Origin of the sequence: Pseudomonas sp. KB_15 (assembly GCF_052114525.1) — a bacterium.
Taxonomy (GTDB): domain Bacteria; phylum Pseudomonadota; class Gammaproteobacteria; order Pseudomonadales; family Pseudomonadaceae; genus Aquipseudomonas.
Genome location: NZ_JBFREX010000026.1, coordinates 1 through 55923 on the forward strand (window position 1 = coordinate 1; position 55923 = coordinate 55923).

General features: G+C 54.4%; 48 protein-coding genes and 7 pseudogenes. 31 read left to right on the plus strand and 24 right to left on the minus strand.

Annotated elements, in window-relative coordinates; translation table 11 throughout:
- Positions 1-277 precede the first annotated feature (277 nt).
- The 4 genes and pseudogenes from AB4Z35_RS19540 to AB4Z35_RS19555 form a co-directional block, all read left to right on the plus strand.
- Positions 278-1009, plus strand: a complete 732-nt coding sequence (locus tag AB4Z35_RS19540) for a GntR family transcriptional regulator (RefSeq protein WP_442098768.1) — start codon at positions 278-280, stop codon at positions 1007-1009.
- A 133-nt stretch (positions 1010-1142) separates the two neighbouring features.
- Positions 1143-2432: an MFS transporter gene (locus AB4Z35_RS19545; RefSeq protein WP_442098833.1), complete on the plus strand. Its 1290-nt coding sequence runs from the start codon at positions 1143-1145 to the stop codon at positions 2430-2432.
- A 28-nt stretch (positions 2433-2460) separates the two neighbouring features.
- Positions 2461-3309 (plus strand): amidohydrolase family protein, encoded by an 849-nt coding sequence (locus tag AB4Z35_RS19550; RefSeq protein WP_442098770.1) that lies wholly within the window; start codon positions 2461-2463, stop codon positions 3307-3309.
- A 40-nt stretch (positions 3310-3349) separates the two neighbouring features.
- Positions 3350-3448 (plus strand): annotated as a pseudogene (locus AB4Z35_RS19555) (transcriptional regulator); the annotation flags it as partial.
- Between the two features lie 317 nt (positions 3449-3765).
- Here AB4Z35_RS19555 and AB4Z35_RS19560 read toward each other — a convergent pair.
- The 3 genes from AB4Z35_RS19560 to AB4Z35_RS19570 all read right to left on the minus strand — a co-directional run bounded on the left by AB4Z35_RS19560 (position 3766) and on the right by AB4Z35_RS19570 (position 7495).
- Positions 3766-5181 (minus strand): amino acid permease, encoded by a 1416-nt coding sequence (locus AB4Z35_RS19560; RefSeq protein ID WP_442098772.1) that lies wholly within the window; start codon positions 5179-5181, stop codon positions 3766-3768.
- A gap of 176 nt (positions 5182-5357) precedes the next feature.
- Positions 5358-6410: an ornithine cyclodeaminase gene (locus AB4Z35_RS19565; protein WP_442098774.1), complete on the minus strand. Its 1053-nt coding sequence runs from the start codon at positions 6408-6410 to the stop codon at positions 5358-5360.
- Positions 6411-6460: 50 nt separating this feature from the next.
- Entirely contained in the window at positions 6461-7495 is a 1035-nt protein-coding gene (locus tag AB4Z35_RS19570) for a histone deacetylase family protein (protein ID WP_442098776.1), read from the minus strand.
- Between the two features lie 119 nt (positions 7496-7614).
- On the opposite strand from AB4Z35_RS19570, the gene AB4Z35_RS19575 reads away from it, so the two are divergent.
- The 7 genes from AB4Z35_RS19575 to AB4Z35_RS19605 all read left to right on the plus strand — a co-directional run bounded on the left by AB4Z35_RS19575 (position 7615) and on the right by AB4Z35_RS19605 (position 15083).
- Positions 7615-8115: an Lrp/AsnC family transcriptional regulator gene (locus tag AB4Z35_RS19575; RefSeq protein ID WP_442098778.1), complete on the plus strand. Its 501-nt coding sequence runs from the start codon at positions 7615-7617 to the stop codon at positions 8113-8115.
- A gap of 579 nt (positions 8116-8694) precedes the next feature.
- The gene (locus AB4Z35_RS19580; RefSeq protein WP_442098837.1) at positions 8695-9963 is read left to right on the plus strand and encodes a cystathionine gamma-synthase family protein; all 1269 of its coding nucleotides are present in this window, start codon (positions 8695-8697) and stop codon (positions 9961-9963) included.
- A gap of 136 nt (positions 9964-10099) precedes the next feature.
- Entirely contained in the window at positions 10100-11536 is a 1437-nt protein-coding gene (locus AB4Z35_RS19585) for an amino acid permease (RefSeq protein WP_442098780.1), read from the plus strand.
- A 51-nt stretch (positions 11537-11587) separates the two neighbouring features.
- Complete coding sequence (locus AB4Z35_RS19590; protein WP_442098782.1) at positions 11588-12478, plus strand: LysR substrate-binding domain-containing protein; 891 nt, start codon at positions 11588-11590, stop codon at positions 12476-12478.
- Between the two features lie 18 nt (positions 12479-12496).
- Entirely contained in the window at positions 12497-13885 is a 1389-nt protein-coding gene (thrC, locus tag AB4Z35_RS19595; RefSeq protein WP_442098784.1) for a threonine synthase, read from the plus strand.
- Positions 13882-14319, plus strand: coding sequence for an Lrp/AsnC family transcriptional regulator (locus AB4Z35_RS19600; protein ID WP_030130664.1), 438 nt, complete (start codon positions 13882-13884; stop codon positions 14317-14319). The genes thrC and AB4Z35_RS19600 overlap by 4 nt, the downstream gene beginning before the upstream one ends.
- 182 nt (positions 14320-14501) lie before the next feature.
- Complete coding sequence (locus AB4Z35_RS19605; RefSeq protein ID WP_442098786.1) at positions 14502-15083, plus strand: hypothetical protein; 582 nt, start codon at positions 14502-14504, stop codon at positions 15081-15083.
- Between the two features lie 53 nt (positions 15084-15136).
- On the opposite strand, the pseudogene AB4Z35_RS19610 reads toward AB4Z35_RS19605, so the two are convergent.
- Positions 15137-15376 (minus strand): annotated as a pseudogene (locus tag AB4Z35_RS19610) (NYN domain-containing protein); the annotation flags it as partial.
- A gap of 404 nt (positions 15377-15780) precedes the next feature.
- On the opposite strand from AB4Z35_RS19610, the gene AB4Z35_RS19615 reads away from it, so the two are divergent.
- Positions 15781-16290: a hypothetical protein gene (locus AB4Z35_RS19615; RefSeq protein WP_442098788.1), complete on the plus strand. Its 510-nt coding sequence runs from the start codon at positions 15781-15783 to the stop codon at positions 16288-16290.
- 298 nt (positions 16291-16588) lie between these two features.
- Here AB4Z35_RS19615 and AB4Z35_RS19620 read toward each other — a convergent pair whose 3' ends face one another.
- Both AB4Z35_RS19620 and msrA read right to left on the minus strand, forming a co-directional pair.
- Positions 16589-17947: a DUF4041 domain-containing protein gene (locus tag AB4Z35_RS19620; protein WP_442098789.1), complete on the minus strand. Its 1359-nt coding sequence runs from the start codon at positions 17945-17947 to the stop codon at positions 16589-16591.
- A 294-nt stretch (positions 17948-18241) separates the two neighbouring features.
- Positions 18242-18748: a peptide-methionine (S)-S-oxide reductase MsrA gene (msrA, locus tag AB4Z35_RS19625; RefSeq protein ID WP_108215682.1), complete on the minus strand. Its 507-nt coding sequence runs from the start codon at positions 18746-18748 to the stop codon at positions 18242-18244.
- Positions 18749-19109: 361 nt separating this feature from the next.
- On the opposite strand from msrA, the gene AB4Z35_RS19630 reads away from it, so the two are divergent.
- The 3 genes and pseudogenes from AB4Z35_RS19630 to AB4Z35_RS19640 all read left to right on the plus strand — a co-directional run.
- Positions 19110-20150, plus strand: a complete 1041-nt coding sequence (locus tag AB4Z35_RS19630) for a homoserine dehydrogenase (RefSeq protein ID WP_442098839.1) — start codon at positions 19110-19112, stop codon at positions 20148-20150.
- Positions 20151-20162: 12 nt separating this feature from the next.
- Entirely contained in the window at positions 20163-21581 is a 1419-nt protein-coding gene (locus AB4Z35_RS19635; RefSeq protein ID WP_442098791.1) for an aldehyde dehydrogenase family protein, read from the plus strand.
- Positions 21582-21804: 223 nt separating this feature from the next.
- Positions 21805-21923: pseudogene (locus AB4Z35_RS19640) on the plus strand (transcriptional regulator); the annotation flags it as partial.
- A 19-nt stretch (positions 21924-21942) separates the two neighbouring features.
- Here the strand turns inward: AB4Z35_RS19640 and AB4Z35_RS19645 are convergent.
- The 6 genes from AB4Z35_RS19645 to AB4Z35_RS19670 form a co-directional block, all read right to left on the minus strand.
- Complete coding sequence (locus tag AB4Z35_RS19645; RefSeq protein ID WP_442098793.1) at positions 21943-22935, minus strand: LacI family DNA-binding transcriptional regulator; 993 nt, start codon at positions 22933-22935, stop codon at positions 21943-21945.
- A gap of 75 nt (positions 22936-23010) precedes the next feature.
- Positions 23011-24513 carry a glycoside hydrolase family 32 protein gene (locus AB4Z35_RS19650; protein WP_442098794.1) on the minus strand — a complete coding sequence of 501 codons (1503 nt, stop codon included), beginning with the start codon at positions 24511-24513 and terminating at the stop codon, positions 23011-23013.
- On the minus strand, positions 24510-25655 hold the full coding sequence (locus AB4Z35_RS19655; RefSeq protein WP_442098795.1) for an ABC transporter ATP-binding protein: 1146 nt from the start codon (positions 25653-25655) through the stop codon (positions 24510-24512). Before AB4Z35_RS19655 ends, AB4Z35_RS19650 begins: the two co-directional genes overlap by 4 nt.
- A 27-nt stretch (positions 25656-25682) precedes the next feature.
- Positions 25683-26525, minus strand: a complete 843-nt coding sequence (locus AB4Z35_RS19660; RefSeq protein ID WP_442098797.1) for a carbohydrate ABC transporter permease — start codon at positions 26523-26525, stop codon at positions 25683-25685.
- A complete protein-coding gene (locus tag AB4Z35_RS19665) occupies positions 26522-27484 on the minus strand; it encodes a carbohydrate ABC transporter permease (protein WP_104448094.1) in 963 nt (320 codons plus the stop codon). The genes AB4Z35_RS19660 and AB4Z35_RS19665 overlap by 4 nt, the downstream gene beginning before the upstream one ends.
- A 21-nt stretch (positions 27485-27505) precedes the next feature.
- On the minus strand, positions 27506-28780 hold the full coding sequence (locus AB4Z35_RS19670; RefSeq protein WP_442098841.1) for an ABC transporter substrate-binding protein: 1275 nt from the start codon (positions 28778-28780) through the stop codon (positions 27506-27508).
- A 167-nt stretch (positions 28781-28947) separates the two neighbouring features.
- Here AB4Z35_RS19670 and AB4Z35_RS19675 point away from each other — a divergent pair, with 167 nt between their 5' ends.
- The 4 genes and pseudogenes from AB4Z35_RS19675 to AB4Z35_RS19690 all read left to right on the plus strand — a co-directional run bounded on the left by AB4Z35_RS19675 (position 28948) and on the right by AB4Z35_RS19690 (position 32399).
- Positions 28948-30513 carry a carbohydrate porin gene (locus tag AB4Z35_RS19675; RefSeq protein ID WP_442098800.1) on the plus strand — a complete coding sequence of 522 codons (1566 nt, stop codon included), beginning with the start codon at positions 28948-28950 and terminating at the stop codon, positions 30511-30513.
- 160 nt (positions 30514-30673) lie between these two features.
- Complete coding sequence (locus AB4Z35_RS19680; protein WP_442098802.1) at positions 30674-31579, plus strand: carbohydrate kinase family protein; 906 nt, start codon at positions 30674-30676, stop codon at positions 31577-31579.
- 102 nt (positions 31580-31681) lie between these two features.
- A pseudogene (locus tag AB4Z35_RS19685) lies at positions 31682-32033 on the plus strand (ParA family protein); the annotation flags it as partial.
- 150 nt (positions 32034-32183) lie between these two features.
- Complete coding sequence (locus tag AB4Z35_RS19690; RefSeq protein WP_442098804.1) at positions 32184-32399, plus strand: hypothetical protein; 216 nt, start codon at positions 32184-32186, stop codon at positions 32397-32399.
- Positions 32400-32622: 223 nt separating this feature from the next.
- Here the strand turns inward: AB4Z35_RS19690 and AB4Z35_RS19695 are convergent, their stop codons facing one another.
- The 3 genes from AB4Z35_RS19695 to AB4Z35_RS19705 form a co-directional block, all read right to left on the minus strand.
- Positions 32623-32934, minus strand: a complete 312-nt coding sequence (locus AB4Z35_RS19695) for a putative quinol monooxygenase (protein WP_442098805.1) — start codon at positions 32932-32934, stop codon at positions 32623-32625.
- A gap of 95 nt (positions 32935-33029) precedes the next feature.
- Positions 33030-33761: a carboxymuconolactone decarboxylase family protein gene (locus AB4Z35_RS19700; protein ID WP_442098807.1), complete on the minus strand. Its 732-nt coding sequence runs from the start codon at positions 33759-33761 to the stop codon at positions 33030-33032.
- A 46-nt stretch (positions 33762-33807) separates the two neighbouring features.
- Positions 33808-34788: an aldo/keto reductase gene (locus tag AB4Z35_RS19705; RefSeq protein ID WP_442098809.1), complete on the minus strand. Its 981-nt coding sequence runs from the start codon at positions 34786-34788 to the stop codon at positions 33808-33810.
- 132 nt (positions 34789-34920) lie between these two features.
- Here AB4Z35_RS19705 and AB4Z35_RS19710 point away from each other — a divergent pair, with 132 nt between their 5' ends.
- A complete protein-coding gene (locus AB4Z35_RS19710) occupies positions 34921-35814 on the plus strand; it encodes a LysR family transcriptional regulator (RefSeq protein ID WP_442098811.1) in 894 nt (297 codons plus the stop codon).
- Between the two features lie 45 nt (positions 35815-35859).
- A pseudogene (locus AB4Z35_RS19715) lies at positions 35860-36032 on the plus strand (DNA polymerase V subunit UmuC); the annotation flags it as partial.
- A 138-nt stretch (positions 36033-36170) separates the two neighbouring features.
- On the opposite strand, the gene AB4Z35_RS19720 reads toward AB4Z35_RS19715, so the two are convergent.
- The gene (locus AB4Z35_RS19720) at positions 36171-36899 is read right to left on the minus strand and encodes an MFS transporter (protein WP_442098813.1); all 729 of its coding nucleotides are present in this window, start codon (positions 36897-36899) and stop codon (positions 36171-36173) included.
- 72 nt (positions 36900-36971) lie between these two features.
- A complete protein-coding gene (locus AB4Z35_RS19725) occupies positions 36972-37886 on the minus strand; it encodes a LysR family transcriptional regulator (protein ID WP_008001714.1) in 915 nt (304 codons plus the stop codon).
- A gap of 109 nt (positions 37887-37995) precedes the next feature.
- Here AB4Z35_RS19725 and AB4Z35_RS19730 point away from each other — a divergent pair, with 109 nt between their 5' ends.
- From AB4Z35_RS19730 to AB4Z35_RS19755, 6 genes are all read left to right on the plus strand, one after another.
- Positions 37996-38835: a HalD/BesD family halogenase gene (locus AB4Z35_RS19730; RefSeq protein ID WP_442098814.1), complete on the plus strand. Its 840-nt coding sequence runs from the start codon at positions 37996-37998 to the stop codon at positions 38833-38835.
- A gap of 152 nt (positions 38836-38987) precedes the next feature.
- Positions 38988-39956 (plus strand): ABC transporter substrate-binding protein, encoded by a 969-nt coding sequence (locus AB4Z35_RS19735; RefSeq protein ID WP_442098843.1) that lies wholly within the window; start codon positions 38988-38990, stop codon positions 39954-39956.
- 131 nt (positions 39957-40087) lie between these two features.
- Positions 40088-41206 (plus strand): S-(hydroxymethyl)glutathione dehydrogenase/class III alcohol dehydrogenase, encoded by a 1119-nt coding sequence (locus tag AB4Z35_RS19740; protein ID WP_442098845.1) that lies wholly within the window; start codon positions 40088-40090, stop codon positions 41204-41206.
- A 93-nt stretch (positions 41207-41299) separates the two neighbouring features.
- Positions 41300-41683, plus strand: coding sequence for a VOC family protein (locus AB4Z35_RS19745; protein ID WP_442098816.1), 384 nt, complete (start codon positions 41300-41302; stop codon positions 41681-41683).
- 355 nt (positions 41684-42038) lie between these two features.
- Positions 42039-42812, plus strand: a complete 774-nt coding sequence (locus tag AB4Z35_RS19750; protein ID WP_008001703.1) for a ParA family protein — start codon at positions 42039-42041, stop codon at positions 42810-42812.
- A 158-nt stretch (positions 42813-42970) separates the two neighbouring features.
- On the plus strand, positions 42971-43186 hold the full coding sequence (locus AB4Z35_RS19755; RefSeq protein WP_442098804.1) for a hypothetical protein: 216 nt from the start codon (positions 42971-42973) through the stop codon (positions 43184-43186).
- 175 nt (positions 43187-43361) lie between these two features.
- Here the strand turns inward: AB4Z35_RS19755 and pabB are convergent, their stop codons facing one another.
- From pabB to glyA, 7 genes are all read right to left on the minus strand, one after another.
- The gene (gene pabB / locus AB4Z35_RS19760) at positions 43362-44720 is read right to left on the minus strand and encodes an aminodeoxychorismate synthase component I (protein ID WP_442098817.1); all 1359 of its coding nucleotides are present in this window, start codon (positions 44718-44720) and stop codon (positions 43362-43364) included.
- Positions 44721-44753: 33 nt separating this feature from the next.
- Positions 44754-45326, minus strand: coding sequence for a 2-amino-4-hydroxy-6-hydroxymethyldihydropteridine diphosphokinase (gene folK / locus AB4Z35_RS19765; protein WP_442098819.1), 573 nt, complete (start codon positions 45324-45326; stop codon positions 44754-44756).
- Positions 45327-45431: 105 nt separating this feature from the next.
- The gene (locus tag AB4Z35_RS19770; RefSeq protein WP_442098821.1) at positions 45432-46778 is read right to left on the minus strand and encodes a GntT/GntP/DsdX family permease; all 1347 of its coding nucleotides are present in this window, start codon (positions 46776-46778) and stop codon (positions 45432-45434) included.
- A gap of 222 nt (positions 46779-47000) precedes the next feature.
- Positions 47001-47894, minus strand: a complete 894-nt coding sequence (gene purU / locus AB4Z35_RS19775; RefSeq protein WP_095054757.1) for a formyltetrahydrofolate deformylase — start codon at positions 47892-47894, stop codon at positions 47001-47003.
- Between the two features lie 11 nt (positions 47895-47905).
- The gene (gene folD / locus AB4Z35_RS19780) at positions 47906-48808 is read right to left on the minus strand and encodes a bifunctional methylenetetrahydrofolate dehydrogenase/methenyltetrahydrofolate cyclohydrolase FolD (RefSeq protein WP_442098823.1); all 903 of its coding nucleotides are present in this window, start codon (positions 48806-48808) and stop codon (positions 47906-47908) included.
- Positions 48809-48904: 96 nt separating this feature from the next.
- Positions 48905-50236, minus strand: coding sequence for a D-serine ammonia-lyase (locus AB4Z35_RS19785; protein ID WP_442098825.1), 1332 nt, complete (start codon positions 50234-50236; stop codon positions 48905-48907).
- Between the two features lie 62 nt (positions 50237-50298).
- Positions 50299-51570: a serine hydroxymethyltransferase gene (gene glyA / locus AB4Z35_RS19790; protein ID WP_442098827.1), complete on the minus strand. Its 1272-nt coding sequence runs from the start codon at positions 51568-51570 to the stop codon at positions 50299-50301.
- Positions 51571-51700: 130 nt separating this feature from the next.
- On the opposite strand from glyA, the gene AB4Z35_RS19795 reads away from it, so the two are divergent.
- From AB4Z35_RS19795 to AB4Z35_RS19810, 4 genes and pseudogenes are all read left to right on the plus strand, one after another.
- Positions 51701-52639 carry a LysR family transcriptional regulator gene (locus AB4Z35_RS19795; RefSeq protein WP_442098829.1) on the plus strand — a complete coding sequence of 313 codons (939 nt, stop codon included), beginning with the start codon at positions 51701-51703 and terminating at the stop codon, positions 52637-52639.
- 442 nt (positions 52640-53081) lie between these two features.
- Positions 53082-54044 (plus strand): annotated as a pseudogene (locus AB4Z35_RS19800) (amino acid ABC transporter substrate-binding protein); the annotation flags it as partial.
- 57 nt (positions 54045-54101) lie between these two features.
- The gene (locus tag AB4Z35_RS19805; RefSeq protein WP_442098831.1) at positions 54102-55280 is read left to right on the plus strand and encodes an amino acid ABC transporter permease; all 1179 of its coding nucleotides are present in this window, start codon (positions 54102-54104) and stop codon (positions 55278-55280) included.
- Between the two features lie 10 nt (positions 55281-55290).
- Positions 55291-55923: pseudogene (locus AB4Z35_RS19810) on the plus strand (amino acid ABC transporter permease); the annotation flags it as partial.

Sequence of the window (55923 nt, forward strand, 5' to 3'; positions counted from 1 at the left end):
GCATTACCGCTTAACTGACTGGCATTAACCCTAAAGGGCCCTTTTTTACTGTCTACAGTAATGGCAGCTCTGGACCGGAAGAACGGTTTTGCATTTTCTGGGGGAGTTTGGAAAGTCGGCGTGAGACTCACAGAGTTGACTCGACGTGAGTTTCTTTGTGCCGTGGCTCACCTTTCGTCAGCAAGGCGCCTCGCCGCGTCTTGACAGCCGAGTCGTCTGGGGAAATACTCATCGCAATATTCATATAGATGACTATATAACAAGGTGAATAAAGTCGATGAGTTCTCTTCCCAGTGACACTCGCCTGCCGCTCTACCAACGTCTGCGTGACCAATTGGCTGAGCAGATCGCCAAAAATCGCTGGCGTCCTGGCGAGGCGATTCCCACCGAGGCTGCGCTTTCAGCGGAGTATCAATTGTCCACCGGCACTGTACGCAAAGCGATCGATGCGCTTGTCAGTGAGGGCATTCTGGAGCGTCAGCAGGGGCGAGGCACTTTCATCCGCCGACCGCAATTTCAATCCTCTCTATTCCGCTTCTTTCGATTCCAGACCGCTGCCGGTGAGCGTCAGGTACCGGAGAGCCGTATCCTGTCGATTGAGCCAGTGGCCGCACCTTCGGCGGTAGCCCAGGCGCTGGGGCTGCCCGTCGATTCGCCGGTTATCCGTATTGTCCGTTTGCGTTTGCTGGAGGTTCAGCCAGTGCTCGCCGAAGAAATCTGGCTGCCACGCAGCCGGTTTCAACCGTTGCTCGAGACCGACCTCAGTCTGAAAGGGCCATTGCTGTATCCGATCTACGAAGACCTCTGCGGTCAGGTCGTTGCCTACGCAGAAGAGACMCTCACCGCCGAGTCGGTGAACGACGTACACGCGCGCCTGTTGCAGGTGCCGATTAACAGTCCGGTGGTGGTGATCGAGCGTCTGGCCCGTGATTACGCCGGTACACCGCTGGAGTGGCGTCGCTCTCGCGGGCACGCGGAGCACTTCCGCTACAGCGTGGATATTCGCTAGCGCCTGCCTTTGTAGCGAATTGTTCAGCGACGCGCAGTTCGTCGCTGGTTTCCTGTTTGTTTGCCAAAACTGGCCCTGTAGCGGTGCGGTTCGCTCTCGGCTGCCTTACGTTCCACTTATAAGGATAAGAACCATGTTCAGCTGGTATCGCCAAGTCACTCCTCGGGAGCGCAAAACGTTTTGGGCCTGCTTCGGCGGATGGTCGCTCGATGCGCTGGAAGTACAAATGTTTGGCCTGGCGATTCCGGCGTTGATCGCCGCATTCGCCTTGACCAAGGGTGATGCGGGGCTGATCAGCGGAGTCACGCTGGTCACTTCAGCCATCGGCGGCTGGGTAGGGGGGACGTTGTCCGATCGCTACGGCCGGGTACGCACGCTGCAATGGATGATTTTGTGGTTCTCGTTCTTCACCTTTCTCTCCGCGTTCGTGACTGGTTTCCACCAGTTGCTGATTGTCAAAGCATTGCAAGGCTTCGGTATTGGCGGGGAATGGGCTGCCGGCGCAGTACTGATGGCCGAGACCATCAACCCTAGATTTCGTGGCAAGGTGATGGGCACGGTGCAAAGCGCCTGGGCTGTGGGTTGGGGGCTGGCGGTCGGCGTGTTTGCGTTGATTTACTCGTTCGTGCCGCAGGATATGGCTTGGCGTGTGATGTTTATCGTTGGCTTGCTGCCGTCGTTCCTGATTATCTGGGTACGGCGCAATGTTGAGGAACCGGACAGTTTCCAGCGTCTGCAAAAAGAAAAAGCCATCCCGCAAAGTTTCTTCAAGTCGCTGGCTGGTATTTTCCGCCCCGAGCTGATTCGCGTGACGCTATTCGGTGGTCTATTGGGTTTGGGCGCGCACGGTGGATACCACGCGGTGATGACCTGGCTGCCGACGTTCCTCAAGACTGAGCGCAACCTCTCGGTGCTGAACTCTGGTGGTTACCTGGCGGTGATTATCTTCGCCTTCTGGTGTGGATGTGTTGTCAGTGGCTTTTTGATCGACCGCATTGGCCGTCGAAAAAACATCGTGTTGTTCGCGTTGTGCTGTGTCGTCACTGTGCAGTGTTATGTATTCCTGCCACTGACCAATACCCAGATGCTGTTCCTGGGATTCCCGCTCGGCTTCTTCGCAGCGGGTATTCCGGCAAGCCTCGGGGCGCTGTTCAACGAGCTGTACCCGGCGGACGTGCGCGGCGCTGGTGTGGGGTTCTGCTACAACTTTGGCCGGGTGCTCTCTGCAGTGTTTCCGTTTCTGGTCGGTCATATGAGCGACTCCATGTCCTTGGGGTCTGCCATCGGTATCGACGCAGGGATTGCTTATGGCGTGGCTGTGATCGCGGCACTATGCCTGCCGGAGACCCGTGGTCGTGCCCTTGAAGCTTCGAATACTTCGATGCAATCCACGGTCAACGGTAACGAGAGTGCGCGGGCCTGATGACCTTTACCTTCGAAAGATGAAAGCCATGCTTGATACCTGTTCCAGGCCGATCACCGGCATCGATTCCCACGCTCACGTGTTTAGTCGTGAGCTGAACCTGGCCGCTGCACGGCGTTATACCCCTGGCTACGACGCCACGCTCGAGCAGTACTTGGAGCATTTGCGAACCCATGGTCTGAGTCATGGCGTGTTGGTGCAGCCGAGCTTTCTCGGTACCGACAACAGCTACTTGCTTTCGGCGTTGCGGCAGGCACCGGAGCAGTTGCGAGGCGTCGTGGTGCTGGAGCGCGACGTCAGCCGCTGCATGTTGAACGACATGGCTAGATTGGGGGTAGTTGGCGTTCGCTTGAACTTGATGGGCAAAGCCTTGCCTGACTTTCGCGATGCGGCCTGGAAAGAGTTCTTCAGGCAAATCGCCGAACTTGACTGGCATGTCGAGCTGCACCGCCAAGTGGAGGACTTGCCGGGACTGCTTCGCCAACTGATGCCGTTTGGCATTAAACTCGTGATCGATCACTTCGGTCGTCCGGATGCGCGTTTGAGCGTCGATCAACCAGGCTTTCCTCAAATGCTGGAACTGGGGCTCACCGGACGGATCTGGATGAAGGTTTCCGGTATCTATCGTCTGGCAGGTACGCCGCAACAGAATCTGGAATTCGCCCGGAGGGCATTGCCTCTGTTGGAGCAAAGTTTTGGCCTTCACCACTTGGTATGGGGCAGCGATTGGCCGCATACCCAACATGAGGACAGCATTAGTTTTGGTACGGTGGTGGAGCATCTTCAAGCGTTGGAGTGTTCGACTCAGCTTATGCGGTCGTTGCTAGTGGAAGGGCCTCGAGAGTTATTTAGATTTGACTTGCCCGTGAGCTGTTGATTTCTGTTGGTTAAGTAAAGGTCTATATAAATTCCACACCAACGAAGGCGTCGAAACCAAAGGCGGCAACCACAAGACTCTGAAGGAATGGAAAGGACAATACGGCGCCGCGACCGTTGAGTCCTGGCTGATCAAGTGAGTTTGGTTTGAGTACAAAAGTGCCCTCCAATGGCCTTTTTTGTTTGGTATGTAATGGCTGCCCGGGACGGAAAAACGGCCCGACACTTTCTGGAGGATTTTGGGAAGTTGGCAATGAGAGTCACAGGGACGAGTTAGTGCAGTTTTGCTTACGGCGTCTTACCTTTTGTCAGCAAACCGAATCGTTCATCCGCAGAGTTGGCCGTCAATGAAATATGACGGCCTTCAGTTGGGACTCTTAAGCCTGTAGTCATCCTGGAAGTGCCGCTTCGGTGACGCGATCTTCACTCATCGGCACCGAAAGGCATCAGGTGAACATCAGCTGTATTGATTTGCCGAACCGTCAGCGGTTTTGGGTTTTCTGGAACAGGTCAACTGGTAAGCAATTGCCAACCATATGAACCACCCCGGCATGACCATCAAGGCAATTCGGGTGTCTGGTCTCAATGCCAGCAGACAAAGAACAAAGCCCAGAAAGGCCAAGGAGAACCAGGCCATCGGCACGCCGCCCGGCATCTTGTAGGTCGATTTCGCATGCAGTTCAGGACGAGTTTTACGATAGGCAATGTACGACGCGAGGATGGTCGACCAAGTGAAAATCACCAGGATTGCCGACACGGTAGAGACGATGGTGAACGCGGTCATTACTTCTGGAACGATGAACAGCAGCAGCACGCCCACCAGCATCAACAGTGTGGTGAACGCCAGGCTCAGCAAAGGCACGCTATTGCTCGACAGACGCCGGAAAATCCCCGGTGCGTTGTCCTGATTGGCCAGTCCAAACAGCATGCGACTGGATGAAAATACGCCACTGTTGGCCGATGAGGCGGCGGATGTCAGTACCACAAAGTTGACGATACCGGCTGCTGCGGGAAACCCTGCAACCAGAAACAGCTCGACGAAGGGGCTCTTGTTGGGCGAAACCTGTTGCCAGGACGTCACTGCAATAATGCAGGCCAGTGCCAGCACATAAAACAGGATGATTCTCAGCGGAATCGAGTTGATGGCTTTAGGCAGGGTCTTCTCTGGGGAGCGAGTTTCTGCGGCTGCAGTACCGATTAGCTCGGTGCCGGCAAAGGAGAAGATTGCCATCTGGAATCCTGCAAAGAAACCAAACAGGCCGTTGGGGAAGGCGGCTTGTTTATCCAGTAGGTGATTCAGGGATGCAGTAACGCCACTGGGTGATACAAAGGAGCTGGCAATCATCACTATGCTTACGCCAATCAGGGTGACGACGGCAATGATTTTGATAATCGCGAACCAGAACTCCACTTCACCGAAGAGCCTGACAGTCAGCACGTTCAAGGCGAACAGTGTCATCAGCATGCCGATCGCCGGTATCCAGGCGGGTACATCGGGGAACCAATACTGAAAAAATCCACCCACCACGACTGCATCACCTATCACTGCAACGCTCCAGCTTAGCCAGTATGACCAGCCGAGAAAGAATGCTGCGCGTGGGCCAAGATAGGCACCGGCAAAATCCGCGAAGGTTTTGAAGTTCAAGTTGGAGAGCAACAGTTCACCCATCGCGCGCATGACGAAGTAGACGAACAGACCGATGATCATATAGATGAGGATGATCGACGTGCCGGAGAGGGCGATGATCTTCCCGGAACCCATAAACAGACCGGTACCGATGGCACCTCCCATGGCCATTAACTGAATGTGACGATTGCTGAGGGTGCGCTGCAGCGCGGGCTGTTCAACCCGCTCGGACGGAGTCGATTTCATTACAAAACCTCTTGATTTTATGTTTTTGAGTTTTGGCAGAAAAGTGGGTGTCTAGCGTTCTTGTTGGAGATGCAACGGCTACTGACGGTGGTGGTTTGCGGGTGGCAGGGTTTCTCGTCCGCTCACATGGTGAGTAGCCCCTTGGCACTTTGCTCAGGAGGCCTCACCTATGGCGATCAACTGACTGTGCGCAGGCGCGAAGGAACTGCTGGCTGCTGATCAAGCAGTTGGTAGAGGTTTTTTATGTTGGCAGGCGTCGGCACCAGATGGATGCGCTCACCGATGGCATGCTCCCGCGCCAGGTCGTGCACGTAGCGCAGTGACGAAAAGTCTTCCAGGGCAAAACCCACCGAATCGAAAACGGTGACCTGTGCGTCGTTCTCGCGTCCCGGGACTTCGCCCTGAACAATCCGGAAGAACTCGACGACGGGAAAGTCGGCCTCCAGTTGTTGAATATCGCCTTCAATCCGTGTCTGAGGTTCAAACTCAACGATGACTCGGGCATTGCGCAGGATGTCGGCGTGCAGTTCGGTTTTCCCCGGGCAGTCACCGCCGACGGCATTGATATGCATGCCGGGCTCAATCATCTCGGGCGTCAAAATCGTTGCGTAGGCTTTGTCTGCGGTAACCGTGGTGACGATGTGCGCTCCCATCACCGCTTCTTGTATCGAGTTGGCCATAAACACCTCTATTCCGGGGAATGCAGCGAGGTTCTGCTTCAACTTGATTGAARCGTCGCGATCAAGATCGAAAATGCGGATTTCATTGATGCCCAGCATTTCGTGGAAGGCGAGGGCCTGAAATTCGCTCTGGGCACCGTTGCCGATTATTGCCATGGAGCTTGCACCTGGACGCGCTAGAGATTGTGCGACCAATGCGGAAGTCGCTGCCGTGCGCACGGCAGTGGTCAGCGTCAACTCACTGAGCAAGGTTGGATAGCCACTGTGGACATCGGCCAGCACACCGAAAGCCATGACGGTCAGCAAGTCCTTTTGACCATTGTCCGGGTGGCCATTCACGTATTTGAACGAATACTGTTGGCCATCGTCGGTGGGCATCAACTCGATCACCCCGTCGGTGGAATGATTGGCGGTGCGAGGCGACTTATCAAACTGCGCCCAGCGTGAATAGTCAGCTTCGATGTAAACGGCCATCTCGCGGATTGCCCGGCGGATTCCCACGTAGGCGAACAGGCGTGCGGCATGATCGACATCTATAAAAAGAGTCATGTTTTTATTCTCCGGTTCAATAGTTGAAGTGCTGCGACTCAGGGGATGACTCAGGCGCGTTTGCTCTCGTAACCATGCAGCACGTTGACCGCATTGATCCCGATTTCATCGACCATGTAGCCGCCTTCCATCACGAACAGGGTGGGGCAGCCCACACCCGCTATCAGCTCGCCGATGCCGATGAAGTCTTCGCTTTCCAGCAGGAAGTGGCTGATGGGGTCGTCCTTGAACGTGTCGACGCCCAGTGAAATGACCAGCACTTCAGGGGCGAATTGCTGGAGTTTCTTGCAGGCGTGGAGCAGGGCGTTGCGGTAGCTTTCCCAGGTGGTGTTTTTCGGCAGCGGATAGTTCAGGTTGTAACCTTCGCCGTGGCCTGCGCCGACTTCGTGGCTGTAGCCCGAGTAGTACGGATAGGACACCGCAGGTTCGCCGTGCAGCGAGACAAACAAGACGTCGCTGCGCCCGTAGAAAATGTTCTGCGTGCCGTTGCCATGGTGAAAGTCGACGTCCAGTACCGCAACACGCTGGGCGCCTTGGGTAATGGCCTGCTGTGCGGCAATGGCGGCGTTGTTCAGATAGCAGTAGCCGCCCATGTATTCACGCGCTGCGTGATGGCCGGGCGGACGGCACAGGGCGAATGCACTGTCGTGGCCTTCATCGATCAGCGCGAGGCCGGTGAGGGCGATATCGGCACTGGTTTTTACCGCTTGCCATGTAGTGGCGGTAATGGGCGAGCCGGCGTCCATGGCATAGAAACCGAGCTTGCCGTCGATGAAAGTCGGCACTTGCTCGTTGGCCAGATCGCGCACTGGCCATACCAGTGGCAGGGCATCATGAGTACGTCCGGTTGCACACCATTCTGTCCAGGCGCTTTCCAGAAAGCTGACGTAGCGCTCGCTGTGTGCGTTGACGTAACACGAGCGGTCAAACACACGTGGTTCGACGATCTGGCCAAGGCCTACCTGCTTGACTCGACTATGGACAGTGTCGGCTCGGCTGGGCTGTTCGAACGACGGCTTGAGCACGCCATCTTTCAATTCGGTGCCGTGGTGCAAGCGGTGAGAATCACTGAAAACTGTAAACATTCTGCGCATCCGTTATTGTGAGCCAGTGCAAATATTCTGTTCTGGCCGGGATGCGATTTCTTTGCTTTGTTTTCGTGGTTTTCTAGGTTATTCGGGCGTTTTTACTCAGGAATGGTGTAATGCAGAAAAAATCATCCAAACGCATCAGTCTCGACGAGACCGACCTGGCGATACTCAGGTTGCTGCAGGAAGATGCGAGTATTTCCAACGCCGAGCTCAGCGAGCGCTTGTCGTTAAGCCTGACGCCTTGCTGGCGGCGGCGTAAGAGAATGGAGGAGGCGGGCGTGATAAAGGGCTACCAGGCGAACCTTGATCGACGAATGCTGGGGCTGGACATCATGGCGTTCGTGCACATCCGTTTTTCCACCCATGCCGATCACGCTCCGGACGCTTTCGAGGCGGTGATTGCGCAATTGCCCGAAGTGCTGTCCTGTCACAAGATCACCGGTGACGCCGATTACGTGCTGCAAGTGTTGGCAGAGGATCTTGATAGCTACAGTGACTTTATCGAGCAGGTGCTCAGGCGTCAGGTGGGTATTGCCTCCATCCAGTCCAGCCTGGCATTGCGTGAGGTCAAGACCAGTAGTCGTATAGCTATACCCAAATCGAGCAAGGACTGAATGGGAAGGGGGTGGATCACCTTTTTGAAGCTGCGTTACAGGCTGTCCTGTTCCGGCGGCACTTGGCTACCGGTTGATTCAGTGACGCCCCTTCGAGGAGGAAATCATGCTCAGCTATCTGTAGCGTGGCCTGTTGCGCTCCGCGGTAAGGGAAGTCGAGCGACAATCAGAAGCGACTGCATTACCTGCCGGTGGATTAAGCAGCCGATTCGTTAGACGTCGCGCTGCCATGAGATCGTTGACCAACCGCTGCCGCGTCCTCACTGAGCGATGGGTTGGTGCAACGCCACAGCTGCCCTTTGACTACAAAGTAGCGACCGTCAGGAGTCATTGCGTTCATCTCTGCACCTCCGGGGTGCCTTAGTACGGCACACCCAAGCTCGTGATATCTCGCCGCTGCATGTTGGTGAGGCCTTCTCAGTTGGTAATGGTTTGACACTCGGTAACCCGTATCCAGCCATTAAAAAAAGCACCCCTTACTCCCGGATATCATGATTTTTCACAAGCATGAGCCTTCCTTATAGTCCTCCCAAACCCACTTGGAACACGGTTGTGTTTCCCTTGATGCGAGACAGTTTTATGGAGAATAAGAAGCGCGCCGTCCAAGCTTCAGAGGTTGGGATGGGAACTCGAGTCGTATGGGGAGGAGAGCAGGTTCAACATCCCTACAATGCGACCCAGACCCCCATCGTGGTCAGTGCCGCCTATGGCTATGACGATATCGATAAGTGGTATGACGTGGCATTGGGAAAGGAGCCCGGCTTCATTTACAGCCGGATGAGCAATCCCACTGTCTCTGTCTTGGAAGATAAACTCTGTGAGCTTGAAAACGCAGAGTCGGCTGTAGCTTTCAGTACCGGAATGGCCGCAATCAGCGGTGTACTACACACCTTCATATCCTATGGGCAGCGTGTGATTTCTACACGTGACAGCTACGGTGGTACGAACAAAATTTTTGAGGAGTTTCTTCCACGCATGGGCGTGGAGGTAATCCTTTGCGATACGCTCGACACTGTGGATCTTGAGCAGGAGATCGCTAAAGGCTGCAACGTCCTGTATCTGGAAACACCCACGAACCCAACGCTGAAAATCGTTGATATTCGGCGCCTTGTGGCAGCGGCGAAGCGAGTGGGCGCTTTGGTTGTCGCGGACAATACATTCGCGACGCCTCTGAATCAGAATCCGCTCGCTTTAGGCGTTGATGTGGTTGTGCACAGCGCGACCAAATTCCTGTCCGGTCATGGTGATGTACTCGGTGGTGTGGTTTGCGGCGCCGAGCATTTGATGTCTCAAGTTCGCCATTACCGCGAAATCAATGGTGCCTCGCTGGATCCTTTTTCGGCGTATCTAATCATCCGAGGCATCAAGACTCTGGCTCTGCGTCTTCGACAGCAACAGGCGAGCGCGAAGCTTTTGGCCGAGTACCTTTGTACCGAGCCGCTGGTCGAGTCTGTGAACTATCCGGGGTTGCCTCAGCATCCAGGTCATGACATCGCTCGTTCGCAAATGAACGGATTCGGAGCCATCGTCAGCTTCGTGCTTAAAGGAGGCATGGACACAGTGACCCGTTTGCTACCACTGCTCAGATATGCGCATCGGGCGGGTAACTTAGGAGCTGTCGAGACCATCTATGGGCCGGCCCGGACGACCAGTCATGTGGAAAATACCTTGGCAGAACGTCAGGCACTCGGAATTTCCGAAGGTTTGGTTCGAGTGTCAGTAGGTATTGAAGATTCAGCAGATTTATTGGCTGATTTAAAACAAGCCTTCGCTTTAGTGCGAAGTAAACAAGGTGATGCAAGCCTTCACGCTGACAGTGCCCAACGTTTCATTGAGGTAGAAGCCTGAATACGGGCAGGACTTTCGATATTCATCTTAAGCCCTTCATGAAGAATGAAAATAATAAAATCCAGCGACGACAAAATTGTACTGCCCAAAAGCCGGTTACAAGGTGTTTGTCCGAACATTTCATGAGAATAAAACTATGTCCACGCATATCGAAGATAATCAGCCCGATCCAAACTCGCGTTTCAAAAAGGAAATGCAAACACGCCACATCGTGATGTTGGCACTGGGCGGTGTGATCGGTACGGGATTATTCCTTACCTCCGGTTACACGGTTAATCAGGCAGGGCCACTTGGCGCAGTGATCGCTTACATCATCGGTGCAGTGATGGTGTATTTAGTCATGGTCTGTCTCGGTGAGTTGGCTGTACAGATGCCAGAAACCGGATCGTTCAGTAGCTACGCAACGCGATACCTGGGCCCAGGCACAGGCTACACAGTGGCCTGGCTTTACTGGCTCACTTGGGCAGTAGCTATCGGTTCAGAATTTACAGCAGCGGGCATACTGATGGTTCGGTGGTTTCCTGACACACCGGTCTGGATTTGGAGTGCGCTGTTTGCCATTGCAGTTTTCTTGAGCAATGTTGTCTCTGTCCGGTTGTTTGCGGAAACTGAGTTTTGGCTTTCGCTGATTAAGGTTCTGACTGTTATCACGTTCATTGTGATCGGCGGAGCGGCAATTTTCGGTCTTTTTCAAGTACAGAATTTGCAGGGTGCGGGACTATCCAACTTCACACGTGAGGGGCTTTTCCCCACCGGGTTCTTACCCATTGCAATGACCCTCCTGGCTGTTTCCTTCGCATTTTCCGGAACCGAGCTGATCGGGATTGCGGCAGGTGAAGCGCAAGATCCACAAACTAGCGTGCCCAAGGCAATCCGCACGACAGTGGTACGTTTGGCGCTGTTCYTCGTGGGGACAATTTTCGTCCTCGCGACGTTACTGCCACGAGAGCAAGCGGGGCTCGTAGAAAGTCCGTTCGTCATGGTGTTTGAGCTGATTGGCATCCCATACTCTGCCGACATTATGAACTTTGTCATTCTCACAGCACTGATTTCCGCCGCTAACTCGGGGCTGTATGCAGCATCGCGCATGCTGTGGACATTGAGCGATCAAGGACATATGCCTAAGCGCTACGCCAGGCTTTCCAGTCGGGGCACACCGGTGAACGCCATCGTTCTTAGTATGGCGGGTGCAGTGGCTTCTCTGCTCAGCAGTGTGTTTGCCCCTGATACGGTTTACTTGGCCTTGGTGTCCATTTCCGGTCTGGCGGTCGTAGTCGTGTGGATGAGCATTGCTGCAAGCCAGATCGCGTTCCGTCGTCAATACGTCGCTAATGGCGGACGAGTTGAAGACCTGCATTTCCGTGTGCATGGCTATCCATGGGTGCCTATCGGTGCACTGCTGTGTTGTCTGCTGGCCTGTGTGGGTATCGCTTTTGATCCTGAGCAGCGAGTGGCGCTTTACTTCGGCCTCCCCTTTATCGCGTGGTGTTATTTCGTTTACTGGATCACTCGAAACAAGAGAGCAGAGCGGTTGGCTTTAGCCGCAGTTGCTCATTCCTCTAGCACCGCGTGAATTTCTCAGGCAATGATTGAGCATAGATAAAGCCCTGATGAGGTTGCGCCGATGAGTCAAAAGTCACTACCACCCTTGAATTGGTTGAGGGCATTCGAAGTATCGGCGCGTTATTTGAACTTTACCCACGCGGCGCAAGAGCTCCATTTGACTCAAGGGGCTGTGAGTCAGCAAATCCGTCAATTAGAAAGTCACCTTGGGGTGGCGCTGTTCAAGCGCTTACCTCGAGGGCTTGGCTTGACCGAGGAAGGGCAGTCGTACCTGCCTGTCGTACAAGACGCGATCAGTCGCCTTGCAGTCGGCACAAACGAGATTTTCGGCCAGCACAATCGAAGACATTTGAAGGTGCGCGGCAGCCTTTCCTTTCTTCACTATTGGTTGGCCCCCCGGCTCGCAGATTTTTGTCGGGAGTATCCCCAGATTGATATTCGATATATCAGCAATATTTGGGTGAAAGAACCAGACGGTGAGGATGACCTGGAGATTCGCTGGGGATGCGGTGAGTGGTCGGGCTTGCACGCTCAGCGATTGACTTGGGACATCCTTCAGCCTGTTTGCTCCCCAAAGCTCATGGCCAGCTCACCCATACATGAGCCTCGCGACTTGATGAACCATTCCCTGCTGCATGTGTTGGGGTACGAAGAAGGTTGGGGTTACTGGCTGAAACGCGTTGGAGCAGACGACGTCGACTATTCCCGTGGCCTTCAGTTTGACACGCTGATTTCCACGATCCGCATGGCCGAATTGGGGCAGGGCGTTGCGCTGGCACGGTCTTCCGTGGTCGAGGATTTGCTTAAGAATGGGCAATTGGTTGCGCCATTCAGTCACCGAATCGAGGCAAGCGAATCCTTTTATCTGGTGCACGAACAGAGCGAAGTGCTATCGCCTGATGCCGCAAATTTTTCTACCTGGCTGGTGGCTCAAGCCCATCGCCTTTTGTAAAACTGATTTGGAGTTGTCATGCATTATGTAAGCACTCGCGGTGGTGACATGCGTGCTGATTTTCGCAGTGTGGTTCTGTCGGGGCTCGCCGAAAATGGTGGTCTCTATGTCCCGGCCAGTTTGCCTGTCTTCACCGAGAAACAGATTGCCAGCTGGTCGTGGTTGCCGTTTGATGAGTTGGTCTGGCGAGTCATTTCGCCTTTCGTTGGCTCGTCCATAGACGAAAACACCCTGCGTGCCTTGCTCAGCGACAGCTATCAACAATTCAAGCACCGTGCTATTACGCCGCTTGAGCAGATCGGGCATAACGAGTGGATACTCCAGCTGTTTCATGGCCCGACCCATTCTTCCAAGGATTTCGCCGCGCAGTTGCAGTCGCGCCTGGTCGAGCATTTTCTGGAGGAGGTCGGTAAAGAAGCGTTGGTGGTCGGTGCAACTAACGGTGATACCGGCGTCGCGGCGCTTGAAGCCTTTGCTAACTGCCCGGCCGCCCGCATGGCGATACTGTATCCGCGCGAAGGGCTTGCGCCTGAGCAACTCAGTGCCTTGCAGGCAGCCGGCCCGCAGCGGGTTCAGCTGTTTGCGGTTGACGGTAATTTCGATGATTGCCAGACGCTGGTCTCCCGACTCTTGCGTGAGTGGCCGTTGGACGGAGTGTTGCCGATCTGTTTCAACTCGACCAATTGGATCGGCGTCCTGGCCCAGATCGTTTTTTACTTCCACGCGGCCTTGCAACTGGGCGGTGGCTCGCGTCCCGTTGGCTTTAGCGTTCCAGCTGCCAGCTCGGCCGAGATCTACGCCGGCTACATTGCGCAGAAAATGGGATTACCCATCAATCAGGTGATCATTTCCACCAACAGCAATGATGCCCTGCACCAGTTTTTTCATTGCAATCGCTACTCCACCCGGATGACTAATCGAACAGTGTCGCCGGCGATGGACTTCTCGTTGTTTTCCAACCTGGAGCGGTTTATCTGGGCGATTTACGAGCACGATGGCTGCTCAACAAAAGCACTGATGGAGCATTTTGAAAGTTGCGGAGAAATGAGCATCGGCAACCAGCAATGGCTGCGTGCTCGAGTACTCTTCGATTCCTATGCCGTACACGAATCCCAGGTGCGCGATGAGGTAGTCGAGCTGTTCCGCGAGACAGGCTCAGCCATCGATCCTCACACCGCTGTCGGTGTACTGGCTGGCAGGCTTCATCGCCGCAGCCTGGGTGCGCCGATGGTCACCTTCGGGCAAATTGCGCCAGCCAAGTCGGCGGCGCTGTTGGCCGAGCTGGGCGTCTGGCAAGCAAGCGTTCCGAGCAATGTCGAGGTGCGCGCGCAACCACCGTACCTGGCCAAGGGCGATCTGGACGGTCTGTGCCAGGCTCTTTGTCTGGCGCAGCAGAGGCTTGCATGAAGCGCATTCTGGATCCGTTGGATGAACGCATACTGGCCGAACTTACCGCCAATGCGCGAATAGCCCATATCGAACTGGGTGCCAAGATCAACTTGTCGCGCAATGCGGTGCGCCAGCGCATCGAGCGTCTTGAGCGCGACGGTGCGATCCAGGGCTATACGGTACTTCTCGGTGAGTCGCGGCGGCCTACGTCGCTTATCAGCGCGGTGATCTTCGTCTACCGCTACGACCGCATGCGTGGCGAAGAAGTACTGGCTGCGCTGCGCTCCATTCCCGAAGTCGTGCAATGTGAAGTACTCAGTGGTGAGTTCGATTTAATGCTGCGCGTGAATGCAGCCACACCTGAACGTGTCCATCTCGTGTGGAAGGAAATCGCGGCCATGCCAGGGGTGGAAAATACCGTGACATCGTTCGTCCTTTCTGCGGTGTTTTGACAACTGAGTAACTGCATTGACCTGACCAGCCATTTGCATCGGACTTGACCAGCACGCTTCGTGGACATGACCGGCAGAGAACGACCCATAGCGGCCCTCCGTGAGGGGCAGAAACCGGCCAGAAGCGGACCTTCAAATCATCTACTAAACTGTGGTCGATTCAGTATGATGGGACGATAGCTATGAGGTTTTATGTTCTGGCTGCGGTAGTGTTAGCTGCTGTGTGGATATGGAGTAGTGTTGTCACTGAAAGCCAGCAGGTGAATTATTTTTTGGTTGATGGTGTGAAGTACTGTTTGAACTCAGATGTGATTTCAAGAGGAGTTAGTTCAGAAGAGGAGCGTCAGTCGATTTTGATCAGCGGTGTAGATATCGTTGGCAGCAATGTTGAGAAGATTAGGGTATTTCTTGAACGTAACGATGCTGGAATGAATGACCCAGGTAGGTCTACCTACGAGTTCATCAAAAGTAGCAGCGGTACCTTGGAGTTGGTGGAGGCGACGAATGATTTCGTGGTCTTTCGCTCTGATCAAGCTGACCTAAAGAAATTTCTGATTTTTAAAGATTTACGCGATTATGAGTATTTTCGCTTTGACTGTATGTTTCAGTCTATCTGCTCTATTCGTGGCGCGTACGAAGGAAAAATTAGTTTGAGCGTGGATTTTCATCCTGGTGAAAAAGTACTTTCTAATGTTGAGGTGTTGAAGCTTTATCGGGCGGTTAAACATATTGTCTTCGGGGCTTTTGTGATGCATCAATGTTGAGTTCATCGCTAAAGTAGGTTTTTTCTGAATATGCTACTGCCCAAACTCTGGAGCAGCAGGTCTATTGCGTCGAAGGTCAAGGCGCTGTCTATTGTGTTCTTACCTTTGGTGTACGCGAACTGTTGGATGAGCTGAATCGAATGTTCGAGCAGCACCTTCTTCCATCCACCCAACTGAAGATCAATCCCATCGTCATAGATCCGTTTGACATTGGCAACGCCGTACTTGGCGATTTCTTCGAGTAAATCTTCGGCAAATGCTGCAGCGGTAAGTCTTCTGTTCCTTGCGTGAATTTGGAAGTGACTGCTTCTGGCCGAACGCGAACTTGGCCGAGCGTCTGCTACTGGCCGATTTGTGCCTGTCGCGAAGGGCAGAAATCGGCCGATTCTGTTGAAAAAGTCGGTTCGCCAAAACAGCCTAGGTAATTTCACAGACTTGCCCACCCATTTGCATTCGACTTGACCAGTCATTTGCATCGGATTTGACCAGCATGCTTCGTGGCCATGACCGGCAGAGAACGACCCAAGTCGGGCAGTCGGGGGCGTAGTGACAGCGGCTTAACCGTTGATGGTGATCGTGCTCAAGGATCACCGGTTGAAAATGAGGCTATGCTGGAAAAAACATCGAATTTGTACATGCCGGACAGCCAGTTACGGTGAAAGTCGAAACATTCTTATTTTTGGTGGTGGAGAAAAGAATGGGTACTAATGCATCAAGTCTTTCTAGGGCTTCCTATAGAAGTTTTGCGATAATTAGTCTTTTTGGTTATTTCGCGTTTGCGGTTGTTATGTTGTGGTATCAGTCGTCGGCACAGGTTCCAAATAAGTTGAATGAATCGTCGGGTGTGCTTTCGGAGGAAAGGGTTAGAGGTAAGCTTATGACCAAAATCACCGATGGTGATAATGTGTATTGGTTCACCTGTGCTTCGAGTTTGAGAGGGTATTCGACATGCATCACGAAGCGAAAAAGTTCTGAGTTATTGGGCCGGCATGCAAGTGTTTTCTGGTATGACCAAAAAATCTTTCCTGCAATAGAGCAGCGGAAATTGGTCGTATTGGTGGTGGAAGGGAAAGAAATTATCAGTAGGGCGATGTCCGAGGAGCGGCTGGCTGGGGGTAAGAAAAGTAGTTTCTGGGTGCTCGGTGTCGTTGGTCTTTTAGTGATCTGCGTTTCTGCTTTCTTTTTAAAGAAGGCAAGGAGGCGTTAAAGTGGATGCGAAAACTGTAGATGCTATTTCCAGTGTGCTGGCTTACCTAACTACTCCAGTGGGTTCGGCGCCAGTTATTAACGAGGATTGATTTTGGCATAGGATATCTACGATTAAGCTAAGGGGCGGCAGCACGCTGATCAGTTCCGACAACCATCCAAGCATAGCTGCTCATTTGCTGATCGCTCCGCTCACCGTCTGCTTTTGGCCGAAAGCGGACTTTTTCGCCTATATGCTAGTTGGATGAGCCCCTACAAAACCAAGCTAATCAACAAGCATATGCATCCAAACGGCAAGTTTAGCTTTGTGCCGCCATTCGTTCCGATTGCTGGATAGCAGGCTTGGGCAATGCCATGCGGAGGCTTTCGCGATACTGTTCTGCCGGCGCTTCGTGGGTGACCTCGACGACAGCATCGTAATTTTCTCGAATGACAGCTTCGATCTCAGCAATGTCCGCACGGAAGAACTCCTTGCGTCCGTTGACCTTGTTGAGGCGACCTACGGCAAAGCGTTCGTGCAGTTTTGCTTCCAATGCGGGAGCGTTATTCGAGAAGACCATCGCATGCACGTCAAACCAAAACGGCACCGACGCGTCACCAAGCTCATCAACCCGATCCATGGGCTCCAGGCGGCGGGTCATACCAATCTTGTAAATCCCTTCCCCGAATGCCCCTAGGTTGGAGATCACATACACATAGCCGGCTTTGGCATTCTGTTCGCGATAGTCAATGAGCTTTTCTTCGCTCTCCAGTTCTGCTCGGCCGGCTTCAATCTCGGCTAGCTTGGCTAGCAGGGCGGCGCGCTCTTCTTCAGATTCTACTTTGTCGAGGCGAGCTTGGAGGTCACGCATGGCGGTCGTAAAGTGTTTACGTTCCTTGGCGATTTTCTCCCGGGCTGCGCGAATCTCTTGTTCAAGCTTCTGTTGTTCCCGCAGCTCTTCACGGGCGCGCTTAGCTTCTTCCTTTTCCTCCTGCTTCTTGATCTGAAACTCCTGGGCAAGGTGTAGTTCATCGAGCTTGAGACTCAGGTAAGTGCGGGATATCTCTACGCTCATAATCTTGCCTAGCCGGTTGCAGGTTTCGAACGACTTGAGAATTCGTTTTTCGCCCAGTTCGACGTTGTCGAATTTCACGTTGTCCACACAGAAATCGGCTTCGTTGTTGAACGAGCGAATCACTAGCTTGATCATGTCGTTCACGAGCTTGCGACCTTGGGCCTTGCTGTCGTTGACCGTCCAGTCCATGTTCCCGGTCGCTGCCTCCCCGCCCTTAATCATCGCTTTCTGACGGTCGCGGACACTGTCCAGTCTGGACTTGTATTCTTGGCTGGTGATTAACTTGAACTTGGGTTCATAGAGCGCAAAGCTTTCTAGTAGTAACGTCTCCTCCCATACGAGTATCTGCCCTTGCAAATCAGAGGAGCGTTGCGCTAGCGCTGCCACCTCCTGCTCAGCGCGCTCAGTTTCTTGGTGCATGGCAGCAAGCTTCTCTTTCTCTTGCTCGATCAGCCTCTGAACCTCCAAGAAGTCCATGGCGCCGATCTTCATAGTGAGCGCTTGTAGCTGCGCATACTGCGTTTGGAGATCCGTAAGCTGGACTTCCAAATCATCCGCACGTTGCCGGTGAGCGGGGCCTTTCCAATAGTCGCTAAGGGACATAGGTTCCTTCCTCGTTTCTGAGATATTCCTAATGCATGGCGGCAGAGCGGGCTGCACGCCGCGTTACTCTTACGTTTTTGACTCTGTACCCACGAGCAAACTCCTGGCGTGCCCGTTTTTCGTTATGACGAAACCCTTCCCCGTGGCGATGAGCGCAATAAGACGCGGGAGTCGCTTGCGAGCTTGGCTAACTGAGAGTTTGGTTGACTGACTTCCTCAGGGCGTGAAGCTGCCTTTCACAGAAGGCAGCTAGCGGCCAGAGGCGGGCACCTCTGCATCTCACAAACGCGACTCTCAGGCGCGCTTGGGAAGCTTCCAGTTCGGGCGGATGAAGTGGCATGTGTAGCCATTCGGTATGCGTTCGAGGTAGTCCTGGTGCTCCGGTTCAGCTTCCCAAAAGGGCCCCGCCGGTTCGATTTCGGTGACTACCCGGCCTGGCCACAGGTGTGAGGCATCGACATCGGCAGCGGTGTCCTCGGCGATGTCGCGTTGCTGTTCGCTGAGGTAGTAGATCGCTGAACGATAGCTGGGGCCAAGATCATTACCCTGACGGTTGGGCGTGCTGGGGTCGTGTATCTGGAAGAAGAACTCAAGAATCTGCCGGTAGCTGATCACGGCAGGGTCGAAGACGATCTCGATGGCTTCAGCGTGATTGCCATGGTTGCGATAGGTGGCATTCGGCACATCGCCGCCGGTATAACCGACCCGCGTGTGCAGCACACCGGGATAGCGCCGTAGCAGATCCTGCATACCCCAGAAGCAGCCGCCGGCGAGAATGGCAGTTTCGGTTTGTCTGGTCATGGTCTGTCCTTCCTTTCGGAGACGTTGGGTATAGCCATTGTTATGAGGGCGTGTTGGCCAATTCCAAGGTTTCGTGCAAACAGTACTGGAATGATCGCTTTTGGCCGCTTTCTGCCTGTCGCCGATACCGGTGGCAATGGGTAATTCTTTACCGATCCTGGTTACGAAGCGTGCTGGTCAAATCTGATGCAATCGATGGTCAGGTCGAATGCAAACGGGTGATCATGTGAAGTGCAATTTCGCAGACAACATCGTGCTTGGGCAAAACGCCCAGCTAATACAGCACTCTGCCATATTCAACTGCCAAATCCCGGCTCTTAGGATGTTCCTATCGAACGACATCAATATAGGAACAGCGTTTATGACTGAGTACAAAATTGCCTTGGTAGGGTTTGGTGGCGTGAACCGTGGCTTCGCTCAATTGGTCGCCGAACGTAATGCCGAGTGGAAAGAGGCCCTGGGCTTCACTATCAAAATTGTCGGTGTCACCGATCTGTTCCTCGGCTCAATCGTCGCTAAAGACGGTCTGGATGCGAAGCAGCTGGTTGCGCTGCCGGTTGAGAAAGGCGCATTCGCTCAACTGCCCGGCGGCAATGCTGAGGCCTTCAACGAAACCGTGATCAAGCATTCCGGTGCAGACATCATCGCTGAGGCCACTTTTACCAATCCAGTGGATGGCGAGCCTGCAACTACCTTTTGCCGCTGGGCCTTGGAAAGCGGCATTCATGTAGTGACAACCAACAAGGGCCCTATTGCGCTGCACGGTGCCGAGCTCAAGGCGTTGGCCCGTCGCAACCAGGTCGCTTTCGAATACGAGGGGGCGGTGATGAGTGGCACCCCCGTGATTCGTCTGGCCAAGCAGGCCTTGGCGGGTGCCAGCGTACAAGGCTTCGAAGGCATCCTGAACGGCACTTCCAACTACGTGCTCACCCAGATGAAAGACGGCCTGGCGTTCAACGATGCCGTCGTACAAGCGCAACAGCTCGGCTATGCCGAGGCAGATCCAACCGCCGATGTGGAAGGGTTTGACGTACGCCTCAAGGTGGTGATCCTGGCCAACGAACTGCTCAATGCACGACTGAATGTCAGCGATGTAGCGTGTTCGGGTATCAGCAATATCAACGCGGAAGATATTGCCCAGGCAAGTGCCAATGGCGCGAGCTGGAAACTGATTGGCTCAGCCTATCGTGAAACCGATGGTTCGGTTCGTGCGAGTGTCGAGGCCCGGCTGCTGCCGAACTCACATCCTCTGGCAGGTATTGTCGGCGCCACGAATGCCGTGTCGTTCAATACTGGACTGCTGGGCGCTGTCACCGTATCGGGCCCGGGAGCGGGGCGTATCGAGACGGCCTTCGCATTGCTGTCGGACATCGTCGCCATTCACACCACCTACGGCAAATAACAGGAGATAGTCATGAGCGTATCCAGCATGGCCAGTATCCAGCTTGTTGAATCCAAACAGATTGATGTGTTCAGTCCATTCGATGGTCGCTTGGTAGGGAGCGTCCCTTGCCTCGATGCGACCGCAGTTCCGGGCTTGCTGGAGCGCGCGCGAATCGGCGTGCGCGAGAGTGCGGCAATGCCTCGTCACCTGCGTGCGCGCATTCTTGAGGACGCCGCCCGGTGTGTGGAGCTTGAGTCTGATGCGTTTGCCAGGCTGATCGTTGCAGAGGCGGGAAAAACGCTGCGACAAGCAGAGAAGGAAGTGAAGCGTTGCGTGAACACGTTGAAGCTCTCGGCGGAAGAGGCACGTCGTAACGCCGGGGAAGTGATTCCATTTGGGGCTTATGAAGGATCGGAGTCGCGTCAAGGTTGGTTCACGCGGGAACCGTTGGGGCTTATCGTTGCGATCACTCCCTACAACGATCCGCTGAACTTGGTCGCCCATAAACTCGGCCCGGCAATCGCCGGTGGCAATGCCGTGATTTTGAAACCCTCGGAACTCGCTCCATTGTCTGCTCTCAAGCTCGTTGAGTGCTTGGTGAAAGCGGGGCTTCCACCCTCTGTGATTACCCCGGCTACTGGTGGCGTCGACCTGGGTAAAGCATTGGTGGAGGTTCGCGAAGTCCGGATGATTTCCTTTACGGGTGGTTTTGCCACGGGTGAGGCCATTGCTCGTAGTGCCGGATTGAAGAAGCTAGCAATGGATCTGGGAGGAAATGCCCCGGTTCTTGTGCTTGAAGATTGTGATATCGAACCGACCGTGGAGTCCTGTGTGTCTGGTGCCTTTTGGGCAGCAGGGCAGAATTGCATCGGCACTCAACGCATCCTTATACATAGTTCAATTTATGAGGACTTCCGTGAGCGTTTTGTCAGCCAAACGCGCGCTTTAGTAGTGGGTGATCCTGACCAGCGAGCAACGGATGTAGGCCCGATGATTACGGAACAGGCGGCCCGTCGTACCGAACAATTGGTCAACGAAGCACTGGCCGAGGGGGCCGTTGTTCTGTGTGGGCACCATCGCCAAGTGGGAAGCTATGCGCCGACCGTGCTTGAGCATGTGAGGCATAGCAGTACGATTTGGAAGCAGGAAGTCTTCGCGCCGGTGGTTATCCTGGAGCCTTTTGACCATCTTGAAGACGCTATCGCTCTGGCTAACGCAACAGAGTACAGCTTGCATGCAGGTCTTTTCACACGTGACATTTCCAAAGCTTTGAAACTAGCGCGTCAGATTGAAGCGGGTGGTGTGATGATCAATGACTCTTCCGATTATCGTTTCGATGCCATGCCTTTCGGTGGTTTTAAGTACGGAAGTCTGGGGCGCGAAGGTGTTCGATTTGCGTATGAGGACATGACGCAGCCTAAAGTGGTCTGCATCAGCGAGCTGGATTAAACCTACGAAGTAAATTGCCATCGGCTCACATCGGGTGGAGGCTTTTTTCTGACGCCCGATGTCCCTTGTGCTAAAAAAATGGAAGTGGGTCGCACGAACTTACACAGAAGTGCACGCCCGATGCTTTGTGAGATATCCTGACCTCAACTGTAAAGCGGTGAACGGACAACTTCTTTGGTTCACCCTATCTCACATCTGCATGCAATCATTTACGAGGTTAACCGTGTCCAAGCTCGCAGAGTTTCGTCAACTCGAAAAAACCTAGCCGAACAACTCCAAGCTCTCGAAGCCCTGAAAGACGATGCTGGGCTCAAGAAAGAAATCGAATTCGAGACTGTGCTATCACCAAATTAACTAATCCTTATAGTGATGCCCTGACCACCAATGGACAATCAACTGGCTGGGTTCCCGATACCTCAATGGTCTCGATCAGGTGCTGGGCAGCCTTACGACCGATCTCGTAGTACGGCAGTTGCACCGTCGTCAACGGCGGGATGAACAGCTCAGCGATACCGATCATATTGTCGTAGCCGAGCACGGCGACATCGTCGGGAATTTTCAGACCTCGGCCCAACAACAGCTGATAGGCACAAAACGCAATGCGGTCGTTGCCACAGATCAGAATGTCGAACTGGGGACGACCATCAATGATATGCCGGTCGAGGATACCTGCGGTTTCACCATAGGCATCATGATCGGAAAGGTTGTATTGCAGGAGCGCGTCAGGCGCCAGTCCGAATGCCAGACAGGCACGCTGCAGGCCTTTTTGCCGCAGGCCCCAGGCCAGACTCTGTTTTGGCAGATTGATGCACAGAGGGCGCCGATAGCCCTGGCTCAACGCATGATGTACCGCTCGATACTGCCCTGTTTCGTCGTCTGGCACATAACTCACCAAGCGACTGTCATCTGCCAGGCAATTAGCTAGTACCAGGGGTTTGCTCTTCAAGCGCTCGGGAATGTTCACGTGGCGAAACCCCATGGCGCTGAAGATCAACCCGTCGGGACGGTGCGATAGCATCAGGTCGATATTCTGGTCGGTGGGCGGGTTGCTTAGCAGGTTGAGGATAAATACATTCCAGCCTGCTTGCTGCGCGGTCTGTTCGATGGACAGCAGCAACTCGACCGCGAACGGTGTGGTCGCGGTGTCCAGCGCGAACACACCGATGGTTCGGCTCTGGAGGTTGTCGCCGCGCATCTTGCGCGCCGACAGGCTCGGTACGAATTGCAGTTCATCAATGGCGCGACGCACCCGCAGAAGGGTTTCGGGACTCAGTTTTTCCGGATTATTGAGCGCTCGAGAAACCGTCATCAGGGACACGCCGGCCAGCTGTGCAACGTCTTTCACTGAAGTCATGCGAGGCGAGGCCGGTCAGGTTGACGCAGAATCATGACACATGGCCCGGGCTTCTCGCGACTCGAATGACGCCGCTCATAGCCATCCCGAGTCGAGAGGCCATGCCTTGGGAATCGAGACACGCCCGCCACTCCCGCTCGCAATGAGCTTCACACCCAGACTGCCAGGCTGGGGGTAGAGGCGACTGCTGAGGCTGAAGCGCCCGTTTTCGTCGAACACCTCGATGGACGAGCGATCGAGGAACACCCGCAGTTCCAGTCGCTCTTGTGTCGGGTCTATCGACACGCTGCGTTGACCTGTGACTTGCGCACCCGAGCGGCTGCGGTCAAGCACCAGACGCTGCAGTGATGCATCGTAATAGAGCAGGGTTTCTTCATGACCATCATCGCTGCAGCGCAACGCGATTCCCAGGCGGCCGTCGGTGCAGCCGAGCAAATCCAGATGCACATGGATTTCGAGCCTGTCGCCATTCACTTCCCGCACCCATCGGGCTCCCGAACCATCCCACCAGGACGTGCCCGGCAATGGCGCCTTGCGCAGTGCGGTGAGCTCCCGCGCCGGATACACGCAAAGACGATCTGCATGCAGTTCAAGTTCGCGCGGCAACCCGAGCATGCCGCACCAGTGATGGGCCTGGCTCGGCATCGGGCTTTCCCACATGTCGAGCCACGCCCACACAAGGCGCCGACCGTCGGAGGCCAGTAGCGTTTGCGCGGCATAGAAATCGTGGCCGTTATCCAGCTCGATAAAAGGCCCGCCGGTGAAGTGCCATTCGCTGTCGAGTCGGCCCACTCGATAACCGGTCTGGTACTTGTTGAGCCGTTCGTAACCCTCGGGTTGCATGCCCTGGGGGGAGTACAGCAGCACATCGCGTCCGTTGAGTCGGAACAGATCCGGGCACTCCCACATATAGCCATCGCCCTCGCTGCCGCTGGACACATAATCGAGGAACTCCCAGGCGTACAGATCCGTGGAACGGTATAGCGGCAGTAGCGGTTTATCACCCAGACGCGCGCCGGCAATCAGGTACCAATAGTCATCCTCCTGCCATACCTTGGGGTCACGAAAGTGCATTATCGTATCTTGCGGCGCGTTCTCGATGACGGCGCCATGCTTGACGAAGCGAATGCCGTCAGTGCTGGTGGCCAGGCACTGGACTTGGCGGATCGAGCGTTCGTCACCCACTTCCCCCAGCCAGGTGTGTCCGGTGTAGATCAGTGCCAAGGTATCTCCGCACACCACGGCGCTACCGGAAAAACAACCGTCACGATCGAAGTCATCGCCGGGTGCTAGCGCAATGGGTAGGTGCTGCCAATGAACCAGATCGGCACTCTTGGCGTGCCCCCAATACATCGGGCCCCATTTCGCTTCGAAGGGGTAATGTTGATAGAACACGTGATATTCGCCACGAAAGTACACTACCCCGTTAGGATCGTTCATCCAGCCTGCCGGGGGGGCAATATGATAACCGGGTCGATAATCGTGGATGACGCGAGTCAGACCATCACTCAGCGCATGCTGCGCAAGGTCAAGGGCGGAAGACATTGGGTCGTTCATAGGATTCAAATACACAGTCATAGGGCGCTTGCTCGTGCCGAACGCAGAGAGACGCCATCCGGAAGGGTTTCAATGGCTTTTGGGTGGCGCCTCAAGGCCGTGCCCTCGGCGTCGAACAGGTGCAGGTTGTCAATGTCCAGCTGCAGTTCGACCCGATCGCCCACCCGCCATCCGGCGTTGACCTCACAGCGACAGATCAGTGGGTCGTCCTGACCTGTCTCGAGGTGCACATACGTTTCGCTCCCCAGGTATTCGACCCCGGTCACGATGATACCGACAGCTCCCTGCGCCGCCTTGAGTGACATGTGTTCCGGGCGAATTCCCAGGCTCAGCGGGGCCTCCGCCGCCAGGTTCGAGCTGTCGAAGGGCAGGGAGGTCATACCCAAAACGGGAGTATCAACCAGGCTGGTTTCACCCGGGGCATGCAGGCGTGCCGCCAGAAAGTTCATTCTGGGCGAACCGAGAAAACCGGCGACAAAGCGGCTCGCCGGGCGCTCATAGAGTTCACGCGGTGAGCCGACCTGCTCTACGCGACCGCCATTGAGCACAACAATTTTGTCGGCCAGGGTCATCGCTTCCACTTGATCGTGAGTGACGTAGATCATGGTCGAGCCCAGTCGATCATGCAGCCGGGCGATTTCGTTGCGCATCTGCACCCGCAAGGATGCATCCAGATTGGAGAGCGGCTCATCGAACAACAAAATGTCCGGCTCACGCGCCATGGCTCTGCCCATTGCCACACGCTGGCGCTGCCCTCCAGACAGTTCTTTTGGCTTGCGTTGCAGCAGTTTGTCCAACTGAAGGATTTGCGCCGTTTTCAGCACCCGCTCGCGCAGGCTGCTCTTTTCAGTCTTGGCCAGTTTGAGACCAAAGCTGATGTTGTCGTAGACGCTCATGTGCGGGTACAGCGCATAAGACTGAAACACCATGCCGACGCCACGCTCGCGCGGCTCCAGGTCGTTGACCCGACGCCCGTCGATCAACAGGTCGCCGCCGCAGATCGAGTCCAGTCCGGCGATCAGTCGCAGCAGAGTCGACTTGCCGCAGCCCGAAGGGCCAACGAACACCACGAACTCACCCGCAGCGATCTGCAGGCTGACGTCGCGAAGAATCCGCGCGCCGCCCAATTGTTTGTTCACGTTGTCCAGTTTCAATTTGATCACGATGCTGTTCCTTGTCTTTGTTGGGCATCAACCCTTTAACGCGCCGGCAGTGAGGCCGGAAACGATTCGGCGCTGGAAGATCAGCACCAGAATCACCAGTGGGACGGTGACCAGCACCGATGCAGCCATCAACAACCCCCAAGGCAACTCATGGGGGCTGCCGCCGGAAATCAAGGCGATGGCGACCGGCACCGTGCGTTGGGTGTCAGTGAGGGTGAAGGTCAGGGCAAACAGGAACTCGTTCCATGCGGCGATGAAGGCCAACAAACCGGTGGTGACCAGTGCGGGCCAGAGCAGCGGCAACAGCACGCGGGTCAGCGTGACCCATGGGGACGCGCCATCCATGATTGCCGCTTCTTCCAGTTCATGTGGCAGTTGCCCCATGAACGTGGTCAGCACCCAGACGGTGAAGGGCAGGGTGAAAATCGTGTAGCTCAAGATCAACGCCAAGGACGTGTTGTACAGACCCAGGGCGCGGATCACTTCGAACAGCCCCGACAGCACCGCGACCTGGGGAAACATCGACACCCCAAGGACCATCATCAAGACCGTGCCACGCCCACGGAACTTCACCCTGCCCAAGGCATAGGCGGCGGTCACACTGAGGAGCAGCGCCAGCGTTACCACACACAGCGCAACCATCAGCGAATTACCGATAGCCCGCAGGAATGAGGCTTGATGGAGTACCGCCGCGTAATTGGAGAAGTCGGGGTTATCGATCCAGTAGCTCACCTCGAACAAGGCGGTGGATGGCTTCAGCGACGTCACGATGGCGTAGTAGAAAGGGAAGACCGCATACAGCAGCAACACCCCGATCAGACACCAGAACCCGAGGCGCAACAGCGTTTTTTTCAGCAGGCGCGGGCTCATGAGCGGACCTCCAGTTGACGGCGTCCGAGGTAGAGATAAAGCATGGCGATGACCGCAACGACCAGAAACAGCAGAGTCGAGGCTGCGCTGCCATAGCCAACGTCCTGGAACTCCACCAGGTGCTGACGGGCATAGACCGACATGCTCATGGTGCTCGAAGAATTCGAGGTCAGCACATAGATGACGTCGAAAACCCGCAGGGAGTCGAGGATGCGGAAGATCGCCGCCACCAATAGTGCGGGCATCAGCAGGGGAAGCGTGACACGCCAGAACACTTTCAGCGGATGAATGCCATCGACCCTGGCCGCTTCGTAGCAATCGCTCGGCAACATTTGCAAGGCCGCCAGCATCAGCAGCGTGACAAAAGGGACGGTCTTCCAGACGTCGACGATGATCACCGCCCACATCGACAGATCCGCATCTGCCGTCCAGGCCAGAGGGGCGTCAATCAGGCCGAGACTCAGCATCATGTGATTGATGATGCCGAACTGGTCGTTGAGCATCCATGACCAGATCTTCGCCGAGACAATGGTTGGAATCGCCCACGGAATCAGAATCAACGCACGCACCAAGGAACGGCCGGTGAACTTGATGTTCAGCAGCAACGCCACCAGCAGCCCCAATACGACTTCCAGGCCCACTGACACCACGGTGAAATGCAAGGTGTTGCGCACCGCGTTCCACCATTGCGGATCGACCAGGATGCCCGACCAGCTGGAGCCGTTGTGGAACAGATAATTGCTCAAGCCGACGAAGGATCCGCCACTGGTATCCGACAGGCTGGCGTCGGTCAGGCTGAACCAGAATGTGCGCAGCAGCGGCCAGGCCGCCACCAGGGCCAGACACAGCAACATCGGCGTCAGAAACAGCCAGGCGGCGCGTACCCGGCGACGTTGTACGGGCGTTTCCCTGGTGAGCAGGAACTCGTCACAGGGATCATGGGTAGTAGAGACAGACATGGTGATTTCCTTCCTTGTGGCTTACCAGTTCCGGCGTTTGATGCGCGTGAGTTCGCTTTCCAGTTCGGCCAGCGCCTGATCGACAGGCAGCTCGCCCGCCAGCACGCCATGCACTCGATCGAAGAACGCATTGGAGACTCGTGGATAGCGATCGGCGGTTATTGAGGCGGGGCGCATCACCCCATCGTTGAGAATGCTGTGCAACTGAGCGTAATAAGGCATTGCCGCGAGCAGTTCGGGATCCTGATACAGCGACTCGATCACCGGGTTATAGGCGGCAGCCAGAGCACGATGTTTTTGCTGTTGGGCACTGGTCAGGTAGCTCACCAGTTCTGCGGCAAGTTTTGGATGGGCGCTGTATCGCGACACCGCCAGGCCCCACCCACCGAGGGTGGAGGCATGGGTACCGGTCTTGCCGCCACGGGGCAGGGGAGCGACCCCGACCTTGTCTTTTACGGCACTGTCCTGGCTTTGTACCAAGGCCCAGACATAAGGCCAGTTACGCATGAACAGCGCATTTCCCGACTGGAATACGCCACGTCCTTCTTCCTCGGTGTAATTGAGTACGCCACGCGGGGAGATGTCTCCTACCCAGCTTTTCGCCAGGGTCAAAGCCGCGATTGAGGCCTGACTGTTGACCACGATGTCGCCTCGTGGATTGACCAGCCCGCCTTCCGGTTGGCTGCTGATCCACTCCAGCGCATTACACGTCAGGCCCTCGTAGGCGCGCCCCTGAAAGATGTAACCCCACACATTGGCGTTCCCGGCGTTGCGCTCAGCCTGTTGAACATCCTTTGCGGTAGAGGTCATTTCCTCCCAGGTATGGGGAACCTGCTTGTCGTACTTCTCGAGCAAGTCCTTGCGGTAATACAGCAGGCCCGAGTCGGTGAACCACGGCATCGTCACCAGCCGTCCGTTCACCGTGGCGTTATCCACCTGTGCCTGGAAGTAGCCTTGGGTCGCGTTGGCAGGAAGCACCTCGCGCAGATCCATCAAGTGTTTGGCCAGCATCCCTGGCCACACCATATCGATTTGAATGATGTCGATGTCGCTGGATTGCGCACTGAGGATCTGTTGATAGAACGACAACCTCTCGGTCGCCGAGTTAGGGGTGGAAACCACCTCGACGTTGTTGCCGGTCTGTTTCGACCACGCCTCGACAGCCTCCTTGCAGAGCTGCAACTCCGCACCCACCGCACCACACGAGATCGTTAAATCGGCTGCGCTCGAGAGGCATGGAAATCCGGCACAGAGGGTGAGTAGTGCGGCTGGAAGGAGAGATTTTAGCTGTTTCATAAAGCCCTCTTTATTTTTGTTTTTAGAAAAGTTAACGTTAACATCGCCAAATGTAGCAGCGTATTTGCGATGAGGCATCCTTTTTTTCGTCAATTTTGACAATTCACAATTGACGAAAAAAGGCCGCTCGCGGGAACGGAAAAATAAAAATAAAACAGGAAATTCACATGCAGAAAGCATCAAGCTGGCTACTCGCAGGCGTGCTCGGCACCTCGGCGGTAACCTCTCAGGCCGCGACTCTGGAAGAACGCATGGCCGCGTTTGAAGCCCGTGCCAGTGCAGCGGAAAAGCGTGCGGCCGCAGCCGAACAGCAAACCCAGGCACTCGCCAGGGAATTGCAGCAGATCAAACTTGCCACTCCTTCCTTGCAGCCCGCCGCATCTACTGCGGCAGTAATTTCAGCGCCCGCTTTGGATACCCGACTGGCAAAACTCGAGGCCCGTCAGCAAAGCCTGGAGAAAGAGGCCAGTACCGGACAGCTCACTGATGGGTTCAGCTTCAACGGCTACGCCCGCTCCGGATTGCTGATCAACGATGAGCTGGGCGGTGGTCGTGGCGGCCCTTATGCAACTCCTGCCGGTTCAGTCGGTGGTGCAGTCGGGCGACTCGGTAACGAAGACGACACCTACATGCGTATAGACCTGTCGAAAGAAATCTATGCGCAAAACGGCACCCGTTCCAAATTCACGGTCTCCATCGCCGACGGTGTGGAAAGCTCCAATGACTGGACGGCCGACGAAAGCAAACTGAACGTGCGCCAGGTATTCACAGCGCTTGACCATCTCGCTGCGTTCAAGGGCAATTCAGTGTTCGAGAACGCCACCCTGTGGGCAGGCAAGCGATTCGATAGAGATAATTTCGATATCCACTGGCTGGACTCGGACGTTGTCTATCTGGCCGGCACCGGGGGTGGAATCTACGATATGCAGATGAACAAGAATTGGCGTTCGAACTACTCTTTGATCGGGCGTAACTACGGGGATTTCAGTCAAGGCGGTATAAATGCCGATGTGGAAAGCTACATCCTGACCTCCAACCAGTTCTTCGAGGATGGTCAGTGGCAGTGGATGTTCAATGCCATCGGCGCAAAGAAAAACGATTTCGCTACCCGCACCAATGCAGCGGGTTTGACGCCTGCGGATTCCGGCTTGCACAGCATGCTGGCCAATCACCAGAAAAACTTTTTCGGCAGGGAAGGCTTCTTCAAAACGGCGCTGCTCTATGGGCAAGGTCTGGGGGCAGAGGTCAAGAACATCGGCTCAGATGGCGAACTCATAGACGATGCCCGCGCTCTGCGTCTGGCACTTTACGGTGAGACACCCCTTGCGCCCGACTGGCGTATCGGCCCCAGCTTGCTGGCAGAACAGAGCAAGGATAGATACGTCAAGGGTGACGACTACCGCTGGCTGACCCTGAATGTGCGCTTGGCCAATAAAATCAACAGCAATTTCGAGATGGCCTACGAAATAAGCTGGCAAACCATGAACCTCGACCCGAAGGACTATCTACAACGTAATGCGGTCGACGGTAACTTTTGGAAATTCACTGTCGCCCCGACATTCAAACCTGAGGTTGGAGATCTTCTTACACGTCCCGAATTGCGAGTGTTCGCAAGCTTCATGAACTGGTCTTCGGATCTGGACAGATTCAGTACCACAGACTCCTTTGGCATGACGGACTTCAAAGCCGGAGGTGTATGGCAATACGGTATACAAATGGAAACCTGGTTTTAATATTTGAACGCGTGCGGCCAACGTCTGCTTTGAGGTTGGCTATGAGAACTTCACTAACTTCAACAAACCCTGCCTTTCATCAAAGCGCATTGAGTAAGTGATTACCGGTCGAATCTGATCAGCCAGCGGTTCCCTACGACAAAAAATTGAGGAAATGACGATGGTATTGCCTCGCGCAGTAGTGTTTGGCGAAGCCCTGACCGATCTTGTCCAAGGCACTCCTGGACAGTGGATGGGCTACCCGGGTGGTGCTCCCTGGAACGTTGCACGAGCGCTAAGTCGCTTGGGTGTCAGCAGCGCTTTTGCCGGGTCGGTGAGCATGGATTCACTGGGTGACGAGATCGTTTCGCAGTCGGAAGCGGCAGCATTGGATATGAGGTTTATCCAACGGGTAGACCGAGATCCTTTGGTCGCCATCGTTCCATCGAGCCGTCCTCCAAGGTACTTTTTTGCTGGAGATGCCGATCTGTTTTTTGATCCGGATCTGATGCCAGAAGGATGGATCAACCAAGCAGAGCTGTGTCATTTCAGTTGCATCAGTTTGGCTCGACAGCCACTCTCAGACAGGCTGGTTAAAATTGCTCAGCAGGCCAAAGAAGCCGGTAAGCGGATTAGCTATGATCCTAACTGGCGCAATTTAATGGATAGCCATTATCGGGAGCAGACCTTCCCTACGATGACTGCTCTTGCTGACATGATTAAGCTTTCCGACGAAGATCTTCGGCAAATTTATCCAGGGCTGACCGAGCACCAGGCAATGGATGAACTTCGCGCTCTTAATCCTCAGGCACAGATCCTTTTTACCCGAGGGGAACACGGGATGGTTCTCCACACCCCGGACATCCAACTCGAGCAGCCAGCTATTGCCGTGAAAGTGGAAGACACGGTTGGTGCAGGAGACGCTTGTATGGCTGGTTGGTTGGCTGCGGAGTTGCTGGGGATCGCAGACTTGAGAGCGCGCCTACGATTTTCAGCGGCTTGCGCATCCATCTCTTGCCGCCATGCCGGAGCCCATGCTCCAGCGCTAGCTGATGTGGAAGGTTTGCTGCTGCTAAAACATACTTGACCATGGTTGCCGGCGCCGAGGGGTTGTCTAAGTAAAAAGACGCGGCGCCGACCCTGGCCATAAGCGTTGCTGACTGTAAAAATTACCGATAGCCAACGGTATTTCTACACATTCAGCGCGTTGGTGGCTGCAGATAGGTTGCTGATTCCATTCGATTGCGACAGCTTTTCTCGCCAGGCGCTGTACCGCGTTATCGCACAGGTAGAAGAGCTACGTCTTGATCACAATGAATCACTGAAAGTGGTAGGGGTGGTGGTCAACCAGTTCACCGGGCATGCCGGCCTGCACCAATCTCTTGTGAATGAGCTGTTGACCGAAGGATTGCCTGTGCTGCCGGTTTACTTAAGCAGCTCCGTCAAGATGCGTGAATCTCACGAAGCATCAGTTCCCATCATACATTTGGCCGGCGCTGGAGTTTGTTGGCTTGCTGGTCGCCCTGGAGCGGGCTGCTTAGCTTCATCGCGGATGGGCTGCTAAAAGGGGCCCCTCCAGCTGGCGTCAAATCAGCTGGAGCCGGTGATTCAAAACCAGTTCGTGCAACTGAAACACCGACGAAACATTCCGGCCATATGATTCGCGTCACCGAAACCTGGGAGGGTTGGGGATGAATCGGCCATCAAGAAGCATGCGCAAACTGCTCGACGCCGTTGCCTCTAATAATGAGGCAGCGGCGCTTGATGTGATGCGTGCTGCTGAACAGCTTCAAGATGAGGTGTTGCGCCAACGATTGCTCAACCTGATTCATCGGCTCAACCAGGATGCCAATGACTTGCGAATGGCGCGGGACGATATCCAGGGCGGAGCCATCAAGCTCGCGTGACCCGCGTCCACCACTTAAGCTCGGTCGCCTATCGTCGAGTCCTGGCTGATCAAGTGAGTTTGGTTTGAGTACAAAAGGCTCCTGCGAGGGCCCTTCGGCTATAGCTGCTAATGGGGAAAGGCAGCTATCGACTCAAGCGGACTTCACCCGATGGCCACTCTTGGTGAAATCCGAAGCGCATGACAGTTGATTCCGCCTGTAAGGAGTTATCAGTCGATTGACTTCAGTCGCTTACCCGTGCATTGAGCGTAATAACGGGGCCGAAAGTGAGCAGTGGACGTAGCTCTTCCATAACGCTGGCGACATGCTGGTTGCCGGCGTGTTCTTCGACCGCCTGCTGGTTTGTCCAGCCATCGATTATGTAAAACGTATTGGGTGCTTCGAAACTCTGATAGAGATCGTAATACAGGCAACCGGGTTCCGCTCTTGCCGGCTCGACAAATTGCAAAATCAAGGCTTTAACCCGCTCGGTGTTGCAATCATCGCAGCGAAGCTCGCAGATGATGTGCCGCTCTTCGGATTTGGTKCTTTGCATGTTCTTACCCTGGATGTAGAGGAACCCTTTGCGGGCGCTAAATAACCGATTCACTACCGGTCATTCGACGTACAGCGCCAGATTTGCCAAGCGATTTACTCGGAGAGTTTTTCGAATACTCCTTTGGCGATGGCTGCCGCCGACATTGCGTTCGGCCAGCTGGCGTAGAAGGCTAGATGCGTAATGATTTCAGCGGCCTGAATTTGGGTCAGGCCGTTCTCCATGGCTTTGTTCACATGAAAAGGGATTTGAGCGGCTTGCCCCACTGCAACCAGGGCTGCGACCGTGACCAGGCTGCGATCACGGGGAGTCAGTGCCGGGCGCAGCCACAGGTCATGGAACAGTACCGAAGTTGTATAGCCTGCGAGCGCGTCGAATGCAGGCCCGATCATCTGTTCTACCGCTGCCACGCGCATCTGTTCAAAGCCTTCGTCGACTGGGAGCATGTTGTCCTGTACATCCGCCAACGCGGTTGGCGCGATATCGCGGGCCTCAAATACGTCTTTGGCGATGGATGCCGCCAATGTGGCATTGCCCCAGCCTGAATAGAATGCCAAATGAGTGATGACTTCACTCAGTTCGGTGGGCGTAACACCATTGTTCAACGCCAAATCGAATTGGCGAGCCATTTCGGCTGGCTGATGCCGCGCAATCAAGGCGGCAACGGTCACGATGCTGCGATCCCGGGGCAGCAATTGCGGACGCTGCCATATCTCTTCCAGAAGCACGTCCTGGGTGTAGCGTGCAAATGCCGGTACGGCGAAGTTCGCTTCGTCTGACTTCATAGTGATTGATCGCTCGTGCGTGGAAAGTGGGAAAACGAGCACTTAGCGGCGCTCCCCAAAAGGATCGCCATCAGGCGCTGGAGAACGCTTAGCGGTTGATGGTCTTCATCATCTGCGCGTTGTAGCGCTCACCTTGTACGGGCATCTTGGCCAGAACCTCACTGAGTTCACGAAGGTCTTCTGCGGTCAATTGCACGGATGCTCCGCCTACGTTTTCTTCCAGGCGATGCAGCTTGGTGGTGCCGGGGATGGGCGCAATCCACGGCTTTTGTGCCAGCAGCCAGGCCAGTGCAATCTGGGCCGGGGTTGCTTGCTTGCGCTGGGCGATTTCACCGATCAGGGCGACGAGATGGTGGTTGGCCTCGCGGGCACCATCAGCAAATCGAGGCAGATTATTCCGTACATCACCGCTGGAGAACGTCGTACTGGCATCTATTTTCCCGGTCAGGAACCCTTTGCCCAACGGGCTGAAGGGAATGAATCCAATCCCGAGCGCTTCGAGAGTTGGGATTATTTCCAGTTCAGGCTCACGGGTGAACATCGAATACTCACTTTGAAGTGCCGACAGCGGCTGCACTGCATGGGCACGACGGATAGCGTCTACGCCAGCTTCACACATGCCAAAGTATTTGACCTTGCCCTCGGTGATGAGGTCGCGCACGGCCCCGGCTACATCTTCCATAGGGACATTGGGATCGACGCGATGTTGGTAAAACAGGTCAATGCAGTCGGTCTTCAGGCGCTTGAGTGATTCTTCCGCCACCTGACGGATGCGCTCAGGTCGACTGTCCAGCCCAGCGGCGGGATTGCCGTCCTTAAATCCGAATTTTGTCGCGATGACGATCTGCTCGCGAAATGGTTGAACGGCTTCGCCCACCATTTCTTCGTTGACTTGCCCATAGGCTTCTGCCGAATCGAAGAGGGTGACACCACGCTCAAAGGCCGCCCTGATGAGTTTGATTGCGTCCGCTTTGTCAGTGGCGGGGCCATAGCCGAATGTCAGGCCCATGCAGCCCAGGCCAATGGCTGAAACTTCGAGGCCGTTGCTGCCGATTTTGCGCTTTTGCATCATCCATCTCCTTTGAGGGTATTGGAAACCAACCCACAAACTGTTTGGTTATTGGGGATGCAGCTACTTTAAAAAGATCTGATCCATTCAAGAAGTGGCATACTGCGATAACCGGTATGAGATAAATTCATCATGGCGCAGAGCGATTTCAACAGCCTTGCGGTGTTCATCACCGTTGCGCGCGAGCGCAGTTTCACCAGGGCCGCGGCCCATCTGGGTGTGTCCCAATCCGCTATCAGCCATAGCATCCGTAGTCTTGAAGAGCGTCTCGGAATCCGCTTGTTGACACGCACCACACGCGGGGCGTCGCCGACCGAAGCCGGCGAGCGTTTGCTCGCCAGCCTTGTGCCTTACTACGAGGGAATAGAAGCCGAAGTCGCCGCGTTGGGAGAGTTGCGCGACAAGCCATCAGGGACTATTCGGATAACGTCCCACGACCATCCCGCATCCACCATTCTCTGGCCGAAACTCTCCAGGTTGCTGCCGGAATATCCCGACCTCACCCTGGAGATCAATATCGGCTACGGGTTGATCGATATCGTCGCTGAACGTTATGACGCGGGGGTGCGGATAGGCGATCAGGTGGCAAAAGACATGATCGCAGTCAGGATTTCCCCTGACTTTCGCATGGCTGTCGTGGGCGCGCCGAGTTACTTTGCCCATCGTGAAAAGCCACAAGTTCCCCAGGATCTGACCACCCATAACTGCGCGAACCTGCGTTTGCCCACTCATGGTGGCCTGTATGCCTGGGAGTTTTCCAAGGCGGGTAAGGCACTGCATGTTCAGGTGTCTGGGCAGATGATCTTTAACACCTCACCCCAGACAATGGCCGCCGCTCTGGAAGGATACGGGCTGGCTTATGCGCCGGAGGATCTTGTCCAGGCCTATGTCGAGGATGGCCGTTTGATCCGTGTTCTTGAGGACTGGTCGCCGACTTTTCCGGGATATCACCTTTACTACCCGAGCCGGAGGCAGTCCTTGCCAGCCTTCGCACTTGTAGCCAACGCTCTGCGCTACAAGGGGTAGGGGCATGGGCAGAGCCTTTATAGGTTGACGATAGTCATCGTTGATGACCAAGTGTTCCGACCAGGGTTCAAGTACAGCAAAGTAGAGGTATACCTGCTCAGTCTTTGCCCAAAAGGTGAGTACACGGATGACCTTTTTCCATTTCACAACCGGTCACTACTGAAAAGCCCATGAGCGTGCTGGATTCCATCAATGAGCGATGGGGTAAGCGTCTACTTGGCAGTAAGGTATCTCAGCGCTGCTGTCGGGCTATGGTTCGGCTAGCATCGCGTGCTGGCTGATCAAACGAGTTTGGTTTGGGTACAAAAGGGAGCCTTTCAAAACAAGGTTGGAGGGTCAGCAATAGACGCTCACATCTATGACGCCTGGACTGCTATTACCACTAAAGAAGGCAGACGCTCCTTCGGAATCATTGGCTTTCTTGTCATCGACAGGATTACTAGTGCGCCCGTTACGAGGAGTCCCCCGACGATACCAAATGCCCAATTGTAGCTACCGGTGGCGCTGATCACATAGCCGGTAGCAAAACCGATGCTACCGGCAATGACGAAAGACATGCGCCAGCCGAAAGCCGCGACAAGGGCTGCTAGCACCAAGGAACAAATGGCAGGGCCGGCATACGACCCACTGTTGAAAATAGCGGTGATCATGCCGCGTTCGGTGCTGGGTATCCATTCTCGAATGACCTTGGCGCCAACAGGATTGCTCACTGATTCACCTGCACCCATTACCAATCGTGCTGTCAGCAGGCTGGCAAAGCTTGAAGCTGCGCCAGTGAGCGCTGTTGCCAGCGACCATATGAAAATACCAAACCCACCCACGCGTTTGACTCCAAATTTGTCGATCAGCAGGCCGACAGGAATCAGGAACAGGGCATAGCTCCAAATGAAGGATGAGAACAGGTAGCCCATCCCCACTGACGTCAGATGAAATTCCTCTGCGATAGGTTTGGCCGCAATGGATAGAGCGATGCGATCCATGTAGTTGATCATGGCCAATGAAAACAGGAAGACGGCTATCCAGCCTCTACGGTAAGACTTGTGGTCACCATTATTGTGATTGTGGTGGTTGCTTAGTCGACGCACTGGCTAGTAGGCGTGGCTTCGTTGGCGATATTGAAATTTTTGTTCAATGGTTGACCTTGCGGAGGGAGGCGGTCAGTCCGATACAACAGATTTTTCCGCATATTTAATCCAGTTGCTGAGCTCCGTCACCATTTGATTGACTTCGCTACCCTCGGCTTCGGAGGGACGAATAATAGCGTTCCAGGCGATATCCAGGCCCTCATTCAGGGCGGCCCATGCAAGCTCGCCACGCTCCAGGCTGGGAGTTACCAAGTCCCGCTGCAAAATACTGATTCCGTACCCAGAACGCACGAGCTCGACGATGGCTTCGATCAACTCCACGGTGATCATACGGCGCGGCAAAATACTTGCCGGCGCGAAGAAGCGGTCATATTCCCAGCCGCTTGCGCGATCGGTTGAGTAGGTCACCAGGTTGTAAGTCTTGAAGTCCTCGGCGTAGATGTTTTCCCTTCCCGCAAGGGGATGGTCAGTGGCCATGATCGCGATTAAATCGTCGCGGAACAGCGGCAACTTGGCGACACCGCTAGGCACCATGCCGTCATCGATAATGGACACATCAAGCCGTCCTTGCATCAGGCTCGCGTACACGTCGTTACGAGGCACGGTCACCAGGGTAATTTCGATATCCGGGCGAAGACTTGAGTAATGCTTGATGAATTTTGGAATCCAGCGAAACGGGCCATAGGACGTAACGCCCATACGCACGAACGCTGTGACCCCTCCAGCCATGGATCGCGCCTCGGACTCTGCTTCGTTAAGTATCGCAATGATGTCTTGGGCGGCTCGTTGCAGACGCACACCCGCGGGGCTAAGTCTCAGTTTTCCGCCAGATCGTTCTGTAAGACTCACGCCTAGCCGCCGCTCCGCCTCCCGCATGCGATGACTGACCGCTGAAGGCGTGAGCCATAGACGCTCGGCAACGGCCGTTACGGAATCGACTTCCGACAAGGTTTGCAGCATTACAAGGTGATCCAGGGTGAGTCTCATAAATATCGACCTGAAAATAATTCACAAAATCGCGGAAAAATATGAGCGTGACTTGTTTTCTGTGTGGATGCAATCTGCATCCAGCAAGAGCCACCGGAGAACAACAATCATGACCCTGCTTTCTCTCACACCTGCGCCAACCCTGGGCGATATCGTCGACCTCAAACGCTATCCGATTACTGATCGAACCCACCCGGACTACCTGGCGTTGGTTGCCCGTAGCCAATCACTGCTGGAACAGGAAGGCGTTGCGATCTTCCCGGGTTTTGTCCGTGATGAACCGGTTGACGCGATGGCGGAACAAACGCTTGCGCTGCATCCACGGATGTTCCATTTCCGCGAAAACCATACGGTTTACTTCAAGCCGCAGGAAGAAAGCGTTGATGCCGGGCATCCCCTGCGGCGCCTGATGAAAACCGAAAAAGATACCGTCGCTTACGCCGATATTCCGGGTGAGCATATGATTCGACAGATCTACGAATCGGACGCGGTGCTGTCGTTCATCAGAGACGTGTTGGGGCTGGATGCGCTCTACCGCCATGCTGATCCGCTGGCTGCCCTGAACCTCCAGGGATTTACCGTGGGGCAACAACTGGGTTGGCACTTTGATCGCTCCGATTTCAGCGTCACGCTGTCGCTCCAGGCGGCTGATTCAGGTGGCGATTTCGAGTATGTGCGCATGCTGCGCAACGAGGCAGACGACTGTTATGACGCGGTCAGGGCGTTTCTGGATAGTCCCGAAACACAGCAGATAGAAGTGCTGCCTCAAGTGCCTGGAACCCTGACATTGTTTCGCGGCCGCTACTCATTGCATCGTGTGACGCCGGTGGTGGGGGACAGACTGAGGCTCAACGCTGTATTTGCCTACGTGGATCAGCCCAATGTCGAGTTCAGCGCCTATGCCCGTCAATTATTTTACGGACGTACCTCCACTGACCCACTGGTTTAAGTTGTCCCAATAACAATAAAAGCAATTGATTCACTCCTTCGCTTCACGTGTTTGCACAGGCACCTGTCCACGTTTGATCTGATGGTCTCGTTCGCCTCGTGTGTGCACGCAACAGCTCGCTGCCCCCAATAATAATTTCGGAGCGTCTGATCATGAAAAACAGGAAGAGTTTGCTGGCCTCGTTGCTCACCCTTGGCTTGCTTGTCGGTAGTGCTTCAAGCCAGGCCTCAGGATGGTGTGAATCGGGCAAGCCGGTGAAATTCGCTGGTCTGAATTGGGAGAGCGGGATGCTTCTCACCGACATCATGATGATCGTGCTCAAGGAGGGCTACGGTTGTGCAACCGACCAGTTGGTGGGAAACACCATCATTCTTGAGACCGCCCTGGCCAGCAACGATATCCAGGTATTTGGCGAAGAGTGGATGGAGCGCAGCGAAGTCTGGAAGAAGGCTGCGGCAGCCGGAAAGGTCGTCGGGGTCGGTGCACCGATCATTGGTGCGACTCAAGGCTGGTATGTGCCGCGTTATGTCGTGGAGGGAGATGCCAAACGCAACAGGCCAGCACCGGCACCTGACCTCAAGACTGTTGCCGACCTGAGCAAGTACCCGGGTATTTTCAAAGATTCGGAGGAACCGTCCAAAGGCCGTTTCTATAACTGTCCGGCTGGTTGGATTTGTGAGCAGGACAATACCGAGATGCTCAAAGAGTATGGTCTTGAAAACACCTTCACGAATTTCCGTCCAGGCACCGGTGCGGCCCTGGATGCGGCAGTCCTGTCCAGCTACAAACGCGGTGAACCGGTGCTGTTCTACTACTGGTCACCGACTCCGCTGATGGGCCAGATTGACGCGATAAGACTGGAAGAAAAGACCGGATCCAACAAAGACGTCATCACCATGGTCGGACTCTCCAAGACTTTTCATGAACAGGCCCCTGAACTGGTGGCCGTACTGGAAAAAGTCAACATTCCCATCGGTCTGTTGAATCAGAACCTGGCGAGGATGACCAAGGAGCGCATCGAATCGCCGAAGCTGGCCAGGATGTTCCTCAAGGAACACCCGGAAGTCTGGCACGCCTGGGTCGATGAATCCGTCGCAAAAAAAATCGACGTAACGCTCTGATCAGCTCTTGGGGCAAGGAAGCCCTGACCATTGCCACGTCACTGACGCGACCTGCGTAAACACTCTCTCACTGCTGATTTTTCTTGTTTCTACAAAGAGGCGGTGCCTCTTTGCGCCCGGGAATTACGAATATGATCAAATCACGTGCTGCCGTGGCCTTTGCCGCTAACCAGCCCCTGCAAATTGTCGAAGTCGATGTGGCTGCACCGCAAGCCGGCGAGGTGTTGGTACGGATCATCGCGACCGGTGTCTGCCATACCGATGCATTTACCCTGTCCGGTGCCGATCCCGAAGGTATCTTCCCTGTCATTCTCGGTCACGAAGGCGGCGGTATCGTCGAGGCCGTGGGGGAGGGTGTGACCTCAGTCATGGTGGGCGATCATGTGATCCCGCTTTACACCCCTGAATGCGGGGAGTGCAGATTCTGCACGTCCGGCAAGACCAACCTGTGTCAGAAAATTCGTACGACTCAAGGTAAAGGCCTGATGCCAGATGGTACCAGCCGCTTTTCCTACCAGGGCCGCCCCATTTTTCACTACATGGGTACCTCGACGTTTTCCGAATACACGGTGTTGCCGGAGATATCGCTAGCGAAAATTCCGAAGGACGCTCCTTTGGATAAGGTTTGCCTGCTCGGTTGTGGTGTCACGACCGGCATTGGCGCGGTGCTCAACACAGCCAAGGTGGAAGAGGGCGCCAGCGTAGCGATCTTCGGTCTTGGCGGCATCGGCCTGGCAGCCATTATCGGCGCCACCATAGCCAAGGCCGGTCGAATAATCGCAATCGATATCAACCCTGCGAAGTTCGAGATCGCCCGGCAATTGGGCGCCACCGATTTCATCAACCCCAAAAATTATGACAAGCCGATCCAGGATGTGATCGTCGAGCTGACCGAGGGAGGCGTGGACTACTCGTTTGAATGCATTGGCAACGTCAACCTGATGCGGGCAGCCCTGGAGTGTTGCCATAAGGGTTGGGGTGAGTCGGTGATTATCGGCGTCGCTGGCGCCGGTCAGGAAATCAGCACCCGGCCGTTCCAGCTGGTAACCGGCCGCGTCTGGCGCGGCTCGGCCTTTGGTGGCGTGAAAGGTCGCAGCGAGCTGCCCAGCTATGTCGAGAAGTCTCAACAGGGTGAGATCCCGCTGGATACCTTCATCACTCACACCATGGGTCTGGATGACATCAACAAGGCCTTCGACCTGATGCACGAAGGCAAGAGCATTCGCACCGTTATCCATTTCGATCGCTGACTCAACCGGCTTGGCGATGGCCGCCGGGGTGAGTCTCGCCCTGGTGAAACTGCAATACCCACCCACAGCATTTCTACCAAAGAGAACATTAAGATGACCATCTTCACTCACGTCACCGTCGGTACCAACGATCTGCAAAAAGCCCGCGACTTTTACGACCATGTACTGGGTACGCTGGGCCAAAAGCGCATTGCCGATCTTGACGACAATGGCTCAATCTGGGGGCAGAACGCCCCGTCCTTCTTCGTGCTGAAACCGGCCAACGGCGCTCCTGCCAGCGTGGGCAACGGTGTCACCGTCAGCTTTGAAGCACCGGATCGAGCCGCCATTGACGCGTTCCACGCCGCAGCATTGGCCAGTGGCGGCACCGACGAAGGTGCGCCGGGGCCCCGAGGCTGGGCACCCAACGCCTATGCCGCTTACGCCCGAGACCTCGACGGTAACAAGCTAGCTGCGTACTGTTTCAAACCTGCCTAAGCTTCAGCGAGGCTTCAATCGGGCCTCGCACCACATTTCAATCCGGCGACTTCACGCTCACGTGCCTCACTCAGCGGTAGAACCTGACGCTGATTGGTGTATTCGCTCATTCGGGCAAGGCCCGGCTTGTAGTAGCGCGTTCAGAGGGTCGAAGCACAATATTGAGGCGCCAGATTGGGGATTGCTCATCCGCGTGAGTCTATTGCTGCCACCTTGTGTTGGCAGTCAAACGCTCTAGTCCGCAGCTTCGGTCAATCGCTGTCGTAAAACTGTAATGTTACGGTCATAGAATTGACACGACTCCTTACACTTTACCTCAGCTGGCCTTTGGCCTTTTCATGGATGAGCAACCCCTATGCGTCGTGTCGTATTCAATCAGAAAGGGGGCGTTGGAAAATCCAGCATTGCCTGCAATCTTGCCGCCGTGAGTGCTGCCGAAGGCTATCGAACGCTGCTGGTTGATCTCGATCCCCAGGCAAATTCGACTTACTACCTCACGGGTTTGATCAATGAGCATATTCCCGCAGGCATAGCCGACTTCTTCAAACAAACCTTGTCCAGCGGCTTCGAGGGTAGAAGAAATCGAGTGGCCATCACCGAGACTCATTACGACAACTTTCACCTGGTCACTGCCAGCCCTGAACTGTCAGACCTCCAGTCAAAACTCGAGCGCAAATTCAAGATMAACAAGCTGCGTAAGCTACTAGTTGAATTGTCCGAGGATTATGAGCGCATCTATATCGATACGCCTCCGTCGCTAAACTTCTACACATTCAGCGCGCTGGTGGCTGCAGATCGGTTGCTGATTCCATTTGATTGCGACAACTTTTCACGTCAGGCGATGTACAGCGTCATCGCACAGGTAGAAGAGCTACGTCTTGATCACAATGAGTCGCTGAAAGTGGAAGGGGTGGTGGTTAACCAGTTCACCGGGCATACCGGCCTACACCAGTCTCTAGTGAATGAGTTGCTGGCCGAAGGCTTGCCAGTGCTACCGGTCTATCTGAGCAGCTCCGTCAAGATGCGTGAATCTCACGAAGTGTCGGTTCCCATCATCCATTTGGCCCCTCGCCATAAGCTATCGCTGGAGTTTGTTGGCTTGTTGGACGCCCTGGAGCGGGCGGCTTAGCTTTATCACGAAAGGGTAATCGAACCCTCAGAGGGCGCTCCTTAAGCTAGCGTCAAATCAGCCGAAGCCGGTAACTCAAAGCCAGTTCGTGCAGTTGAAACACTGACGAAACATTCCGGCCATATGATTCGCGTCACAGAAACCTGGGAGGGTTGGAGATGAATCGGCCATCAAGAAGCATGCGCAAACTGCTGGACGCCGTTGCCTCCAATAATGAGGCAGCGGCGCTTGATGTGATGCGTGCTGCTGAGCAGCTCCAGGATGAGGTGTTGCGCCAACGATTGCTGAACTTGATTCATCGGCTCAACCAAGACGCCAATGACTTGCGAATGGCRCGGGACGATATCCAGGGCGGAGCTATCAAGCTCGCGTGACCCGCGTCCACCACTTAAGCTCGGTCGCCTATCGTCGAGTCTTGGCTGTCCAAGTGATTTTGCTTTGAGTACAAAAAGGGACCTTCGAGGGCCCTTTTTCATTCGCAGTAAGAGTAGTTTTGGGATGCTCAACTGGCGGAAGGCCTGGTCACTGATCAGAGCCCGTTGTTCAGGTTCAATCACTCACAAAGAAATGCTGTTCAAGACAGTGCATCAGGTTTCTCACCTTTGTAAGCGACTCCTGGTACTCGCTGCCAGGCTCCGAATCCGCAACAATTCCACCCCCTCCCCAACACGTTAGAAGCCCATCTTTGGCGAGCAGTGTCCGAATCGCGATGGAGCTGTCCATTTCTCCCCTGGTATCGATATACAAGAGCGACCCGCAATAAATCCCTCGTTGAGAAGCCTCCAGCTCATCAATGATCTGCATTGATCGGAGCTTCGGTGCGCCGGTGATTGAACCACCTGGAAAGGCATCCATCAGCACGTCGAAAACGTCTTTGCCTTCTGCAATCTCACCTCGAATGGTGCTCACCAAATGATGGACATTTGGATAGCTTTCAATCGTGAACAGCTCAGGCACTGTTACTGAGCCATACCTGCAGTTCTTGCCTAGATCGTTTCTGAGCAGTTCGACGATCATAAGATTTTCTGCGCGGTCTTTTGGACTGTTCAGAAGCGCTTGAGCATTCGACGTGTCTTCCGACTTTGTACGGCCCCAAGGGATCGTGCCCTTGATCGGACGTGTCTCTAGCGATCTCTGCTCACATCTGATGAACCTCTCTGGAGAAAAGCTCATGATGGAGTTCGCAGCACCCAGACTTACAAAGCCACCAAATGGTGTTGCACAGGAGTTTCTAAGAGTTTCATAGGCTGTCCAGGTATCCCCTGAACACTCAGTTTGAAAGCGTTGAGTGAAATTCACCTGGTAGCAGTCACCTGCATGGATGTAGTCATGTATTTTACTCAGGGCCTTTTCGTAATCGTCATAATCTATGTCTTTGGTAAAGTTCTTCGAAAGTGCGAAGGCTTGGCTTTGGCGGCGTTGAGGTATTGCGGATTCAAATACATTGATGATTCGATCTTGTTCTTCTTGGCTGGCCGTAGGGTGGAAAACGAGTTGACTTGTCCTTTCGATGTGATCGGAGGTGAGCGACCAGTTGTACAAACCTATTCCTGCATGAGGGAGTTTGAGGTTATCGGCAGGCGGATGCTCAAGCCTGAAATTTCTTCGCGCCAGGTCGTAGGAAAAATAGCCTATCAAGCCCCCAGCGAAAGGCAGACTTGGCGACAGCTCTGCCGGCCCTAACTGCCTCAGTGTGGATCGTAGTCTGTCGGCGAACGAGGTAAATGATTCGCCATCTGTTGGCTGAAGATGCTTTGTAGGCCAAGCGCTCATGAGGTCATAACGACCTTGCCGCGATGTCGGTCTTCCTGAGTCAAGAAGGATTGCCCCGGAAGCGTGCCTGATGAGAGAAAAATAGATCGTAGGGTCGGCGAAGTAGGGTATGGCGTGTATGTGGCAGCTAACCATGCCGCACTCCGTTGAAATTGACATAGGAAGAGGTTAGCTGGCCAGCTGATTGGCAGGCAGCTCTATTGATTTACTGTGACCAGCGGGAAGAGTCGATCCGACGAGCTGAAAGGGAGGAATGCCGAACGGGTAGCGAACAGGCATCAGTTCTGGGCCCGGTTTGAGCTTTAGCCATAGCTCTGCCAAGGAGACTTCGCACCCAGGTAGATGCAGCTTAGGTGCAAGTAGTTGCAGAGGATAGAGCACGAATGAGCGGGTCAGAATTTCGGATCGAGGTAGCCGGACACCTTCAATATCGCCAGTCAGGCCGTCAAAAAGGAGCAGATCAATATCGAGAGCTATCAACCGCTGCATCCCGCTCCTTCGACCATGGAGATGCTCGATTCCTTTGATCCATTCGACGAGCTCGCGAATGTTAAGATCAGTGGTCGCAGACATGACCAGGTTGTAAAAGGGCGGGTGGTCTCCGTCTAGGGAGATGCTTTCATAAACGGGTGAGCAACGGATATTTTCCAGATGCTCTTCCAGCATTGTAAGAGCGATCCCAATGTGTCTTTCACGCTCAACATTGCTGCCCAGGCCGAGATAGATTTTGTGATTTTTCATGAGGCCTGACTCGCTGATCTGAAACCTATTTGATGACGTAATTCCTTGTGGCATCAAATAGGCAATAGTATTGACGCCTTCAATGGCATGACCTTCAATATGACTTCAACTAATGGTGTAATTTAGTAGTAGAGTCGCCAGGAGAGCGACGATGGAGGCTACTACCGTCCCGCCTGTGAACTTCTTCAATGCATCTGAGAGGGATACATTTAAGTATTCCTTCACGACCCAGAAAGCAGAGTCGGTGACATGTGCCCAGCCGATGGAGCCGGCACCGATTGCAATAACAAGAATCTCGGGCTTCAGGTGAGGGTCGGCAGCTAGCATTGGGTGAATCATGCCAGCGGCGCTCACCATTGCTACGGTCGCCGAGCCGACTGCAAAGTGCATCAGCCACGCAACAAACCAGGCAAGGACAATCAAATTAATATCTGATCCTGCGAGAAGCCCTGAGATAGCTTTACCTACCCCACTTTCGACCAGAACAGCATTGAATGCACCGCCCGCACCGATAACAAAGATAATGTTGGCTAAGGCTGGAAAGCTACGCTGAGTCAGTTCCAATAGCTCGATCATGGTGCGACGCTGACGTAAGCCAAGCGACCAGTAGGCAAATCCCACAGAAATCATCAGCGCGATTAAAGGGTTTCCAACGAACTGTGCGGCTAACTTTATCCACATACCATCAGGGAGGCTTGCGGTAGCCGTTTTAAAAACCATGAGGATGAGCGGTAAGCCAATGGTCAGTAGTGTAATCCCGAAACCTGGCAGTGTTCGCGCCGCACCCACGCTTTCTCCTTGAACTTTCAGGAAAACTTGCTGACTTGCTGAGGCTTCTCGCCCACAGTAAAGGTTTACCCAAATAGGCCCTGCAACAATGATTGTCGGAATGCCAACCAAAAGGCCGTAGATAATCACAGTCCCAACATCAGCCCCCATCATCACAGTAATAGCCATCGCGGCTGGGTGCGGAGGAAGAATGCAGTGGATGGTCATCAAGGAAATGGCAAGAGGGATTCCTAAAAACAAGGTATTTATCTTTGTTTCCCGCGCTACGACATAGACAAGTGGAATTAGGAGAACAAAGCCGACTTCGAAAAAAACTGGGATTCCTGCGATAGCCCCAACAATAGCCATTACCCAATGGGCTCGTTTGGAACCTAGGTTATCAAGTAACGTTTTAGCTAGGCGCTCAGCTCCACCAGACTCCTCTAGAATTTTACCGAGTATGCCTCCGAGTCCTATGATTGCTATCAGGAAGCCCAGCGTACCGCCGATGCCTGATTCAAGTGTACTTATAATTTTTGGAACAGGCATTCCTGTACCAAAACCGACCACAAAACAAGCGACCACGAGAGCTATGAATGCGTGAAGCCTGACTTTCATAATCAGAAAAATAATTAACGCAATAGATGTAAATAGTACCCCTAACAACCATGTAGATTCTTGCATTGGTATGCCTCGCACCTTGTTTTTATTAGCGCAGCGTTGAACGGGATGATAATAAAGTGCCGAAGCTTTAAATTATTTTCATGGCTTTTTGATTTAAGGTTGAGTGGATTTTTTGTATGAATGTGCCCCCTTAGGAATACTCCCAAGGGGGGTACTTTCGTCTTAAGGGTTTGGCCAAGCATCCAAGATTTTATGGTCTAGATATTGGCCGAAACACGCACCTCAACCGATAGTCTCAGACGAATAGGAATCTGGCGAAGGCGGGAACACAATCGTCTTGGTATCGTTTAGAAAAACCCGGCCATGCACATAGGCATGAATAGCGCGGGCCAGAACCTGGCTTTCAACATCGCGTCCCAACGAAACATAGTCTTCAGGGCTCTGAGCATGAGTGATGCGAACGATGTCTTGCTCGATGATAGGCCCTTCGTCCAAGTCAGCAGTCACGAAGTGTGAGGTCGCGCCAATCAGTTTCACGCCGCGATCAAACGCCTGCTTGTATGGGCTTCCGCCTTTGAAAGACGGCAGAAAAGAGTGGTGGATGTTGATGATCCGGCCCGACATCTGCTGGCACATCTCATCAGAAAGGATTTGCATGTAGCGAGCCAGCACGATGAGCTCGGCGCCGGTTTGGCGAACGATGCGCATTTGTTCAGCTTCAGCCTCTGCTTTGTTTTCCTTGGTTACCTTGATGAGGTGATAAGGAATGCCATGTCCTTCTACTACCTTTTGGAAGTCCAGGTGGTTTGAGATCACGCCAACGATGTCGATTGGCAAGGCACCGATGCTCCAGCGATAGAGCAGGTCGTTTAAGCAGTGACCGAAACGCGACACCATCAAAATGACTTTGCGTTTAGTACGCTCATCAAAGAATTCGTAATCCATCTTGTATTTCTCTACAAGTGGTTGGAACTCTCTTTCGAGATCCTGCAGTGAGCAACCTTCCTCAGAACGGAAGGTAATGCGCATGAAGTAGTGATTGGTGCTCTCATCGTCAAATTGGGCGCTGTCACGAATATTGCAACCATGCCCAGACAAGAAAGCAGTAATATCAGCGGTTACGCCCCGGATCGAAGGACAGGTAACACGAAGTACGTTATTTTTAGCTTTGTTCATCTGAGATCACCTTAAACGGCAACTGCTGCCTGGTTGGTAACAATGTGGTGCTGACGCTTGAATGCTGTAACGGTATTGGCCAGCAGGCATGCGATAGTCATTGGGCCGACGCCGCCTGGAACTGGGGTAATTGCCGAGGCATGCCCTGCTTCGTCAAATGCAACATCCCCCACAATCCTGGAACGCCCGTCGCGATCAATTCGGTTGATACCAACATCGATAACGACTGCACCAGCTTTGATCCAGTCACCCTTTACAAGCTCGGGGCGGCCTACAGCGACAACGAGGATGTCTGCGGTACGGCAGAGTGCGGGGACGTCTTTGGTTTTTGAATGCGCTACGGTGACAGTGCAGTTCTCGGCCATCAGGAGCTGTGCCATGGGCTTGCCGACGATGTTGGATTTGCCCACGACCACGGCGTGCAGGCCGGCGAGACTGCCGATTCGGTCTTTGAGCATCATCAGGCAGCCTAGGGGAGTACATGGAACCAGGGCATCTTGACCGGTCGCAAGACGGCCAGCGTTCAAGATGTGGAAGCCGTCAACGTCTTTATTTGGATCAATGGCATTAATAACCGCATTAGTATCCAAGTGTGCAGGCAGGGGAAGTTGCACCAAAATGCCATTTACTTCCGAAGCAGCATTTAGCTCCTCAAGTAATGTCATCAACTCGGTCTGAGTTGTATCGACCGCAAGTCGGTGTACAAACGACTCCATGCCAATTGCAAGCGTTTGTCGGTGTTTTGCGCCTACATAAACACCGCTGGCCGGATCCTCTCCCACAAGGATAACTGCCAAGCCGGGCGTAAGACCGGTTTTCGATTTGATTTCTGCGACTTCATCCGTGAGTTTCTCGACTAGATCAGCTGCATAGCCTTTCCCGTCGATACGGTCGGCCAGGAATGGTTTATTCATGGAACTTTACCTCAACATCAAAAACTGGCGTGGTTGTTGTTTTTTGACGCAAGTAGGGGGATGGGGTATGAAGTTCATACCCTTGGCAAAACTTCCTTATTCAACGTTGACTAAGGACGCGCCACGATCCATAAATTTTTTGAACTGGTCTTCTGGAACAAAGGCGCCACCGGTCGTCCAGATGACGTGAGTAGCCTGGGCTAGTTTGCCTGTTAAGCCTTGAGCTTCCTGATAAGCAAGACCTTGCGTACTTTCGACAATGAATTCAGGCCCCGCGAATCCGGCAGTTGCCGAAGGTTCGAGGCGAATGGATTGAGTCGTCTGGGCCATCCAGAGCCAGCGGAATAAGTCGTCATCGGCCACTGTAAAAATGCCGGACAACATTGGCTTCATTACATCCGCTACGAATGCCGACATACGCGCTACTGCCATGCCGTCAGCTTCGGTACGGTTGGTCAGGCCGACGTCGTAGACCGATACCAGTTCTTTCGAACCACTCATCATGTGCACCAGCGCGCAAGGCGACTGGACAGGCTCAACAAAGAACGCGTGCGCAGCATCACCGAAGATTGCCTTCAAGCCATAGGCTGYGCCACCTGGAGCTCCACCGATACCGCACGGTAGATAGATGAAAAGAGGATGCTCTTCATCTACGGTTACACCTGCTGCGTCCAATTGGCCCGCGAGTTCGCTTGCCGCTGCGCTGTAGCCGAAAAACAGCATTTCGGAGCGTTCGTCATCCACGAAGTAGATGGTTGGATCGCCTTCGGCGTCGATACGGGCACATTCAACCGCAGTAGTGTAATCAGCCTTATGCTGAACCACTTCAACGCCAAGACGAGTCAAGCGTTCGACTTTCCACTGTTTAGCATCGGACGACATGTGAACCACGGCACGGAACCCAAGTGCGCGTGCTGCAATGCCCACGCTCAGGCCCAGATTGCCTGTACTCCCTACCGCGATGGTGTGCTGCGCAAAGAGTGCTCGAGCCTGCGTACTTGCAAGAACAGTGATGTCGCCACCAGGCGTGAGAATTCCGCGTTTCTCTGCCATTTGCTTGGCGTACATGAACACTTCGTAGACGCCGCCTCGGGCCTTGATAGAACCGGCAACAGGCAAGTCGCCGTCAGCCTTGACGAATACGCGACCATACTCGGCAGCCTCATATCCAACTGCTTTCCGCAGGCTCGTGGCTTCAATCAGCTTGGACTGAATCAGTCCTTTCGACTCAGTTAGCTCAGGGAAGCAGGTCTGCAGCAGCGGTGCCAACAGTTTCCAGTTCTGTTCGGCTTCTTTGACTTGGGAGGCTCGGATCGGCAGAGATGGGTCAGCGATGCCGTTTGCCTTGAGGGCTGGGTTCAGCCAAAGCGCGGGGCGTCCAGCGAGTACATCGTCACGCGCTGGGTCATTGGGAAGTTGAACGCTCATTTTTCATTTTCCTACTGCATTGAGAGATCGGCGAGCGATGGATTCATGCCCGCCAAAGTTCCTCAGGCATAGATTGGGAATTCGGCAACCAGCTCTGCCACAGTTGCACGGCTTTTCGCGATAACCTCTTCAAGGGCAGACTCGGCGCCCGCTTGAGCGTCGAAGATGTCAGCGATCAGGTTGCCGATGACTTCGAATTCTTTCGCGCCGAAGCCCCGGGTAGTACCGGCAGACGAACCCAGTCGAAGACCTTTCCATTCCGAAGGTTTCGCACTGTCGAACGGAATCGGGTTCTTGTTCGAAGTGATATTGATCGCCGAGAGAGCGTCTTGAGACTCTTGGCCTGTCAATCCTTTCGATGAAACGTCTACCAGAACAACATGAGTATCAGTGCCACCACTGACGATGCGCACACCGCGCTTTTGAAGAACCTCTGCCAGGAGGCGGGCATTTGCTTTAACGTTTGCGCCGTAGGTCTTGAACTCATCAGTCAGCGCCTCGCCCAGGCAGACAGCTTTACCAGCGATGGTGGCCAGGTGTGCGCTGCCCTGTACACCGGGGAATACAGCTGGCTGCAGCTTCTTGAACAGATCTTCGCGGTTGGTCATTACCAGACCGCCACGGGCACCGCGTAGGGTTTTAGTGGTAGTGCAGGTGACGATGTCGGCATACGGAATCGGGGAGGGGTGAACACCTGCGGCTACAAGGCCCGCGAAGTGAGCCATGTCTACCAAGTAGGTAGCGCCGGCTTTGTCTGCAATCTCACGCATGCGGGGGAAATCGATTTCTCGCGGATAAGACGAGCCACCCGAGATGATTAGCTTCGGCTTATGTTCCAAAGCAAGCGCTTCGACATTGTCGTAGTCGATACGGCCAGTTTCGCGATCAACACCATAGGAAACGATGGTGAACCAACGGCCTGACTGGTTGGGCTTGGCGCCATGGCTCAAGTGGCCACCGGCAGCGAGATCCAGGCTCAGGACTACGTCACCTGGTTGCAGCAGGGCGAAGAACACCGCTTGGTTTGCTTGAGTACCCGAGTGTGGCTGAACGTTTACATATCCACAGCCAAACAGTTCTTTCGCACGATCAATGGCTGCTTGTTCGACGACATCAGCGAAATCAGCACCACCGTGGAAGCGTTTACCCGGATAGCCTTCGACGGTCTTGTTTGTAATAACTGACCCAAGGGCGTCAAGCGATGCGAGGCTTATAGAGTTTTCAGATGCGATGAGTTCGATCTGACCTTGTTGGCGTTTTTTTTCGTTTTCAAGCGCGTTGAAAATCAGCGGATCGCGTACTGCCAGATGATCGTGGAAATAGGACTTGGTCATTGCTGCGGTTCCCGTCTTGGTTTTTTCATACCCTAATCCTTGGCCAAGATGAGAAAAAGCGAATAATATTTGAATATTACATTAGCGTTTCTTACTGATTTTTCGGTGTTAAGTGAAGGGATAAAAGCTTATGGATATCGGTAGATTGCGCGCGTTAAGGGAGTTATCCATTCGTAAAACTATGGCAGCGGTAGCGGAAGCGCTTCATGTCTCTCCATCTGCTGTGTCTCAGCAAATTTCCCTTCTGGAGCAAGAAGTCGGAATCGACCTGGTCGAACGGCGTGGACGGGGAGTTAACCTGACCATTGCCGGTCGTATGCTGGTTGAACGTGCAAACCGGATATTTACGGAGCTTGAGTCTGCCCGTGCAGACATGGCAGAGCTGAAGGAAGTGGTTGCAGGCGAACTTCGCGTAGCGGCCTTTCCCTCAGTGGCTGCAGCCTTTATTCCTAAGACCATTCGCGCGCTTAGCGCCACGCATCCTCAGTTGATGGTGCAGTTTGACGAGATGGAGCCGGAGGAGGGGTTGAATGCGTTGAGAAGCTGGCAAACGGACGTTGCGCTGATCGATGATCTCAATATTCCACCTGGCCTGCTTGATCCGGGCATCGAAACCATCCCGCTGATTGAGGATGTTTTTAATGTGATGATGTCTCCCAATCATCGGTTAGCACACATGGAAGAGGTCACGTTGGGTGATCTGAGTGACGAGCATTGGGTGATTGATACTGCTTCCAGTACCTACACTCGCGTATTGACTGATGCGTGTCAGAACGCTGGTTTCACACCCAACATCATCGCGCGCTGTAAGGGATTCGAAGTCACTCTCTCTTTGATCCGTGAAGGCTGTGCCATTGCAATCTTCCCCGAGTTACGGGCTAGCTTCGACCTGCAAGATGCACGGGTCTGCCGTTTGGTGCCCGAAATTCGACGCAGGATTTCTGTCGCCTTCCGCAAGGGAGAGAAGAAAAGTCCTGCGCTCCAAGCTTTCATTCAAAGCATATACGCTCAAGCGACTGATTTCGCTGATCCTCCCACCTCCAGATCCGCTCCGATGATCAGTCGCTAAAGCCCTTTCCCCGCCAACCATCAGATCGCCTCGCCGCATGCACGTTGCTTCGGGTGTCTTGGGCTTCATGCAAATTCATTAGTTTTTCTTACGTAATATTGAAAAAATATTCGCTTTTTCTGACTTTGCACAGGGGCTACGGTAATTGAAATCGTTTTTGCCCCGTTACACCGGGGCCTTTTTAAAACAATAAAAAGAGGGCCTACGATGCCACTTTCCATAAGCGCTTACTGCGCATACCGGGTGCCCTGACGGCGTCCATCTTGTTTTCTGCCCTCCACATCGCTGTTCAAAATTCCGTCCGGTTTCGGTGCGTCGGCATCGTGCGGCCTGGATTTACTCGTGCCATTTCTGGAGCATTAAAATGAAAAAAGAAAACAAGCTGATCAAAGTCTGCGGTGGCCTGATCGGTCTCACCCTGATGTCTTTACTGTCCGTTAATGCCAGTGCTGGCGTGACCCTGGACAACGTGAAGAAAAAAGGCTTTGTACAGTGCGGAGTCAGCGACGGACTTCCAGGATTTTCATTTGTGGATGCGAAGGGGACTTTTGCCGGTTTCGACGTAGACGTTTGCCGTGCAGTCGCAGCGGCGGTCTTCGGTGACGCGAGCAAGGTCAAATACTCTCAACTCACAGCCAAAGAGCGCTTCACAGCGCTACAGTCCGGTGAAGTGGATCTGCTTTCCCGCAGTACCACCTGGACGTCATCACGTGATGGCTCCATGGGCATTTTGTTCACGGGCGTCAGTTACTACGATGGCCAAGGATTCTTGGTTAATAAAAAACTGGGTGTGAAAAGTGCTAAAGAGCTGAATGGCGCAACGTTCTGCATCCAGGCGGGGACAGTCACCGAGCTGAACCTTGCAGATTACTTCCGTGCGAACAAACTGAAATTTACCCCCATCTCATTTGATACCTCTGACGAGAGCTTCAAAGCGCTCGAAGCTGGGCGCTGCGACGTGCTGACGTCTGATCAGTCGCAGCTTTATGGGCAGAGATTAAAACTCGCGACTCCTGACGACTATGTGGTGCTACCAGAAGTTATCTCAAAAGAACCGCTGACTCCTGCCGTAAGACGAGGTGATGAGGAGTGGTTTACGGTGGTGCGCTGGACGTTAAATGCATTGCTCAACGCCGAAGAATTGGGTGTCACTTCCAAAAATGTGGCCGAGCAAAAGCAGAGCACCAACAATCCTGATGTTGCGCGGCTGCTAGGAAACGAAGGTACTTTGGGTAAGGATTTGAATCTGCCGAATGATTGGGCTTTCCAGATCGTCAAGCAGGTAGGCAACTACGGTGAGTCGTTCGAGCGAAACCTCGGTGATGGCAGTGACTTGAAGATCAAGCGTGGGCTTAACGCGCTTTGGAACAAAGGCGGCATTCAGTACGCAGCACCTGTCCGCTAAGTCTTTTCCGCCCGGTCTTAGGCCGGGCGTTTTCTTGTCTGTCCTGCCGGTGTACATATGCAAATGAACAATGGCTCAAAGCGCCAGGTGTCATTTAATGATCCCGTTGTGCGCGCACTACTCTTCCAGATCCTGATCGTTGCCGCAGTGGCTACGATGGGATGGACTCTCTACCAAAACACGTACACAAACCTCGTGCATCGCGGAATCACTTCTGGCTTTGCATTTCTTGAGAACAGCGCTGGATTTGGGGTTGCACAGCACCTGATTTCTTATAAGGAAGCCGATTCATACGCGCGTGTTTTCGTCATAGGTCTGTTGAACACGCTGCTAGTAACCTTCATCGGTGTAATCCTGGCGACGATCCTGGGTTTCCTCATCGGCGTGTCACGGCTGTCGAAGAACTGGATCATTGCCAAGCTGGCGACGGTGTATGTAGAAGTTTTCCGTAACATTCCACCGCTGCTGCAAATCCTGTTCTGGTACTTCGCGGTATTCCTGACCATGCCGGGGCCACGCAATAGTCATAATTTCGGCGACACCTTCTATGTCAGCAGTCGCGGCCTGAACATGCCGGCGGCGTTGATGGCGGATGGTTTCTGGCCGTTTGTGATCAGCGTTGTGGTTGCCATCGTCGCCATTGTGCTGATGAGCCGCTGGGCCACCAAACGCTTTGAAGCGACCGGTGTGCCATTCCACAAGTTCTGGGTCGGCCTGGCGATGTTCCTGGTGATCCCTGCGCTGTCCGCATTGATCTTTGGTGCGCCGCTTTCTTGGGAAATTCCGACGCTGCAAGGCTTTAACTTTGTTGGCGGCTGGGTGCTGATCCCGGAACTGCTGGCGCTGACACTGGCCCTGACCGTTTACACGGCAGCGTTCATCGCGGAGATCGTGCGTTCGGGCATCAAGTCTGTCAGCCACGGCCAGACCGAAGCAGCCCGCTCACTAGGCCTGCGACCAGGGCCAACCCTGCGTAAAGTGATCATCCCGCAAGCCCTGCGCGTGATCATTCCGCCGCTGACCAGCCAATACCTGAACCTGGCGAAAAACTCGTCGTTGGCGGCCGGTATCGGTTATCCGGAGATGGTCTCGTTGTTTGCCGGCACGGTACTCAATCAGACCGGCCAGGCGATCGAAGTGATTGCCATCACCATGAGCGTGTACCTGGCGATCAGCATCAGCATTTCCCTGCTGATGAACTGGTACAACAAGCGCATTGCGCTGATCGAGCGGTGAGGAAACCAGCATGAGTTCTCATACTTTCAATCCTGATATGCCGCCACCGAGCAAAGTCTTCGGGCCGGTGGCGTGGATGCGCGCCAACATGTTTTCCAGCTGGCTCAATACCTTGCTGACCCTGTTTGCGTTCTACCTCATCTACCTGGTGGTTCCGCCAATCCTGCACTGGGCCATCCTTGACGCCAACTGGGTGGGCACGACCCGCGCAGACTGCACCAAGGAGGGGGCTTGCTGGGTGTTCATCCAACAGCGCTTTGGCCAGTTCATGTACGGTTATTACCCATCGGAACTGCGCTGGCGAGTCGATTCGACGGTGTGGCTGGCGGTCATTGGCGTGGCACCGTTGTTTTTCTCGCGCTTTCACCGTAAAGCGGTGCACGGCCTGAGCTTCCTGGTGCTGTACCCGATCATTGCCTACTTCCTGCTGCATGGCGGCCTCTTCGGTTTGACCACGGTGGCGACCAGCCAATGGGGTGGCCTGATGCTGACCCTGGTGATCGCCACCGTCGGCATTGCCGGTGCGCTGCCGCTGGGGATTGTCCTGGCCCTGGGCCGTCGTTCGAACATGCCGGCGATTCGGGTGGTCTGCGTGACCTTCATCGAGTTCTGGCGCGGCGTGCCGTTGATTACGGTGCTGTTC

Bases quoted from the DNA above. Each gene is read 5' to 3' on its own strand.
- AB4Z35_RS19545 (WP_442098833.1), top strand. From the start codon at position 1,143: ATGTTCAGCTGGTATCGCCAAGTCACTCCTCGGGAGCGCAAAACGTTT.
- AB4Z35_RS19550 (WP_442098770.1), top strand. From the start codon at position 2,461: ATGCTTGATACCTGTTCCAGGCCGATCACCGGCATCGATTCCCACGCT.
- AB4Z35_RS19560 (WP_442098772.1), bottom strand. From the start codon at position 5,181: ATGAAATCGACTCCGTCCGAGCGGGTTGAACAGCCCGCGCTGCAGCGC.
- AB4Z35_RS19570 (WP_442098776.1), bottom strand. From the start codon at position 7,495: ATGTTTACAGTTTTCAGTGATTCTCACCGCTTGCACCACGGCACCGAA.
- AB4Z35_RS19575 (WP_442098778.1), top strand. From the start codon at position 7,615: ATGCAGAAAAAATCATCCAAACGCATCAGTCTCGACGAGACCGACCTG.
- AB4Z35_RS19580 (WP_442098837.1), top strand. From the start codon at position 8,695: ATGGAGAATAAGAAGCGCGCCGTCCAAGCTTCAGAGGTTGGGATGGGA.
- AB4Z35_RS19590 (WP_442098782.1), top strand. From the start codon at position 11,588: ATGAGTCAAAAGTCACTACCACCCTTGAATTGGTTGAGGGCATTCGAA.
- thrC (WP_442098784.1), top strand. From the start codon at position 12,497: ATGCATTATGTAAGCACTCGCGGTGGTGACATGCGTGCTGATTTTCGC.
- AB4Z35_RS19600 (WP_030130664.1), top strand. From the start codon at position 13,882: ATGAAGCGCATTCTGGATCCGTTGGATGAACGCATACTGGCCGAACTT.
- AB4Z35_RS19605 (WP_442098786.1), top strand. From the start codon at position 14,502: ATGAGGTTTTATGTTCTGGCTGCGGTAGTGTTAGCTGCTGTGTGGATA.
- AB4Z35_RS19615 (WP_442098788.1), top strand. From the start codon at position 15,781: ATGGGTACTAATGCATCAAGTCTTTCTAGGGCTTCCTATAGAAGTTTT.
- AB4Z35_RS19620 (WP_442098789.1), bottom strand. From the start codon at position 17,947: ATGTCCCTTAGCGACTATTGGAAAGGCCCCGCTCACCGGCAACGTGCG.
- msrA (WP_108215682.1), bottom strand. From the start codon at position 18,748: ATGACCAGACAAACCGAAACTGCCATTCTCGCCGGCGGCTGCTTCTGG.
- AB4Z35_RS19630 (WP_442098839.1), top strand. From the start codon at position 19,110: ATGACTGAGTACAAAATTGCCTTGGTAGGGTTTGGTGGCGTGAACCGT.
- AB4Z35_RS19635 (WP_442098791.1), top strand. From the start codon at position 20,163: ATGAGCGTATCCAGCATGGCCAGTATCCAGCTTGTTGAATCCAAACAG.
- AB4Z35_RS19645 (WP_442098793.1), bottom strand. From the start codon at position 22,935: ATGACTTCAGTGAAAGACGTTGCACAGCTGGCCGGCGTGTCCCTGATG.
- AB4Z35_RS19650 (WP_442098794.1), bottom strand. From the start codon at position 24,513: ATGACTGTGTATTTGAATCCTATGAACGACCCAATGTCTTCCGCCCTT.
- AB4Z35_RS19660 (WP_442098797.1), bottom strand. From the start codon at position 26,525: ATGAGCCCGCGCCTGCTGAAAAAAACGCTGTTGCGCCTCGGGTTCTGG.
- AB4Z35_RS19665 (WP_104448094.1), bottom strand. From the start codon at position 27,484: ATGTCTGTCTCTACTACCCATGATCCCTGTGACGAGTTCCTGCTCACC.
- AB4Z35_RS19670 (WP_442098841.1), bottom strand. From the start codon at position 28,780: ATGAAACAGCTAAAATCTCTCCTTCCAGCCGCACTACTCACCCTCTGT.
- AB4Z35_RS19675 (WP_442098800.1), top strand. From the start codon at position 28,948: ATGCAGAAAGCATCAAGCTGGCTACTCGCAGGCGTGCTCGGCACCTCG.
- AB4Z35_RS19680 (WP_442098802.1), top strand. From the start codon at position 30,674: ATGGTATTGCCTCGCGCAGTAGTGTTTGGCGAAGCCCTGACCGATCTT.
- AB4Z35_RS19690 (WP_442098804.1), top strand. From the start codon at position 32,184: ATGAATCGGCCATCAAGAAGCATGCGCAAACTGCTCGACGCCGTTGCC.
- AB4Z35_RS19705 (WP_442098809.1), bottom strand. From the start codon at position 34,788: ATGCAAAAGCGCAAAATCGGCAGCAACGGCCTCGAAGTTTCAGCCATT.
- AB4Z35_RS19710 (WP_442098811.1), top strand. From the start codon at position 34,921: ATGGCGCAGAGCGATTTCAACAGCCTTGCGGTGTTCATCACCGTTGCG.
- AB4Z35_RS19725 (WP_008001714.1), bottom strand. From the start codon at position 37,886: ATGAGACTCACCCTGGATCACCTTGTAATGCTGCAAACCTTGTCGGAA.
- AB4Z35_RS19730 (WP_442098814.1), top strand. From the start codon at position 37,996: ATGACCCTGCTTTCTCTCACACCTGCGCCAACCCTGGGCGATATCGTC.
- AB4Z35_RS19735 (WP_442098843.1), top strand. From the start codon at position 38,988: ATGAAAAACAGGAAGAGTTTGCTGGCCTCGTTGCTCACCCTTGGCTTG.
- AB4Z35_RS19740 (WP_442098845.1), top strand. From the start codon at position 40,088: ATGATCAAATCACGTGCTGCCGTGGCCTTTGCCGCTAACCAGCCCCTG.
- AB4Z35_RS19745 (WP_442098816.1), top strand. From the start codon at position 41,300: ATGACCATCTTCACTCACGTCACCGTCGGTACCAACGATCTGCAAAAA.
- pabB (WP_442098817.1), bottom strand. From the start codon at position 44,720: ATGGTTAGCTGCCACATACACGCCATACCCTACTTCGCCGACCCTACG.
- folK (WP_442098819.1), bottom strand. From the start codon at position 45,326: ATGAAAAATCACAAAATCTATCTCGGCCTGGGCAGCAATGTTGAGCGT.
- AB4Z35_RS19770 (WP_442098821.1), bottom strand. From the start codon at position 46,778: ATGCAAGAATCTACATGGTTGTTAGGGGTACTATTTACATCTATTGCG.
- purU (WP_095054757.1), bottom strand. From the start codon at position 47,894: ATGAACAAAGCTAAAAATAACGTACTTCGTGTTACCTGTCCTTCGATC.
- folD (WP_442098823.1), bottom strand. From the start codon at position 48,808: ATGAATAAACCATTCCTGGCCGACCGTATCGACGGGAAAGGCTATGCA.
- glyA (WP_442098827.1), bottom strand. From the start codon at position 51,570: ATGACCAAGTCCTATTTCCACGATCATCTGGCAGTACGCGATCCGCTG.
- AB4Z35_RS19795 (WP_442098829.1), top strand. From the start codon at position 51,701: ATGGATATCGGTAGATTGCGCGCGTTAAGGGAGTTATCCATTCGTAAA.
- AB4Z35_RS19805 (WP_442098831.1), top strand. From the start codon at position 54,102: ATGCAAATGAACAATGGCTCAAAGCGCCAGGTGTCATTTAATGATCCC.